This window comes from Exiguobacterium profundum (genome assembly GCF_001909285.1).
In the GTDB taxonomy this organism is placed as follows: Bacteria; Bacillota; Bacilli; order Exiguobacteriales; family Exiguobacteriaceae; genus Exiguobacterium; species Exiguobacterium profundum.
Genome location: NZ_MRSV01000001.1, coordinates 2,465,303 through 2,508,218, shown reverse-complemented (window position 1 = coordinate 2,508,218; position 42,916 = coordinate 2,465,303). Strand labels below are relative to the sequence as shown.

The 42,916-nt window shown below is 49.3% G+C and carries 43 protein-coding genes; 23 read left to right on the top strand and 20 right to left on the bottom strand.

Annotated elements, in window-relative coordinates; translation table 11 throughout:
- The 4 genes from BBB58_RS15485 to BBB58_RS12905 all read right to left on the bottom strand — a co-directional run.
- On the bottom strand, positions 1–83 hold an 83-nt coding region (locus BBB58_RS15485), incomplete at its 3' end, for a helix-turn-helix domain-containing protein (protein ID WP_244150790.1).
- Between the two features lie 272 nt (positions 84–355).
- On the bottom strand, positions 356–904 hold the full coding sequence (locus BBB58_RS12915; protein ID WP_015881013.1) for a cysteine hydrolase family protein: 549 nt from the start codon (positions 902–904) through the stop codon (positions 356–358).
- Between the two features lie 65 nt (positions 905–969).
- Positions 970–1,707, bottom strand: coding sequence for a DUF2705 family protein (locus BBB58_RS12910; protein WP_074037620.1), 738 nt, complete (start codon positions 1,705–1,707; stop codon positions 970–972).
- Complete coding sequence (locus BBB58_RS12905; RefSeq protein WP_074037619.1) at positions 1,685–2,617, bottom strand: ABC transporter ATP-binding protein; 933 nt, start codon at positions 2,615–2,617, stop codon at positions 1,685–1,687. The genes BBB58_RS12910 and BBB58_RS12905 overlap by 23 nt, the downstream gene beginning before the upstream one ends.
- A 337-nt stretch (positions 2,618–2,954) precedes the next feature.
- On the opposite strand from BBB58_RS12905, the gene BBB58_RS12900 reads away from it, so the two are divergent.
- From BBB58_RS12900 to BBB58_RS12890, 3 genes are all read left to right on the top strand, one after another.
- Positions 2,955–5,810, top strand: a complete 2,856-nt coding sequence (locus tag BBB58_RS12900) for a 2-oxoglutarate dehydrogenase E1 component (RefSeq protein ID WP_074037618.1) — start codon at positions 2,955–2,957, stop codon at positions 5,808–5,810.
- 18 nt (positions 5,811–5,828) lie between these two features.
- Positions 5,829–7,103 (top strand): 2-oxoglutarate dehydrogenase complex dihydrolipoyllysine-residue succinyltransferase, encoded by a 1,275-nt coding sequence (gene odhB / locus BBB58_RS12895; protein WP_074037617.1) that lies wholly within the window; start codon positions 5,829–5,831, stop codon positions 7,101–7,103.
- 137 nt (positions 7,104–7,240) lie between these two features.
- Positions 7,241–7,561, top strand: coding sequence for a DUF6241 domain-containing protein (locus tag BBB58_RS12890; RefSeq protein ID WP_074037616.1), 321 nt, complete (start codon positions 7,241–7,243; stop codon positions 7,559–7,561).
- Positions 7,562–7,587: 26 nt separating this feature from the next.
- Here the strand turns inward: BBB58_RS12890 and BBB58_RS12885 are convergent, their stop codons facing one another.
- Positions 7,588–9,180, bottom strand: a complete 1,593-nt coding sequence (locus BBB58_RS12885) for a diguanylate cyclase domain-containing protein (RefSeq protein ID WP_074037615.1) — start codon at positions 9,178–9,180, stop codon at positions 7,588–7,590.
- Between the two features lie 123 nt (positions 9,181–9,303).
- On the opposite strand from BBB58_RS12885, the gene BBB58_RS12880 reads away from it, so the two are divergent.
- The 4 genes from BBB58_RS12880 to BBB58_RS12865 all read left to right on the top strand — a co-directional run bounded on the left by BBB58_RS12880 (position 9,304) and on the right by BBB58_RS12865 (position 12,257).
- Complete coding sequence (locus tag BBB58_RS12880; RefSeq protein ID WP_074037614.1) at positions 9,304–9,960, top strand: DsbA family protein; 657 nt, start codon at positions 9,304–9,306, stop codon at positions 9,958–9,960.
- Position 9,961: 1 nt separating this feature from the next.
- Complete coding sequence (locus BBB58_RS12875) at positions 9,962–10,375, top strand: disulfide oxidoreductase (RefSeq protein ID WP_047795569.1); 414 nt, start codon at positions 9,962–9,964, stop codon at positions 10,373–10,375.
- A 13-nt stretch (positions 10,376–10,388) separates the two neighbouring features.
- Positions 10,389–10,967 carry an SCO family protein gene (locus BBB58_RS12870; protein WP_031421282.1) on the top strand — a complete coding sequence of 193 codons (579 nt, stop codon included), beginning with the start codon at positions 10,389–10,391 and terminating at the stop codon, positions 10,965–10,967.
- Between the two features lie 195 nt (positions 10,968–11,162).
- Positions 11,163–12,257 (top strand): MBL fold metallo-hydrolase, encoded by a 1,095-nt coding sequence (locus BBB58_RS12865; protein WP_074037613.1) that lies wholly within the window; start codon positions 11,163–11,165, stop codon positions 12,255–12,257.
- Positions 12,258–12,281: 24 nt separating this feature from the next.
- On the opposite strand, the gene BBB58_RS12860 is transcribed toward BBB58_RS12865, so the two are convergent.
- The 3 genes from BBB58_RS12860 to trhA form a co-directional block, all read right to left on the bottom strand.
- Entirely contained in the window at positions 12,282–13,499 is a 1,218-nt protein-coding gene (locus BBB58_RS12860) for an MFS transporter (RefSeq protein ID WP_074037612.1), read from the bottom strand.
- Between the two features lie 97 nt (positions 13,500–13,596).
- Positions 13,597–14,292: a DsbA family oxidoreductase gene (locus tag BBB58_RS12855; protein WP_074037611.1), complete on the bottom strand. Its 696-nt coding sequence runs from the start codon at positions 14,290–14,292 to the stop codon at positions 13,597–13,599.
- 87 nt (positions 14,293–14,379) lie between these two features.
- Entirely contained in the window at positions 14,380–15,024 is a 645-nt protein-coding gene (trhA, locus tag BBB58_RS12850; protein WP_031421292.1) for a PAQR family membrane homeostasis protein TrhA, read from the bottom strand.
- Between the two features lie 127 nt (positions 15,025–15,151).
- Between trhA and BBB58_RS12845 the strand changes: the two genes are divergently transcribed.
- Entirely contained in the window at positions 15,152–15,670 is a 519-nt protein-coding gene (locus tag BBB58_RS12845; RefSeq protein ID WP_074037610.1) for a DUF1836 domain-containing protein, read from the top strand.
- 43 nt (positions 15,671–15,713) lie between these two features.
- Here the strand turns inward: BBB58_RS12845 and BBB58_RS12840 are convergent, their stop codons facing one another.
- The 3 genes from BBB58_RS12840 to BBB58_RS12830 all read right to left on the bottom strand — a co-directional run bounded on the left by BBB58_RS12840 (position 15,714) and on the right by BBB58_RS12830 (position 18,141).
- Complete coding sequence (locus BBB58_RS12840; protein WP_015881030.1) at positions 15,714–16,328, bottom strand: PH domain-containing protein; 615 nt, start codon at positions 16,326–16,328, stop codon at positions 15,714–15,716.
- Positions 16,329–16,340: 12 nt separating this feature from the next.
- The gene (locus BBB58_RS12835; RefSeq protein WP_031421296.1) at positions 16,341–17,174 is read right to left on the bottom strand and encodes an aldo/keto reductase; all 834 of its coding nucleotides are present in this window, start codon (positions 17,172–17,174) and stop codon (positions 16,341–16,343) included.
- Between the two features lie 61 nt (positions 17,175–17,235).
- On the bottom strand, positions 17,236–18,141 hold the full coding sequence (locus BBB58_RS12830) for an MBL fold metallo-hydrolase (protein WP_244150750.1): 906 nt from the start codon (positions 18,139–18,141) through the stop codon (positions 17,236–17,238).
- A gap of 367 nt (positions 18,142–18,508) precedes the next feature.
- Here BBB58_RS12830 and abc-f point away from each other — a divergent pair, with 367 nt between their 5' ends.
- From abc-f to BBB58_RS12815, 3 genes are read left to right on the top strand one after another with little or no spacing between them, the layout of a single operon-like run.
- The gene (gene abc-f / locus BBB58_RS12825; protein ID WP_074037608.1) at positions 18,509–20,206 is read left to right on the top strand and encodes a ribosomal protection-like ABC-F family protein; all 1,698 of its coding nucleotides are present in this window, start codon (positions 18,509–18,511) and stop codon (positions 20,204–20,206) included.
- Positions 20,207–20,217: 11 nt separating this feature from the next.
- Positions 20,218–21,039: a hypothetical protein gene (locus tag BBB58_RS12820; RefSeq protein ID WP_244150749.1), complete on the top strand. Its 822-nt coding sequence runs from the start codon at positions 20,218–20,220 to the stop codon at positions 21,037–21,039.
- A 57-nt stretch (positions 21,040–21,096) separates the two neighbouring features.
- On the top strand, positions 21,097–21,999 hold the full coding sequence (locus BBB58_RS12815) for a cation diffusion facilitator family transporter (protein WP_074037607.1): 903 nt from the start codon (positions 21,097–21,099) through the stop codon (positions 21,997–21,999).
- 41 nt (positions 22,000–22,040) lie between these two features.
- On the opposite strand, the gene BBB58_RS12810 is transcribed toward BBB58_RS12815, so the two are convergent.
- The 3 genes from BBB58_RS12810 to BBB58_RS12800 all read right to left on the bottom strand — a co-directional run bounded on the left by BBB58_RS12810 (position 22,041) and on the right by BBB58_RS12800 (position 24,631).
- Complete coding sequence (locus BBB58_RS12810) at positions 22,041–23,180, bottom strand: alcohol dehydrogenase catalytic domain-containing protein (RefSeq protein WP_074037606.1); 1,140 nt, start codon at positions 23,178–23,180, stop codon at positions 22,041–22,043.
- A 99-nt stretch (positions 23,181–23,279) separates the two neighbouring features.
- The gene (locus tag BBB58_RS12805; protein ID WP_074037604.1) at positions 23,280–24,125 is read right to left on the bottom strand and encodes a metallophosphoesterase; all 846 of its coding nucleotides are present in this window, start codon (positions 24,123–24,125) and stop codon (positions 23,280–23,282) included.
- Positions 24,126–24,217: 92 nt separating this feature from the next.
- Positions 24,218–24,631: an organic hydroperoxide resistance protein gene (locus BBB58_RS12800; protein ID WP_015881037.1), complete on the bottom strand. Its 414-nt coding sequence runs from the start codon at positions 24,629–24,631 to the stop codon at positions 24,218–24,220.
- A gap of 117 nt (positions 24,632–24,748) precedes the next feature.
- On the opposite strand from BBB58_RS12800, the gene BBB58_RS12795 reads away from it, so the two are divergent.
- Both BBB58_RS12795 and BBB58_RS12790 read left to right on the top strand, forming a co-directional pair.
- Complete coding sequence (locus BBB58_RS12795) at positions 24,749–25,201, top strand: MarR family winged helix-turn-helix transcriptional regulator (protein ID WP_074037603.1); 453 nt, start codon at positions 24,749–24,751, stop codon at positions 25,199–25,201.
- Between the two features lie 13 nt (positions 25,202–25,214).
- Entirely contained in the window at positions 25,215–26,129 is a 915-nt protein-coding gene (locus tag BBB58_RS12790) for a CAP domain-containing protein (RefSeq protein WP_074037601.1), read from the top strand.
- Between the two features lie 33 nt (positions 26,130–26,162).
- Here BBB58_RS12790 and BBB58_RS12785 read toward each other — a convergent pair whose 3' ends face one another.
- Complete coding sequence (locus BBB58_RS12785; RefSeq protein WP_074037960.1) at positions 26,163–26,639, bottom strand: glutathione peroxidase; 477 nt, start codon at positions 26,637–26,639, stop codon at positions 26,163–26,165.
- Between the two features lie 158 nt (positions 26,640–26,797).
- On the opposite strand from BBB58_RS12785, the gene BBB58_RS12780 reads away from it, so the two are divergent.
- Together BBB58_RS12780 and BBB58_RS12775 are read left to right on the top strand one after the other, a co-directional pair.
- Positions 26,798–27,316, top strand: coding sequence for a VanZ family protein (locus BBB58_RS12780; protein ID WP_074037600.1), 519 nt, complete (start codon positions 26,798–26,800; stop codon positions 27,314–27,316).
- A gap of 295 nt (positions 27,317–27,611) precedes the next feature.
- Positions 27,612–28,907 carry a murein hydrolase activator EnvC family protein gene (locus BBB58_RS12775; protein WP_074037598.1) on the top strand — a complete coding sequence of 432 codons (1,296 nt, stop codon included), beginning with the start codon at positions 27,612–27,614 and terminating at the stop codon, positions 28,905–28,907.
- Between the two features lie 31 nt (positions 28,908–28,938).
- Here BBB58_RS12775 and BBB58_RS12770 read toward each other — a convergent pair whose 3' ends face one another.
- The 3 genes from BBB58_RS12770 to BBB58_RS12760 all read right to left on the bottom strand — a co-directional run bounded on the left by BBB58_RS12770 (position 28,939) and on the right by BBB58_RS12760 (position 31,314).
- Positions 28,939–29,145, bottom strand: coding sequence for a hypothetical protein (locus BBB58_RS12770; protein ID WP_074037596.1), 207 nt, complete (start codon positions 29,143–29,145; stop codon positions 28,939–28,941).
- Positions 29,146–29,187: 42 nt separating this feature from the next.
- Positions 29,188–30,033, bottom strand: coding sequence for a GNAT family N-acetyltransferase (locus BBB58_RS12765; RefSeq protein ID WP_074037595.1), 846 nt, complete (start codon positions 30,031–30,033; stop codon positions 29,188–29,190).
- A 72-nt stretch (positions 30,034–30,105) separates the two neighbouring features.
- A complete protein-coding gene (locus tag BBB58_RS12760; protein ID WP_015881046.1) occupies positions 30,106–31,314 on the bottom strand; it encodes a dicarboxylate/amino acid:cation symporter in 1,209 nt (402 codons plus the stop codon).
- A 217-nt stretch (positions 31,315–31,531) separates the two neighbouring features.
- On the opposite strand from BBB58_RS12760, the gene zapA reads away from it, so the two are divergent.
- From zapA to BBB58_RS12725, 7 genes are all read left to right on the top strand, one after another.
- Positions 31,532–31,753 (top strand): cell division protein ZapA, encoded by a 222-nt coding sequence (gene zapA, locus BBB58_RS12755; protein ID WP_015881047.1) that lies wholly within the window; start codon positions 31,532–31,534, stop codon positions 31,751–31,753.
- Between the two features lie 8 nt (positions 31,754–31,761).
- Positions 31,762–32,298 (top strand): CvpA family protein, encoded by a 537-nt coding sequence (locus BBB58_RS12750; RefSeq protein WP_047795551.1) that lies wholly within the window; start codon positions 31,762–31,764, stop codon positions 32,296–32,298.
- A 67-nt stretch (positions 32,299–32,365) separates the two neighbouring features.
- On the top strand, positions 32,366–34,060 hold the full coding sequence (gene polX / locus BBB58_RS12745) for a DNA polymerase/3'-5' exonuclease PolX (RefSeq protein ID WP_074037593.1): 1,695 nt from the start codon (positions 32,366–32,368) through the stop codon (positions 34,058–34,060).
- Positions 34,061–34,075: 15 nt separating this feature from the next.
- Positions 34,076–36,430: an endonuclease MutS2 gene (locus BBB58_RS12740; RefSeq protein ID WP_074037592.1), complete on the top strand. Its 2,355-nt coding sequence runs from the start codon at positions 34,076–34,078 to the stop codon at positions 36,428–36,430.
- Positions 36,431–36,442: 12 nt separating this feature from the next.
- On the top strand, positions 36,443–36,853 hold the full coding sequence (locus tag BBB58_RS12735) for a DUF350 domain-containing protein (RefSeq protein ID WP_031421322.1): 411 nt from the start codon (positions 36,443–36,445) through the stop codon (positions 36,851–36,853).
- 255 nt (positions 36,854–37,108) lie between these two features.
- On the top strand, positions 37,109–37,942 hold the full coding sequence (locus tag BBB58_RS12730; RefSeq protein ID WP_074037590.1) for an EcsC family protein: 834 nt from the start codon (positions 37,109–37,111) through the stop codon (positions 37,940–37,942).
- A 33-nt stretch (positions 37,943–37,975) separates the two neighbouring features.
- Positions 37,976–38,440, top strand: a complete 465-nt coding sequence (locus BBB58_RS12725; RefSeq protein ID WP_074037589.1) for a hypothetical protein — start codon at positions 37,976–37,978, stop codon at positions 38,438–38,440.
- Positions 38,441–38,480: 40 nt separating this feature from the next.
- On the opposite strand, the gene BBB58_RS12720 is transcribed toward BBB58_RS12725, so the two are convergent.
- On the bottom strand, positions 38,481–41,705 hold the full coding sequence (locus tag BBB58_RS12720; protein ID WP_074037587.1) for an ABC transporter permease: 3,225 nt from the start codon (positions 41,703–41,705) through the stop codon (positions 38,481–38,483).
- Positions 41,698–42,390: an ABC transporter ATP-binding protein gene (locus BBB58_RS12715; RefSeq protein ID WP_074037586.1), complete on the bottom strand. Its 693-nt coding sequence runs from the start codon at positions 42,388–42,390 to the stop codon at positions 41,698–41,700. Before BBB58_RS12715 ends, BBB58_RS12720 begins: the two co-directional genes overlap by 8 nt.
- Before the next feature lie 392 nt (positions 42,391–42,782).
- On the opposite strand from BBB58_RS12715, the gene BBB58_RS15480 reads away from it, so the two are divergent.
- Positions 42,783–42,916 (top strand): helix-turn-helix domain-containing protein (locus BBB58_RS15480; RefSeq protein WP_244150789.1); only part of this gene is annotated, 134 nt, incomplete at its 3' end.

Sequence of the window (42,916 nt, the reverse complement as noted above, 5' to 3'; positions counted from 1 at the left end):
AACCGTGCGCAGCCGATCGTCTTGATGAGGAACTCTTCCTGTGCCGGCGTCGGGTGAAGCCTATATTTATAGCCTTTCAGCATGTCCGTCCCTCCTCCCTTCCGAAGATCGTGATGTGTCCTCCTCATCCGATACCCGTGGAGGGGGAGGGAGAATATGACATAATCACGAACTTTTGTTCGTAATTATGTCATAGGGAGAGAAGACTTTTGGACCGGGCGATTCATCTCCCACCTACGCTGGGCTACGCCCCGAGAAGCTTAGAGGAGGGAGAACTCTCGCCTGATTTAGTTAAAAGAAGACCTTGAAAACGTTCTAAATGTTGGGATTTTGTGACCACGCTGATTACTATAAATCACTTTTGAATGTGACTCATATATTCAGACACAGGAGATATTTCAATTCCCAGTGCTTCATCGATAATCGTCAAGGCACTTTCGTGACGTTTGGATGTTTCTGCCGCCACACAATCACGAGGTACATATATATCATAGTCACGCATATATGCATCATTGGCAGAAAAGAGGATACAAATATCCGTCGCGACTCCGGTTAAAATCAATTTCGTCACGTTTAACTGACGAAGTAAAATATCTAACTGAGTTCCAAAGAAAGTGGAGTGCCTTGGCTTTATAATAAAATACTCTTCATCTTCCGGTTCGATTTGCGAGGCAATATGTTCACCCTTAGAAGCTTTTACATACTCAATGATGTCTTCCGTGCTATCTTTCCATTGTCCGAAGTTATCATTACAATAAATGACGGGCAAGTCCAACTCTTTAAAATGCTTTTTAAGCTCGAGAATCGGTTCAACAATCGCTTCCGTATGTTTACGTAGCATGTCGCCACCTTCAAAATCAAAATCATTGAACAAATCAATAATGAGTAATGCCGTCTTAGACATATAAATACCTCCTTACTATAAAACTCCTATAGCAAAGAGGTACCACTTTTTCATTTGAAGTATGCTTATTCCGCAAACGTTTTACTGCGGAACATGAATGCCGTGATGAGATAGAAGGCGAGGATATGAAGGGCGACATAGAAAATCGAGAAGCCCATCGTAGCGTCCATCGCTTTCATAAACTCTGGGTTGACGTCATAGATTGAAAGGTCTGTATGCAAGAAGACAATCCATTTCGCAAGCTCAGGTTTCCAAGCGACGAGAAGGCCGCCGATAATACTTGAGGCGAAGTTTGCGAGCACCGTGAAACCGATGACAACGCCGACCGACTTGAAGACGACCGAGAACATGAGCGTCAAGAAGATGATGAAGATCGGTCCGCTCACACTGATGAGAATCGGACGGACGACATCCCATGTGACAGAGCCATCTAACGTGAGTGAGAACCCGAACGCGACGACTAAGATGAAAATGAATTGAAGCAACATGACGAGGACGGCCATGACGAGCTTCGACAATAAGATGCGGTCGCGAGAGTACGGGCTCATCAACAGGTGTTTCAACGTATCAAATTTCAATTCGTTCCCGACCATCTCTGCCGTAAAGACAATCGTAAAGATACTCAAGAAAGCGATGGCACCCATCGTTGAAAATTCAAAGAACGATGCCGCTTCTGGTGTCCCTTCACCACTGGCCAATACAGCGTATACGATAAGGATGATTGCCGTATACACGCCTAGAGCGACGTATGGTTTAATCGTACGACGCCATTTCATCCATTCATTGCTGAGTAATGAACGCATTGTTCGTACCTCCTTCTTTTTTCGTCAATTTCAAGAATTGTTCTTCGAGTGACTCGTGTTTCATGCCAATCTGATAGACGGCGATATCGCGCTCGATTAATTGTTTCAGTAAGACCGGAATGTCTGTCTCTTGACGCGGTACGATAAACGACTCGGCAGACTGCTGGACGATTTTCACATCATCGAAGGCGAGTGCTGCGACGTCAAGTGCCTCGTTCATCTGCTCCTTGGCAACTTTACAGAGGATGACGCTGTCAGCCTTCGTCTGTCCGTCTTCCACTGACTTGATTTGTCCTTGGTCAATGATTGCGAAACGGTCGGTGATCAATTCCATCTCGCTCAATAAATGGCTCGAGATAAGGATGGCGATTCCGCGGTGGTCCGCAAGATGGCGTAAGTAATTCCGAAGGTCGGCGATCCCGGCTGGGTCAAGACCGTTCGTCGGCTCATCTAAGATGAGCACTTTTGGGTTATGCAACAAGGCACGGGCAATCCCGAGGCGCTGTTTCATCCCGAGTGAGTACTGTTTGACTTTCATATCGAGCTTTCCGTCGAGTCCGACGAGGGCACCGAGTGCATTCAAGTCGACTTTTTTCAAGTTCGGAATCAAGTTCATCGCATGAATCAAGTTTTCCCGGCCCGTCATGTACGGATAGAATGCAGGATTCTCGACGATGGCCCCGATTCGGCTGAGCGCTTCTTGGCGGTTGTTCGCCACGTCATACCCATCGACTGTCACGGTCCCGTGCGTCGCAGGCATGAGACCTGTGATGATTCGAATAGTTGTCGTCTTCCCGGCGCCGTTCGGTCCGAGGAATCCGAAAATTTCTCCTGGAACAACGTCAAAACTGACATTTGTCAATACCGTTGCTTTTCCCATCTTTTTATGGACATTTTGTACGGATAACATGTGGTCACCTAGCTTTCTGTTAAGAGTAATAGTGTAATGCCTACACTCCCTATTACGGGGCTGTTTGAAATAAGGTTTCATCTTTTTTTGAAATTGTTGAAACAAATACATCAAGACACAATTTATCGATAAGCAAAACTTATTGAAATAGTATGGACGAATTGTGAATTTGTAAGGGTCTTTCTGCGACGAAAGGTGTAGTATGAAGTTGAGCGTAAGAGGCAAGATTTGGTTTTGTTCACCAGGGTAGGAGAAAGGTGAACTGCTTCGGGCTACATGTTAAAATGAAAGCGTTCACAGATTGAACGTTTAGGAATGGATAAGGGGGATTTATTCAATGGGAGAGTCGTCGAATGTTCACGAGAAATCGCAAGCATTTTATGGTCCTAACTTAGGCTACATCATTGAACTGTATGAACAATATTTGGAAGACCCATCATCGGTCGATGAAGAAACGCGTCGATATTTTGACGAAAATGGGGCACCGGAAACGTCGTCACCGACAGAAGTGCCGGTCTCGGGTCCATCGTTTGATTTAGAGAAGGTCGTCTCGGCGACGCGGCTCATCAACGATATCCGCGCTTTCGGTCATAAAGCAGCTGATATTTATCCACTAAAAGATCACCCGCGCGAGCAGGAACTATTCGAACTGTCACGTTATGATTTGACAGAAGAAGACTTAAAACAAATTCCGGCCCGCCTTTTATCAGACGATGCACCAAAACCAAACGCGAGCGCCTTAGAACTATTCCGTCACTTACTTGACGTTTATACAGGAACGGTCGCCATCGAACTCCGTCATTTAGATGACATGGAAGAGAAGAAGTGGATTCGTCGTCAAGTCGAACAAGGGGCGTTACAGCAAACCTTCTCGAAAGAAGAAAAAGTCGAGTTGTTCAAACGTTTGGCTGAAACCGAACTGTTTGAATCATTCCTTCATAAAACATACGTCGGACAAAAACGCTTCTCGATCGAAGGATTGGATGCGATGGTGCCACTTCTCGATGCGATGGTCGGAGGCCTCATTTCGAGTGGTTCGGAACATATCAACATCGGGATGGCCCACCGTGGACGTTTGAACGTACTTGCCCATGTTCTCGGCAAACCATACGAAATGATTTTTGCGGAGTTCCAGCACGCACCGAACAAAGAATTGATTCCATCTGAAGGGTCAATCGGTATCAACTTCGGTTGGTCAGGTGATGTGAAATATCACCTCGGTCTTGACCGGAAAGTGGTCGAACAGCAAAAAGAAGTCCGTCTCAACTTGGCGAACAACCCGAGTCACCTCGAGTTCGTCGGGTCGGTCGTCGAAGGATACACGCGTGCCGCACAAGATGACCGTTCTGAAAAAGGATCGGCTGTACAGCACGACGATTTGGCAGCCTCAATCTTGATCCACGGAGATGCGGCCTTCCCAGGACAAGGCATCGTCGCGGAGACACTCAACATGACGAACTTGACGGGTTACCGTACAGGTGGGACAGTTCACGTCATCGCCAATAACACGATCGGTTTCACAACGGACCCGAACGATTCACGGTCGACGCGTTACGCAAGTGATATCGCCAAAGGCTACGAGATTCCGGTCTTCCATGTAAATGCGGATGATCCGGAGGCATGTGTTGCCGTCGCGAAGTTGATTAGTGAGTATCGTGCCAAGTTCCATAAAGATATCTTGGTCGACTTGATCGGGTACCGTCGTTACGGTCACAATGAAATGGACGAACCGATGAACACGAACCCGGTCCTTTACAAAGCCATCAAAGGACACCAGTCTGTCCGTCACGTCTATGCCGCACGACTTGAGGAAGAAGGCGTCATGACGAAAGATGAGAAAACGCAAATCGAACAAAAAATCGAACAGGCCTTGAAGGCGGCACGTGATCTCGTTCCTTCTGAAGAAGAAGATGCAGACATCGTGTTACCGGATGCGGTCCATAAAGGATTCCCGAAAGTCGACACGAGCGTCGAACGAGAATTCCTCACGCAATTGAATGAAGAGTTATTGAACTGGCCGGAAGGCTTTGGTGTCTTCCATAAGCTTCAAAAAGTACTCGACCGTCGCCGTGACGCGTTCAGCGAAGGTGGGAAAATTGACTGGGGTCATGCGGAGACGCTCGCCTTCGCGTCAATTCTTTCAGATGGTACGCCGGTCCGCTTGAGCGGTCAAGATTCAGAGCGCGGAACGTTCGCCCAACGGAACATCATGTTGAACGATGTCGAGTCAGGTAAGAAATTCTCGCCACTCCATGAGTTGTCGACGGCGAAAGCATCGTTCTCGGTCTATAACAGCCCGCTCTCAGAAGGTTCGGTGCTTGGATTTGAATATGGCTACAACGTATTCGCACAAGGTACACTCGTCCTGTGGGAAGCACAATACGGTGACTTCGCGAACTCGGCACAAGTCATGTTCGACCAGTTCATCTCGGCGGGACGCGCGAAATGGGGTCAAAAATCAGGCCTCGTCATGCTCTTGCCGCACGGTTACGAAGGTCAAGGGCCGGAGCACTCAAGTGCACGTATGGAACGCTACTTGACACTTGCCGGGGAGAAAAACTGGACGGTCGCAAATCTTTCGTCTGCGGCACAATATTTCCATATTCTTCGTCGTCAAGCAGAGATGCTCGGGAAAGAAGAGATTCGTCCGATGATCATCATGACACCGAAGAGTCTGCTTCGTCACCCGCTCGCCACGTCACCAGTCGAGGCGTTTACGGAAGAGAGCTTCAAGCCGATCGTCGAACAGCCAGGTCTCGGGGAGAACACAGAGAAAGTTGAACGTCTTGTTTTCTGCACAGGGAAAATGGCGATCGACCTCGCGGAAGCGGTCGGCAAGTCAGAAGAGTCACTCGACTTCTTGCATATCATCCGTGTCGAAGAAATCTACCCGTTCCCGGTTCGTGAGATTCGTGATGTCATCAGCCGTTATCCGAACGCGCGTGAAATCGTCTGGGTTCAAGAAGAACCGAAAAACATGGGGGCTTGGACATATATCGAGCCTCGTTTAGAAGCGGTCACAACGAACCGACTCGATGTCCGTTATATCGGCCGTCGCCGTCGTTCGAGTCCGGCTGAAGGGAATCCGACAGCTCATAAACAAGAACAAGCACGCATCATCCGTGAAGCACTCTCTCGTGACGTCGTCTCGAGCGGTGCAGGCACGAGCACATATCAAAAAGATCGTAAATAAGTTAAGGGGGAACTCATTGTGATCGAAATCAAAGTACCGGAATTAGCAGAGTCCATTACGGAAGGAACGGTCGCGACATGGCTCAAACAGCCAGGCGACCAAGTCGAAAAAGGGGAAGCAATCGTCGAGCTCGAGACAGATAAAGTCAATATCGAAGTCCCGGCTGACGAAGCGGGTGTGTTAGAAGAACAACTTGCCGGAGAAGGGGACACGGTTCAAGTCGGTGAAGTCATCGCACGTCTCGGTTCAGGTTCTGGTGGCGGAACGGCTGTCGCGACGAAGACGAAGACGGAAAACGCGACAGAAACGAAAACAGAAGCACCGACTGAGAAAAAGACAGAGTCTATTGAAGAAGGCAAGAAAGTCGAGAAACGTGAAGAGCACGTGGCGAGCCCGGGTAAAGGACCAATCGCGACACCTGCTGCACGCAAGCTCGCTCGAGAGAAAGGCATTGATCTCTCAGCCGTTCAAACGAATGATCCAATCGGGCGCATCAACGTCCATGATGTATCGAGACATGAAGAGAAACCGGCTGTGAAAGAGCAGAAACCAGCTGCTGCCACTCCGGCACCACAACCGGCAGCGAGTGGAAAAGAAGAAGAGCGCATCAAAATGACACGTCGTCGTCAAACGATTGCGAACCGTCTCGTCGAAGTGCAACAGACGGCAGCGATGCTCACAACGTTCAACGAAATCGATATGTCGGCGGTCATGGCACTTCGTAAACGTCGCCAAGAGAAGTTCGTGAAAGACAACGATGTCAAACTCGGCTTCATGTCGTTCTTCACGAAAGCAGCAGTGGCAGCTCTCAAGCGGATGCCTTACTTGAACGCTGAAATCCAAGGCAACGAAATCGTCTTGAAGAAATATTATGATATCGGGATTGCCGTATCGGCTCCAGATGGTCTCGTCGTTCCGGTCGTCCGTGAAGCGGACCGCAAAAACTTCGGGGAAATCGAGAAAGATATCCTTCACCTCGCGGACAAAGCGCGTAACAACAAGCTCGGGTTGAGTGATTTGACAGGTGGTACGTTCACAATTACAAACGGTGGCGTGTTCGGTTCACTCCTCTCAACACCAATCTTGAACGGACCGCAAGTCGCCATCCTTGGGATGCACTCGATTCAACTCCGTCCAGTCGCAATCGATGCGGATACAATGGAGAACCGTCCAATGATGTACGTGGCACTCTCATATGACCACCGAATCGTAGATGGTCGTGAGGCTGTGACATTCCTCAAGCACATCAAAGACATGATTGAAGATCCAGAACAATTGTTGTTCGAAGCGTAAGAACAGGAAGTACTCGCTCCTATATAGGGGCGAGTGCTTTTTTACGTCAGGTTTTAGAAAAAATCTTATTATAGTTTTTTTTGTTGAGTAAATATTTATGATGAAAATCAACGAGAAAAGACAATCGCGTCGATGCGATGCAACTGATCACCCATCAAAAAGTCTTGGCGACAGAAAAAGCGGGTGCCATCTCGATGACACATGAAAATCTGAAAGAGGTTCGTGACTATTTGGAGTTGTTGCGCGACAAGAATAAAATCAAAAACGATGACTATCTTCAACTCGGCGGAATCATTGAACGATGGGGACAAGCCATCTTCGATGAAATCGATATAGAACAGGACGTATTGTTAGAGGAAATGTATGCTGTCATTGGATTCTTGAACGGACTGGCGACACGTGCAGAAGAAAGACGTGGATACGGAAACGGAAGAATAAGCAAAAGGAGTTCATCATGAACTCCTTTTTGCATGGGGAAACGATGTCATGAGAGCGACTCATGGAAGGAAAGTTGGTGTTTCCCGTTCGCTTTTGACCGATATAACGCTTCGTCCGCTTGTTCGATAGCGATGTGCGGTGGTTCCGGTGGACTCCAAATGGACGAACCGATACTAGCCCCGACTTTCACCGATACGATGTCTAGCGTAATCGGTTCAGAAATCATCTCGATGAGTGTGTTTCCGACCTCCCGAATCTGTTGGGTCGAACGCTCAGTCCTTGGGAACATGAGGAAGAACTCATCTCCGCTCAATCGGACGGGGTAAACCTCCTCGATGGGGAGCGCCCGTAACCGGTGTGCGACCTCGACCAATACCTCGTCCCCGACCGCATGACCATATGTATCATTCACCGCCTTGAAGCCGTCGAGATCGAGATAAAAGAAGACGTACGGTTCTTGCGAGGTGTGTAGTTGATTCAGCTGTTCACGTAGGGCGATCCGGTTTGAAAGACCGGTCAGTGCGTCACGGTTTGCTAGTTTTTCAAAGTGTACCCGCTCCGATTCAGACTCTGTCAGGGAGGTGACGAGCGATTCGAGCGCGAACGCGAGCGACTCAATCTCTTCGATTCCTGATTGATGGGGGAACGTGTTCGCTTTCCCTTGTTCCATGAGCGAAGCCGTTTCGGTGATTCGCTTCAACGGTCTCGTCACGATCGAAGCGAGTAGCCAACCGAGTACAGCCGTCACAAGTGAGGCCAATAAACCAATCCATAGAATTCTCGTTTCAAGTGTCTCGACTGGTGCAAACGCGACTGCCGTCGGCTGACGGACGACGACCTGCCAACCAAGTCCAGGATATTCATCATATCCTTCTCCGATTGACATGCCTGTCAGATAGTCTTGACCGTCATCCCACTCTTTCACGGAGGCGCCTTCTGTAAAGGATACAGGGAGTGGCTTTCCGACCATGTCGTCTGGACCGAGGAGCACGACACTGTCTCGTTCACTGATGACGAATAAATCCGTATCATCGACTTGTTCATGAAGCGTTCGATTGAAATGTTCGAGTACTTCTTTCCCCCAGGCCCAGCTTAAATGAGTGGCAAGTACCCCTTGAAACGAGCCGTCCTGGAAAAGCGGGACACTGATATCGACGAATTGGAGCGGTTCTCCCGTCGGATTCGGCAATAATTCAGCTAAGAGAACTGCCTCGTGGACATCTCCGATAAATGGGGAATCTTGCGCTTCAAGATAAACCGGTCGTTCCGCAATCGATGCCCCTTCGAGAATCCCGTTCGTCGAAGCGACGACGGTCCCGTCCGCATCCGTGACGCCCATCCAAGAGAAGGCGGGGATGTTTGATTGGACTTGGTCGAGGAGTCGACGTGTCTCGTCTCGGTCTTCTAAATCGAGGCCTTGTAAGAGTTGGACTTCTTGATAGCGTGACCACATATAAAAATCGAGTTTGTCCGCCAATTGATGTGATGTCGTCGAGAGGCGTTCCCCGATTTCTTTCTCGAGCGCGTCAGATGCCCGGTGACTGATGAGGGAAGTGAGTGCGATCGTCAGTAAAAAGACGAGCGTGGCAATGCTGAGCGCCAAAATGAGTCCGAGGCGCATCGTAAAAGACTTGATCATGCGTAAATAAACCTCCTAAAGCTTGAATTAAAGAGAATTATGAAAAACGAGTCGATATCATGATAGGAAGAAGAGCTTCCGCTATAATGAAAGGCGAGTCGAAAATAGATAGAGGTGAAGAAAATGAAAAAGAATCAATTGTTGGTCATCTTGACCATCGTCGCGGTCGCATTAATCGCATTGGTGTTCGTCTTACTCAACCAAGATGAGTCGACGACAGCTGAGCGTGGCGATCACGTCTCGATTGAAGGACAACCGACACTCGGAAACCCGGACGCAAAAGTATCGGTCGTCGAGTTCGGAGATTACAAGTGTCCTTCGTGTAAACAGTGGGGTGAAACGATTTACCCGCAACTGAAAGCGGATTATCTCGACAAGGAAGACGTCAGCTTCAGCTATATTAACGTCTTGTTCCACGGACAAGAATCGATCTTGGCATCCCTCGCTTCCGAGTCGGTATACGAGCAAGACCCTGAGTCGTTCTGGAAGTTCCATAAGGCGCTCTACGATGCGCAACCGGAATCACAACAACATGACAATGCGTGGGTGACCGTCGAGAAGCTGAAAGAAATCGCAGGCGAGACGACATCGGTCGACTTGGCGAAGTTTGAGCAAGACCTTGGGGAAGAATCGACCGTACTTGAAAAAGTCAGTACGGATGACGGTCTTGTAAAAGAGAACGGTGTTCAATTCACCCCGTCCATCATGATCAACGGCGTGATGCTCGAAGACCCGTTCGATTACGAAAAAATCCAAGAGCTGATCGAGCAGGATTTGTAAGATGAAATCATTTCTCGAAAAGTATGGGTTATACCTCGCTTGGCTCGTCTCGTTGACGGCGACGCTCGGCAGTCTCTACTTCAGTGAGATTCGGGAGTTCGTGCCATGTGAGCTATGTTGGATTCAACGTATCTTTATGTATCCGCTGACCATCCTCTTGGGAATTGCCGTCTTCACGGACGATCGGGCGGTTCGGAAATATGTGTTACCGCTTACTATCATAGGCGGTTTCGTATCACTTTACCATTACTTGGTACAGAAAGTGCCAGGTTTTGCAGAAATTCAACCTTGTGCACAAGGAGTTCCGTGTAGCGGTCAATACATTAACTGGCTCGGGTTCATCACGATCCCGTTCCTCGCATTGACGGCTTTCACGCTCATCACAATCCTCATGTGGAACGTCAAAAAGCGATAAGGAGTTGGCACGTGTGAAGAAATGGTGGATGATTGGTTTGACGACGATGCTCATCGTCCTAGCAGGATGTGGTCAAGAGATTGAGGATCCGCTCAACTGGGAAGTCGAATCGTTCGAATATACGAATCAAGATGAAGAAATGGTCAGTCTTGACGATTTAAAAGGGAAAGTGTGGATGGCGGATTTCGTTTTTACAAGCTGTGAGACAGTCTGTCCACCGATGACATACAATATGACAAAGCTGAATGAAGCGCTTGAAGAAGAGGGCGTCGAAGACGTGCAATTCGTTTCCTTCAGCGTCGACCCGACGGTGGACACTCCGGAGAAGATGAAAGAGTTTATGAGTGGCTATGACCTTGCGAAAGCAGATTGGCAGTTCCTCTCAGGCTACTCGCAAGACGAGATTGAAACGTTTGCCCAACAGAACTTCAAGGCGCTCGTCCGGAAGCCTGACGAAGGTACACAAGTCGACCACGGCACGTATTTCTATTTGGTCGACCAGGAAGGAAAAATCATCAAGGCGTATCCTGGTTTCCAAAACGTTCCGACCGAAGACATCATCAACGACATTAAAATCTTGCAAAAATCTTAACCGAAGACCTGCTCCACCAAACACGGGTGGGCAGGTCTTTTTGGTTTAAGAGAACTGCTATAATGGAATAAGCAGAATGCTCAATGAAGAGCACGCCATTTTTTGAAAGATAGGCGAATCAATATACTTTCTCGTATTGAAACGGCGAAGGCACGCTATAATCAATTCAACGAACTATTAGAAAAGAGGACCTACATGAAAAAGACGATGTTGCTCTCATTGGTTGGAATGGCGGCTGTCACCGGAACGATTCTGACACAGTACAAACCACTTGGACGAAAGCCGAAATCGCTTCAATCTCCGAACCGGATCAATGGAAAGTTCCGTAATCAATATGAGACACCGATGAACTTCTCTGCGCAAGACATGGTGTCGATGGCGCGCGACTATCGTGATGTGACGTCACTGCGTAAGCCTACCGAACGTCTTCCGATCGTGCCAATCGATTTTGAGGAGAAGACGGGCTCGAGCTTCACAAGAATCTATTGGCTCGGTCATTCGGCGCTCATGGTACAAATGGACGGGAAGACGATGCTCGTCGATCCGATGTTTGGACGTAGCCCATCCCCACTCCCGTTCGCTAAAAACGAACGCTTCAGTGAAGACTTGCCGTTCGAACTCGAGGACTTGCCCGAAATCGATGTCGTCTTATTGACGCATGACCATTACGACCATCTCGATTATGGAACGATTCTTGCCATCAAAGACAGGGTCGCCATGTTCATCGTACCGCTCGGGGTAGGGAGTCATTTGAAACGATGGGGTGTCGGGGCAGAACGAATCGTAGAACGGGATTGGGGCGAGTCGTATGCGTTCGGGTCGTGGACATTCGTCTGTACGCCGGCGCGTCACTTCTCCGGTCGCTCGTTGACGGACCGCAACAGCACACTCTGGGCATCATGGGTCGTCCTCGGTGAGACGGACCGACTCTTCTTCAGTGGGGATAGTGGCTACGCTCCGCATTTCAAGATGATTGGCGAACAGTACGGGCCGTTTGATTTTGCCGCACTTGAATGCGGGCAATATGACGTGCGCTGGCCAGACGTCCATATGCAACCGGAAGAGACCGCGCAAGCGTTTCACGATTTACGGGCCGACCAAATGATGCCGATCCATTGGGGGGCGTTCACGCTGTCGTTCCACGATTGGTTCGACCCAGCGGAACAGATGGCGTCTCTTTTACCGAAAGAAGTCGTCCTCACTCCGAAGATTGGGGAGCGGATCACGCTCGACGGTCGGAATGATACGACGACGTGGTGGCGAGAGCTCGAAGACGCAAACAAGCGATGACCTCGGTCACCGCTTGTTTTTTTGTTAGGAAGACATCTTCTCTGTGGAATCTTCCTCGATATGCAATTGATGCTTTCTCGTGTATACAAGAAATGCGCCGGTCATCGCAATCGAACTAATTCCAAACAAGACGACCATGAGCTGAAGTCCAATCAAATCGAGGAAGAATCCAGTCACGAGAAGGACGACTTGGAAGATGATCCGGTCGAGCATGTTTCGGAACGAGAAGAAACGACCGTGATATTCTTTTGGCATCCGTGTTTGGAAAATCGTGACCGCCGTCGGGAAGAAACATCCGACCGAGAAGCCGAAGAGAACGAACGCAGCAATGGACATGAACGGGATGTCCGCAAAATAGAGCATCAGTTGGGCGACACCGATTAAAAACGAGAACGAGAATAAAATCGAGAACGCCGAGAATTTTTCTCCGATCCGTTTAATCATAAAGGCACCTGTCATGAAGGCGAGTCCCTCTGCCGTATAAATCCATCCTTTAATCGCTGTCGAATCTTGCAACTCACTGATATTGATGACGAGCAAGTTGAATCCTCCGATGAAGAGGAGCGGGATGAGCGTCATGACGAGTGTCATGAAGATGACGGGAATCGATTTGATGATTGGGAAGACGTCTTTGAAACCGCTCGACGCTTTCGCATCGACCTTTTTCGCCGAGGGCGTTTTCGTCTCATCGAGTTTCAAGAAGAGCGTCGCGACCGCTAGCAACAGGTAGGCGACGAGCGAGAGCGCGTAGACGTTACGGAGCGAGATCAGTGTCAAAAGGACACCTGCAATCGCCGTCCCGATGACACGTGACAACGTCGAGACGTTCATATGGACGCCGTTCAAGGCGAGAAGCTCCCGTTCTTTCACGATGAGCGGAATCGCTGCCTGCAGGGCAGGGAAATAAAATGCGGCCGATCCTTGTAAGATGATTAAAAAGACGACCATCCACACGACCGAATTCGTTTCGATGGCGACGAACATGAAGATCACGCTGAGCGCCCGGACGATGCTCGAGATGAGCATGATTTTTTTCTTAGAACCTTGGTCGGTCAAGCGACCCGCGAGCGGACCGATGGCGACCCCGGCAAGTAAACCGATGGCGAGAATGACCGCCTTCACAAAGTCAGAGGGGACACGGTCTTGCATAAATTCCAAGTTCCCGATGATGCCGAGCCATAGACCAAGACCGGCGACGAATTCGCCCGTCAAGATGATCCAGACGTTCCGATTTTTCCACATAGATGTATTCCTCGATTCTTATCTGTTGATAATAATTATGCTTGAGAATGATTCATTTAGCCACAAAAAAGAAGCCGATGTTCGGCTTCTTCATCAATCAAATATCACAGTTGTCGTCAGTGCACGTCGCACCGTTCGAAAGGACTTGGATTGTCGGATTGTTCTCAGACCAGACTTTTTCGAGCACTTGCGTGAACGCTTCTGTCGGCTGAGCACCGGACACCCCGTACTTGTTGTCGAATACGAAGAACGGCACACCCGTGATGCCGAGGTCGTTCGCGCGCTTCTCTTCTGCACGTACCTCTTCCGTATACATGTCAGTCGTCAAGACGTCACGAACCGCGTCAGAATCGAGTCCGACGCTTGTCGCGATTTCAAGCAGCACATCGTGATTCCCGATGTGTTTCGCATCGACGAAGTACGCCTGAAGCAACGCTTCCGACAATTCTTTCTCTTTCCCGACCGTCTTCGCGTAATGCGTCAAGCGATGCGAGTCGAGCGTCCCCGTCACGACCATGTTCTCAAAATCATAATCGAGTCCGACTTCGCGGGCTTGTGCAGCGACTTGAGCCGTCGTCCCTTTCGCCTGTTCGATCGGCATGCCATACTTCGTAGCAAGCGCTTCATAGATGGTACGTGAATCGTCCGTCGAGGCGTTCGGGTCGAGCTCGAAACTCTTGAATTCGACTTCGACTTGATCTGCCTGTGGGAACTGTTCGAGCGCCTCTTCTAGACGACGCTTTCCGATATAACAAAACGGGCAGACATAATCTGACCATACTTCAATTTTCATGATGAATCCCTCCTGTCCTTAGTGTAGGAAATCTTGAATTCAAAGTACAGAAAACGGCTCATGAAAAAAGCCCTCCACGAGGAGGACTTAAAAGACGTACCAGAATACACAGACGAAGTGAGCGAAGCTTCCGAACAAGATGAACAGATGGAACACTTCATGGAAACCCCATCCTCGCCAGTTGACGAATTTTGGTTTGAACCCATAAATGAGTCCGCCAATCGTATACATGACGCCCCCGAGGACGAGCCAGAAGATACCGGCGTTGCCGATCACGTCATGGAGCGGTCCGATAAAGAAGACGGACAGCCATCCCATCCCGATATAGAGCGCGGTCGACAAGAAACGCGGGGCATGGAACCAAACGAGTTTGAAGATAATGCCGAACAAGGCGAGTGCGTGTACGGTACCGAAGAGGACCCACCGCGTCGGTCCTTCGAGCGCGAGTAACGTGAGCGGTGCGTATGTACCCGCAATCAACGCGTAAATCATCGCATGATCGATTCTCCGGAAGAAAGCGATGACGTTCGGTGAGGCGATGATGCTATGGTATAGACCTGACGATAAGTAAAGAAAGACGAGGCTGATTCCAAATAGAATCGCGGCCATAATGGCAAGCGGCGAGCCGAGTAACGAGGCTTTGACGACCATCGCGATGAGCGCGATGAAAGCCAGTACCGCACCGGCAAGATGCGTCAATGCGTTGATGGGTTCACGGAAAATCGAATGCATGTAAAACACTCCTTATCACATCATGTAGTATCGATAACTACATGATATACTGAAGAGGAACAAACAGCAAGGTGTACCTTTCGACAAATGGAAGTTTTCTTTATACTTAGGAAGTGAGGTGAGGTAGATGAAAGCGAAGGACATTACCGAAACGGAAGGCACACTCCCGCGGGACGTGCTACCGACCATCGATTTATACATGGATCAGGTCATCCAGCTGTTCGAGCAGCATTATGGGAAGATGAAGCGAAACGAGGATGAGACCATTTTGACGAAGACGATGATCAACAACTATGCCAAGGGCAAGTTGTTTCATCCAGTCAAAAATAAAAAGTATACAAATGAACATCTGATGTTACTCAGTTTGATTTATGAGATGAAAGGTCTCTTGTCGATCAGTGATATTAAGGAGACGCTCCGACCGTTGAACGAGTCGGATGAGACGTTCTCACTTGAAGACTTCTACGAGGCCTATCAGGCTCAGAAAGTGAAGAACCTAGAAGCGTTTGAATCCCAGGCGGACACGCTATTAAGTACATCGCTCGAAAAAGAGAGCGGTGTCAAGCGAACGCTTGCCATCGCGTCTGCCGTTCATATGAGCCACTTGTATCAGCGGTTGGCCGAACAATTGATCGATGAGAACTAAAACAACTCCTCCGCAGACAAATCGTCTGCGGAGGAGTTGTTTTTTAATTGTTGATATATTTCTCGTAAACCGTACCGAAGTCTTTACGGTTCCATTCATGATAGTGACGTTGTAGCCAATCGAACGATTGCTCGTTCAATTCCTTGAACGTGTTCGGGACGTTCATGTCACCTTCACGGAGTCCGCTCAAAATCGACACCGAGTGTGTGAGCGACGTATTCGCATACTCCATCATGCGACGGCCTTCCCGCTGAATCTCTTCAATCGCGAGGAGTGCCTTGTACAAATCTTTCACGTGCTCGATTTGCTTCTTGTTGATATCGATTGAGTATGGCTTGTCGCCGATTGTGAATTTGACTTCGACATCGAGGTCGACGGTGCCGGCTGTCTCGAACATGACGTGCTTAATCGGATAGTGTGCGTAAGGGTAACGATACAGAACTCGTTTCGAACTCATCGCGCTCGTCCCGTCGAGGTGAATCATACCTAAGTTTGTAAAGCAGTACTCATCCGATTTTGATTTGATCAAGAAGTAGATCTTTTCGTTATCCTCATGGAGGACGTAATCATCCGAGTCCGCCTTATCGAAATCGGACGGGTCGATCACCTCACCGATGTCGCTGAAGCCAGTCAAATCAGAAGCTAGTTTTTTGAACATGTCATTCACTCCTCAGTAATGGATTTTATGCATCTCTTTCGGGTCGGACCCGGTCCGCTCGTCACGATTGAGCGCATCAATGGCCGCCATCTCTTCTTTCGTCAACGTGAAGTCGAATACCTGTATGTTTTCTTTGATTCGACTCGGTGTGACCGATTTTGGAATCACAGCGACTCCGTTCTGTAAATGCCAACGCAAGATCACTTGAGCCGGTGACTTGCCGTGAGCGTTCGCAATCTTGACAATCGTCTCATCTTCGAGCGCTTCGCGTCCTTTCATGAGTGGACTCCACGCTTGAATTTGGATGTCATATCGTTTGCAGAATGCAATCAGTTCTTTCTGAGACAAATATGGATGGATCTCGACCTGGTTCACGGCCGGGACGATTGAGCATGATTGAATGATTTGTTCCAAATGCTCGATCTCAAAGTTCGAGACCCCGATTGCTCGGACGCGTCCTTCTTCATACAACTGTTCGAGTGCTTTGTACGTTTCGACGAATTTACCGAAACGAGGCATCGGCCAGTGGATGAGGAACAAGTCGACATACTCGAGTCCGAGCCGATCTAGGCTATCCTGAAACGCTTGGAGCGCCTCGTCGAATCCGTGAAACTCGTTCCAAAGCTTTGTCGTCACAAAGACGTCCTCTCGTGGGATGCCTGCTTCACGAAGCGCTTGTCCGACACTCTCTTCATTTTGATAAATCGCAGCCGTATCGATCAATCGATAGTCTGCATCGAGCGCAGCTTTGACCGTATCGACCGTCACCGCGCCATCTTCGACCTTATAGACACCGAGCCCGAGCATCGGCATCTTGACGTCATTATTCAACGTCGTCCATTCCATAAAAAATCCCTCCCTCTCGTCTATAACGTTACCGAAATTTTGGATGAAGGGAAAGGAAAAACTACAGACGGATGCTTTCCCCGTGCGCCTTGATCACAATTTGGTCACGGTCGAGTTTTGCGGCCGCGACGAGACGATGATACGGTTCCTCGACAGGCTCATAAGAAAGGACGAACGTGTCCCAATGCATCGGGAAGAAACGCTTCGCTCCACTCTCTTTGTACATCATCCAAGCCTGTTCCGGAGTACAGTGCGCTTCCTGGAACGAGTCCGGTTGATAAGCACCGATGGGGAAAAAGGCGAGGTCGATCGGTTCACGATCGGCGAGTCCTTTGAAGGAGTCGGTGTACGCCGTGTCTCCTGCGAAGAGCATACGAATCCCTTTGTATTTGAGCAGGTATCCATTGTACCCCATATGTTTGTCCCACGGGAAACGATTGCCCCAGTGCTTGACGGGAATGGCGCGGACATCGAGTCCATTCGCAAGTGTCACTTTGTCATGTGGATGCAGTTCAAGCGTCTGCAGACTCTGGTATCGGCGCAACAGCCGGCTCGTCCCAGGAGCAGAGACGACAATCGTCTCGCGAGTGATGAGTCGCTTCAAACTTTTATGGTCAAAGTGGTCCATATGGGCATGGCTGAGTAGGATGACATCGACCGGGCCGACCTCCTCAATGGAGAGGGCCGGAGCGGTGTGACGTTTCATGCCGACTGTCAGCGGTCCGAGATGGACACCGATTCGTTTTGAGAAGACGGGGTCTGTTAAAATCTTGAGCCCATACCAATGAATGAGGACCGTCGAATGCCCGATCCACGTCGCCTGCACATGCGTCTCATCAATGGTTGTCAGTTCTGGACGTTCCGGCCATTTAAAACGCGGACGGGGGAGCCGTCGTTTGAATCGTGTATAGAGAAACGTTCCGACGCTCGCCAAGACGGCACTCGGAACGAGGATGCGTCGACGCATCATGCATCACCTCACTGTTCGAATATACTGTCATCATATCGCGAGGACAGGTGCACCGCATCCGCCTAAAGGAGTAGAAAAAATGGGAGATTGTGGGGTACACTCTTGCGAATCCGCTTTCAATTTGATAAGGTGGCAGTAACTTAGGAAAGAGAGGTATACCGTGCCATGAAAAATACACGTTCACTCCAACGATGAGACGAATCATCACTGTTCGCTTGAACAGTCACGGGTGAAGTGTGTCCATTTTTTCAAATACGGGAAGCGCTCGTTTTCCTCTTTGAACGGATTCCTTCACACCACCGCTTTGAAGCGGATGGTGTTTTTTGTTTCATCGCGTATCGGATTCATAAGCGAGGTGAAACAGATGTTAGCAGTAAAACAAGTCCGGTTTGACTATGACCGGAAACCATTATTTGACGCGGTCTCGTTCGAGGTCGCGGCTGGAGAGCGTGCCGTATTATTCGGACTGAACGGGAGCGGGAAGACGACGCTCTTCCGACTCGTGACCGGGGAGTTGACCCCTCAAGCCGGGAGGATTGAACGTCAAGGAGAGGTCGGACTCGTCCGACAGACCATCGAATCGACAGATATGACCGTACTTGAGTGGACGATGCGCAGTGATCGTGAACGATATGCGCTCTATGAAGATGTTTCTTCTGGTGACGAGAAGCGTGTCATGCGGTCCTATGAACGGGCGCTCGCACTCGATGTGTATAACTTGGAACAAGAGGCGACAAGAGCATTGACTCGACTTGGGCTGGAGGAGCACCTCTTCCGAAACATTAACGAGTTAAGCGGAGGCGAGAAGACGCGAGCTCAGCTCTCAACACTGACGATGAAGCGGGTGGACCTCGTCCTGCTCGACGAACCGACGAACCATCTCGATCTCGAGTCGATTGACTGGCTCACGAAGTGGTTGAACCAGTTCAAGGGGACAGTGCTCATCATCTCACACGACCGTCAACTGATGGACGATGTCGCAACGACCATTCTTGAACTGTCAGGCGGACTAGTCACTCGATACCCGGGAAATTATACGGCGTATAAGCATCAAAAAGAAGAAGAACGCGTGCGTGATGAGCGAGCTCGTGCTCGATACGAGAACCGAAAGGCAGAACTGCTCGAGATGATTGCCCAATACAAAGGGTGGCATTTGAAGGCGAAAGCGACAGCGAGTGTCCGCAGTCCAGGAGCGCAAAAGGGAGCGGCCAATCTCGCAGTCAAAATGAAGGCGAGAGAACAGAAGTTAAGGCAGCTCGAAGACAATCGTCCACAAAAACCAAAAGAGGAGAAACCCATCTCCGTCCGTTTTGCGGCGGATGAGCTCGAAGCGAAGACGTGGCTGACGTGTGAGGATGTGACGTTTGGATACGACAATCCGTTTTATGAACCGTTTTCCTTCTCGATGAATAAAGGAGAGCGGATCTCGATCACCGGACCAAACGGAAGCGGAAAAACGACATTATTAAACGTGCTGATCGGTGAGCGAGTACCACACTCGGGCGTGATCAAGCGACATCCTCGTCTGAAGATCGGATATTTCTCACAAACGCTCGGGCGTCTTCCGGAGACCGGGACGTTACTTGAGGCGTTACTCGCCAATAGTGAGATCGGAGAGACGGAGGCGAGGACGTTGCTCGCTCACTTCTTGTTCCGGCGAGATGAAGTGTACCGACCGATTACCGAGGCGAGCATGGGGGAAAAGTGTCGAATCGCGTTTCTCATCTTGTACTTCTCGGATGCCCATCTGTTGGCATTAGATGAACCGACGAACTATTTAGATGTGGCGACACGCGAACAAATCGAGGCGGCCTTATCCGTCTATCCGGGTGGATTATTGTTGATTTCCCACGACCGCTACTTTCATCGTCTGACTTCGCGCACGATTGAATTAGGAGAGCACATTGTCATACGTGAGAACGATGAGCGCGATGAACCGGTCGATGTCGAACAAATGGTCAGAACGATGGACGAATTGACAAAAGATGAATTGAAATTTTTTGATGAAGCAGGAAACCTCCTACCATTTGACGAAACGAGTGAAATGAATCGAATCGAGTAGGAGTGAAGAACATGAATGGAGGAAGATTGTCGCGTGCGACGACGCGGAAGCGTAAACGCGTGTTCCGTATCACGACGGCATTGGCATTAATGCTCGCCTTGGTCGGGATCATCGCGTTCGCGGCACTGATTGACAAGAAACAGGACTCGGCTTTACCGGAATCTGATGAGATTGCCACGGAAATGGTCGACTCCGAGTCGGAACAACCGGCTGATGCTGATGCTGAGACGGAATCAGCAGATAAGATTTATATCGGGCAACCGTATACGAAAGTATACGCGGATGACCGGGTCACGGTCGTTTATGAAGCCGACTTGGGTGATCGATTTGAACGGTTGGAGACGGTAAGTGGATTTGTGAAAGTTCAGTTGAACGAGCGGTTGACCGGCTGGGTAACAGAAGAAAGTGTGACGACAGAAGCGACAGCTTTATCGGATGACGAGGTGATTGCCGCTTGGCAACAAGTCGTCCCGAACGCTTCTGAGTCCGTCCTTGACTGGATTGGAAAAGATCTCGAAACCGTCCGTGCGGAGCTCGGCAGTCCTTCTGCCGTTCAACGTGACCAAGTGAACGACTATCATTTCTATGATGGATTCTTCCTCATGGTCCGGGACCAAAAAGTACGGGCCGTTGATTGGGACAAGCAAGCCATCTCGACACCAGACGTACAACCGACTCGCGAACAAGCGACCGGAATTTGGTTCGAGGGTGAGACGGTCCAATTGAAACTGTTCCCTTATAGCGGCGTCATGCGTGGTCCGTCTGGAGCAAAAATGAGACAAAGCGGGAGAGTTCATTCTCCCGTTTTTTTTTATTGTTTTTCATTCAAATGAACGTTTGAATGTTTGGTTAAAATGGAATAAGATAAACAGTAGAAGGAGGAGTCAGTTATGGGACATCATCATGATCACGACCACCATCACCATCATTCGACGAATCAGCGGGCGCTCTTACTCGCCTTTCTCTTGATTGCGGCGTTTATGGTCGTCGAAGTGATCGGCGGACTATGGACGAACAGTTTGGCGCTATTATCGGATGCGGGGCATATGTTAGGAGATGCGGCGGCGTTAGGACTCAGTTTCCTCGCTGTCCGATTTGGGGCGAAAGCGGCGACACCGAACCGGACGTTCGGGTATCGACGTTTCGAGATTTTAGCGGCATTCATTAACGGGCTGACACTACTCGTCATCTCGGTCTATATTCTTGTCGAGGCATACCAACGAATCAGCGCGCCACCAGAAATTCTAAGTGGTGGGATGCTTGTCGTCGCCATCATCGGGCTACTCGTCAACATCCTTGCCGCCTGGATTTTAATGCGCGGGGAGAAAGATAATTTGAACGTGAAGAGTGCGTTGTTGCACGTATTCGGAGATTTGCTCGGCTCGGTCGGAGCCATCACGGCAGCAGTCCTCATCATGTTGTTCGGATGGACGTGGGCGGACCCGGTCGCGAGCGCCTTTGTTGCGATTTTGATTTTAATCAGTGGTTATAGGGTGACGCGTGACGCAATTCATATCTTGATGGAAGGGTCGCCGGAACAGATTGACGTCCGGGCGATGCAAGAAGAGATTGTTAAAGTTGACGGGGTGAAAGAAGTGCACGACTTGCATGTCTGGTCTATCTCGTCGAGCGAGCATGCGGCGACGTGTCACGTGTTGATTGGAGAAGAGACGGATGATCAAGACGTCTTGAGACAAGTGACGGAACGAATCCGGAAATACGGGACGTTCGAACGTTCGACGGTCCAGATTGAACGGGAACGACAATGTTGTGAAGAACGAATCATCTGGTAGTGAAAAGTAAGGGAGTTCAGTTTGGACTGAACTCCCTTTTACTAAGGCTTCAATACTACTTTTACGCAGTCATCTAAATGCTCATTGAATAAGTGATAGGCATCAGCAGCATGTTCAAGAGATAAACGATGCGTGATAATGTCAGTAGGGTCAAATTTTTGATCTATGTTCATTTGAAATAACTCAGGCATATAATGAATAACAGGTGCTTGTCCTGTTTTCAAAGTAACATTTCGGGAGAAAAAATCTCCCATCGGAAACTGATTGTAATTCATTGGGTATACCCCGGTAAGTTGAACGACCCCAAATTTACGAACCGCTTCTTTTGCTACTTTGATTGCGCTTAGTGTACCGCCTTGGATCATAAGTTTTTGTTCTATCTTTTCAATTGAAGATTTTTTTCCATCATTTTCCACACAGTCGATAACAACATCTGCCCCGCCATTAGTAATCTCATAGATATATTTTCCTGTCTCAGTTGGATCTTTTAAAAGAATTGTTTCTACTTTATTTGATAGTTTTGCCCGATTTAGTCGATAGAGTTCGGGATCTACAGCAATAACGCGTTTAGCCCCACGTACCCAAGCTAATTTTTGAGTCATTATCCCCACAGGACCTGATCCGAGAACCACTACCGTATCTCCAGCTTGCATGCCAGCATTATCTAAACTCCACCATGCTGTTGGAATAACATCAGATAAAAAGAGAAGTGCCTCATCTTCAAGCTCACATGATTCAGGGATGACAAGCGGCATGAAATTACCGTATGGAACCTTTAGAAACTCTGCTTGACCACCGGGATGATTTCCAAACTGTTCAGTATATCCAAATAAACCACCAGCATCAGTGTGAGGGGCGTGGTTAGAGTTATCGCACTGACTCTCCATCTCATTTTCACAATAAAAGCAGTGACCACATGATACATTGAATGGAAGGACGACACGATCACCCTTTTTCTTTTTTGTTACATCAGGTCCAGTCTCTTCAACAATTCCCATAGGCTCATGTCCAATAATAAAACCAGGGCGAGTAGGCATATTCCCTTGATAGATATGAAGATCTGATCCACAAATAGCTGTCGATGTAATTTTTACAATGATCTCTTCCCGATTTTCGATTTCGGGATCTCTAACGTCCTTTACTTCAATCTTCTTAGTTCCTTGATAAGTTACTGCGCGCATATAATTCATTCCTCCTTTTTTAAAGACAAGTAAATGGCAACATAGCTTGTATACCCTTCTTTTAAAAAAGGTGAACTAAATATTGGAATTCGATGATGACTATCTTTGACCATTCACATCGATCACGACAATTTCTGGTGGATTGTAAATACGTGGAATGTTGAAGCTGTAATTGAATCCCCGTCCAATCACATGGGTGAACGTCTCATGCTCATAGAGTCCGCCTGCGTATTCAGGAAAGAATCCCTGGTCAGGTGCGAATAGTCCATTCATCAAGTAAGGGATTCTCACTTGCCCGCCATGAGCATGTCCGGACAAGACGAGGTCGAATGGAAGTTTGGCATACGTATCGACTTGTTCGGCACGGTGCGAAAGAAGTACCTTGAACGTCTCATCGGGGGCGATCTCCTGCATCGCCGCAGTCGACTCCGCATCCCAATCCGTATAAATATTTTCTCTGAACCCACGAAGAGGATCTTCTAGCCCGCCGATGACGAGGTCGATTCCGTTGATGGTGACCGTCTCCCATTCGTCTTCGAGAACGTTGACACCGTATGAGCGAAACACGTCTTTCACATTGTGACGGACATAGTCATCCGATCCATCGATTTCATGGTTGCCGGTCACGAAATACATCGGCGCAATCCCTTCAAGCCCTTCGATTAGTTCGAAGGCGGGTTCAGGTGAACGATATCGGTCGAGTAAATCGCCCGGTAAAGCGATGAGGTCTGGTTTCTGTGCACGAACCTCATCGATCAAAATCGACTGTTTATAACCGTATGAGGCGCTGTGTAAGTCGGAAAGGAGCACGATGCGGAGAGACTTGTCTGCTGACAGTTTATCGGACGTCACGTCATACGTCCGGACGGTCAACCCATTGTACGTCGCCGTGAACAACAAAATGCCGAGTGAAAAAAAAAGAAGAGTCGATTTATGTTTCTTCATCAGTGCTCCCTCCTTCCTTAATCGTGTCTCTATCTTACTCTGATAGGCAGGGTTAAGCAAAAAAAATCCCGCTCCAGAGAGCGGGATAAATGTTATGCAGCTTTCGCTGTCAATTTGACGTCGACATTGCCGCGAGTCGCTTTTGAATAAGGACACACTTGGTGTGCTTCTTCGACAAGGCGCTCTGCTGTCGCTTGGTCGACACCTTTGATTTCGACTTCAAGTTCGACTGAAATGAAGAACCCTTCATCATTTTGATTTAATGTGACGTGACCTGTGACGCTTGAACCGTCTGTCTTCACACGTTCTTTTCCGATGATGAGGTTGAGGGCACTACCGAAGCAAGCCGCATAGCCAGCTGCGAAAAGTTGTTCCGGGTTTGTCGCACCGTCTACGTGTTTCGCGCCAGGCATCGATACGTTCATGTCGATGACGCCATCTGTTGATTTCACATGACCTTCGCGGCCACCGATTGCTGTTGCTGATGCTGTGAATAGTGATTTCATGATTGAATTCCTCCATTTCATTTTTAACAATTAAGTTGTGCACAATTTAAATTATAGAGCAGTCAAAAAGTTTCGCAAGTGATATGCTTGGCTAAAGAAGAGTACGGAGGATTACGTATGGACCAATCATTAAAGTTAGAACATCAAATCTGTTTTCAATTGTATACCGCCTCAAAAGAGCTTACCCGGTTATATCGCCCAATTTTAGCACCGCTAAACCTGACGTATAGTCAATATCTCGTGATGCTTGTCTTATGGGAAGAGGATGGAATCGATTTGCGACAACTCGGATCGCGGTTGACGCTCGACTCTGGGACATTGTCGCCGCTCGTCAAACGGCTCATCCAAATCGGCTATGTTGAGAAAAGTCGTGCGACTGACGACGAACGAAAAATCATCGTTCGTTTGACCGAGAGCGGTAGCGCGTTGCGTGAGCAGGCGGCGAATGTGCCGCTACAAGTAAGTGGTATGCTGAATATAGACGAAGCGACGTATGTTGCATACATGGAGATGCTTACCGATATCAAGGCGAGACTACACGATTTCGGGGAGCGTCAGCGCGAGCAGTAAGGAAGGAGGAGCCATGTTTCGAAAATTGATCATCCTTTTGATGGGGATTGGACTTTATATGGCTTGGCAATATGAGATGCCGAACGTCTCTGCCCCGACGAGCATTCAGGTTGAGTCTGAGGTGGCGACCGAACGAGCGACAGACGCGCCAAAGTTCGCAAGTCAGTATGCCGGGCATGACTGGTATTTGGTCGAACGTGGCGGTGACCGCGGACTTGAACTGATTGATGAGGACGGTACGAAAAAAGGATTCTATCAGTTCGAGACAGGCAGCACGTATCGAGGTCTCGTACTGAATGAAACGACCCGTGATCAAGTCGAGGACATCGGCTTCGAGGCGGTGACTTCGTATAATAAGGGATTGAATCGATACTTGATTCCGGACGATCCATCGTTTTCCGTTTTTGCAATCGATGGTCAGTATGTCACTTTCTTTTTTGACCAGCATGATGATGACCTCCTGAAAGGGATTTTGTCGGTCGACCGCCGTGTCGAAGAGGCGAGTGAGGGGTACTATGGTGATTTGTCGAAAGAGGGAACGGTCGCCAATGAGCAGTTGATGCGCATACTCATGAATTGGGACCGTGAAAAGTTTGAATTGAACGCTTTAGCCGACTATGAACCGCTCTATCCGGTCGTACGGGCGCATAGTCAAAACATGGCAGAAAACGATTTCTTCAGCCATACAGACCCGAAAGGACAAGACCCGTTCGATCGAATGGACGAAGCAGGACTTTCGTATTCGATGGCCGGCGAAAACTTGGCGATGGGACAGATGAGCGTGTTCCATGCGCATTGGGGACTCATGAACTCGAAAGGGCATCGTGAGAACATCATGCAGCCGCGCTTCACCCATGCTGCCGTCGGGCTTGCTTACAATGAAGAAGACAGTCCGTTCTACACAATCAACTTCATTACACCACTTTAAAAGGATGACTCTTTGGAGCCATCCTTTTTGATATTAGATGAGTTTTTTCACCGCATCCTCAATTTCAGCCGGTGTCGTCTGTGGCGAAAAGCGCTCGATGACGTTTCCATCACGATCGACTAAGAACTTCGTGAAGTTCCATTTGATCGCCTTCGACCCGAGAAGCCCGGGCGCTTCTTTTGAGAGATAGGTGAAGAGTGGGTGGGCATCCTTGCCGTTCACGTCGACTTTCGCGAACATCGGGAACGATACCCCGTAATTCAGTTGACAGAACTCTTGAATTTCTTCATTGGAGCCCGGGTCTTGATGACCAAACTGGTTGCACGGGAAACCTAAGATTTGTAGGCCCTGTCCTTTATAGGTGTTGTAAAGTGACTCGAGGCCTTCGAGCTGCGGTGTGAATCCACATTTGCTCGCCGTGTTGACGATGAGTAAGACGTCGCCTCTATATGTAGCTAACGGTTGTAATTGTCCTTTCATGTCTACTGCTTCAAAATCATAAATCATGATAATTCCCCCTTTTTTTGTATTTTTCCAAGAGAAGGAGACAGACTCGAACTTGAACGCGTTGCGTGCAATCAAATTGTTATGAAATCATGATGTCGCTGTTACATCATTCCGAAGAAAGAATCCGTATAATGAAAAACGTTGTAGAAAGGAACGGTGTTATGCGATTTTTAAAAAATGAATTTATATGGATTGCGCTTATTTTAATCGGACTCTTTTTATCAAGTGCGACGCCTTACTCGGACCAGTCTATCGTTTCGCCACTCGAGCGATTCAATTGGAGCTGGATCGAACCGACGCTAGCGAACGTACAGTTCGACTATGCAGGAAAGGAAATCTCGCTCGATACGTTGGGGACGACAGGATTGATTGAGTTCTTTATGCGGAAGACGGCACATGTCGTCACGTTCCTCGTTCTCGGTGCATTATTCGTGAAGGCCATCTCGCGAACGAATCTTCATGCGGGACTGAACTTACTCTTCGCCTGGGCACTTGCGAACACGGTGGCGATTTTTGATGAGTATCATCAGAGTTTGACTCCTGAACGGACCGCGCTGTTAGAAGATGTCCTTTTGGATAGTACAGGTGCTGCCGCAGGTGTCATCTTATTCGGTGGGTTTTTATTACTTCGTTCGAAACGGAAAAATAGCAAACGGGCCGGTTATGTTGCCTTAAGGTAAACAAAAAAATGAACGGGTTACTATGTGAAAAGCGCTTTCTTGAAGTGCTTTTTTTCTTTATTTTAGCTATTTTGTGACAACGAACCAAACAAAATATTGTCTATACCCACGTTTTTTAAAGGATAAAACCTAAATTAGGTCAATGTCATACGAATGAAATATAAGTGTAAAATAACTTTTGGTTTAGATTGCTATAATGAGTCACAGAGCGAACGAAATGTCGCGACTTATCTTATAAAAAATAATTGCACGACTATAGATAAAAACTACACGGGAATCAGCGGAGGGAAGCACATTGGGTAACTTGAAGAAATTTGCAGCAACAGTCACTCTAGGCGCACTCTTGATCGGCGGAACGTCACCGACTTATGCAGCCTCACTTACAGAGAAGCAGAAGAAAGTACAAGAACAACGACAAAAGAATAGCAGTGAACAGTCGAAAGCAAACTCTTCGATTCAATCACGTGAGCAAGCCATCAGCAAAGAGCAACAAGAGATCAACAAGTTAGATGCTGAACTCCAAGACGTCATCAACGATGTCGCTCAGAAAAAAGCTGAGATTCGTGCAAAAAAAGAAAAAAACAAAAAGCTTCAAGCACAAATTAAAAAGTACGAAGCGAAAATGAAAGCACAAGAAGATCTTATGAAAGATCGTATGGCGACGATGCAAAAGAACGGTGGCTCGTCAGTCAACTGGGCTGAGTTCATCTTCGGTTCTAAAGACTTCGGTGATTTGATCACACGCATGATCACAGCTGGTACGATCCAAGAGAACGACCAACAGATCTTCGAAGAATACGAAGCAACGAAAGAAAAACTCGCGAAAGCGCAAGCTGATTTGAAAGCAGAGCGCGATTCACTCGTGAAGCAAAAAGAAGAACTTGAAAAACGTCAGAAAGAGCTCAAAAAAAAAATGAAAGAGCGCGCTGCGAAAATCAAGAAACTTGAAGCTGAAAAAGTGAAGTTCGAATCGAAACTCATGAGCCTTCAAGAGATGGAAGATACGCTCAAAGCTCAAGAACAAGCGATTCAATCAGAAATCGAAGCGCAACGTCGTGCTGAAGAAGAAGCACGTCGTGCAGCGGCAGCAGCTGCGGCGGCGAAAAAGCAACAAGGTTCAAGCTCGAATAGCGGTTCAAGTGCTTCAACAGCACCGGTAGCGTCTGCACCAGCAAGCGGTGGCATGTTCCAACGTCCAGCAAGCGGTCGCCTCTCACAAGGGTGGGGTCCAGCAAGCGGTGCGAACGGCTACTCGTTCCACAACGGTCTTGATATCGCAGGTCCAGTCGGTACACCGATCTATGCAGCACAAACAGGTACGGTCCTCCGTGCAGGTTGGGGTGGCGCATACGGAAACCATGTTATGATTGCACACGTGATCAACGGGCAAGTATGGACGACAGTATACGCTCACATGAGCTCGGTATCCGTTTCTGCGGGTCAACGCGTGTCACAAGGACAAAACCTTGGCGGCATGGGTAGCACAGGGAACTCGACAGGTTCACACCTTCACTTCGAGATTCACCGTGGCGGCTATTCGTACTCTTCATCGAGCGCGGGAAGCACAGTTAACCCAGCATCATTCTTCTAAACACAAAGACAGTGATCGACGAACGCGTCGATCACTTTTTTGTTGCCTGATAGACGATGAACGTCAAGAGTGCGGCACCGATGACGCTGAGCCATAGCGTATCGAAGTTTGGGTCATCGAGCATGCTCCGGCCCCCGAGGAACACCATATAGCCGAGTATCGCGAGCGTGACAAGTGTCAAAGCGGTCACCCGGACCTGTCGCGGGATACGTAGCCACCAACCGAATAATCTGTTCATGAAAAATCGCCTCCTCTATTAGTATAGGGGAGGCGATGTGTTTCATCTAGCGAATCGGACCCAGGCAGAGTCCATGATTTGTTGGTAACCGACTTCCCGATAGATTTTGTTCGACGTCGGGTTCGTCAAGTCAGTGTAGAGGACGCAGAATGATTTTGTCTCGAGTAACTGTCGGCTGAGATCGGCGACGAGACTTCGTGCATACCCTTTTCCTCGTGCACTAGGTGATGTGTAGACGAACGAAACAGTGATTCCGTTCTCTGTTGGACGTGCGCGTTTCGCACACGAGACGACCTGTCCATCGACTTCCCAAAAGACAGCTTCTTTCCTTTCAAGCATCGTCTGTACGGCTTTTGTTACTTTCTCTGGTGGAGATGAACGGAGACCTGATTCGGCTTCGAAGGCACTATACCAAGCCTCAAGCTGCGCCTGATCGGCAACCGTCGCTTCTCGCATCCTCCCAGTCGCCATGTCGATGTCTTCCACGCTGTCGAGGCGATAAAGACCTTGGGACATGAAAATCTCGCTCGTCCCAGATGTAATCTCTTGCCACGCTGTCGCAAACCGTTCCGCCTGTTGTCGTTCCGATACGACTTCCGAGAAGGGGACTTCTTCTTTCAAAAGGTGGGGGATGATGAAAGACGGGAGAAGGTCCGAGCGCTCCGTCTTCACGACGATATAGTGAAGTGGATGCGGTGGTGTCACTTGGAGGATGGCGAGAAGCTCTCCGTCCTCTTCGACTGTGAACTGATGAAACGTTTCATAAATTCCTTGTTTGACGTTATTCAAGACGCCGATCATGAGGCTATTCTTTGCCTCCTCGTCGAGTAATGCCGTCATGACGCGGTCTGAGAAGTGATCAGGGTTCTTCCATTCCATCCATTCCATATGTATCTCTCCTTTATTATATGTAGACAAAAACGGACAAACCTGATGGCTTGCCCGTTTATAAGTCGTTCATTATGCGATATCTTCTTGTTTCGATGACGTGTTGTCGAGAAGTTTTGTGTTGTGTTTGAAGTAGTGGATAATCTTCGCGATGGCACCGTCACCCGTGACGTTTGTCGCTGTCCCGAAGCTATCTTGTGCCAAATAGAGCGCGATGACCAAGCTTTGCATCGTTGCGTCGAACCCGAGGATCGAGCCGAACAATCCAAGCGATGCCATGACGGCTCCACCCGGTACACCTGGTGCTGCAATCATCGTCACACCGAGTGCAAGGATGAATGGAAGCACGATGGCGTAAGACATCGGCATGCCATTCAAGTACATGAGCGCGACACCGACCGATGTGAGTGTGATCGTCGACCCTGATAAGTGGATCGTTGCCGAGAGCGGGATGACGAAGTTCGCGACACCTTCGTCCGTGTTGTTCAACTTCGCCTGGCGAAGCGTGACTGGAATCGTCGCGGCCGATGATTGCGTCCCGATGGCTGTGAAGTAAGCCGGCATCATCGTCTTGAGCAACTTGAACGGATTCTCTTTGTTGAGACCACCTGCGATTGAATATTGAATCATGAGCATCGTCAAATGAAGGACGATGATTGTGACGAAGACGAGCGAGAAGACCGATAGGATCTCAGCGACTTGACCAGCGTACGTCATGTTCATGAAAATTCCGGCGATGTGGATTGGAAGTAATGGAATAATGACTTTACTGATTAAGAGTTCGATGATATCGCGGAAATCCATGGCGAGGTCGAGTGACCGTTTGCTTTCGATCGCGGCAATCCCGATTCCGATGACGAAAGCTAAGATAAGTGCGGTCATGACACCGAATACAGGTGGAATCTCAAATTCCATGAACCCTTTCAACAAGGCTTCTTCTGGATTTTCGGCTCCTGTCGTCGACCGTGTCAAAATTTGCGGGAACAAGTTGCTTGTTGCAAAGTATGCTAATGTTCCGGCGATGATGGTTGATGCGTAAGCGATGAGTGCTGTGAGTCCGACCAGCTTTCCTGCTCCTTTTCCAAGTTCCCCGATACCCGGGATGATAAAAGCAAGAATAATCAATGGAATAGCGAAGCCTAAGAACTGCCCGAAGACCGTGTTGAACGTCACGAACGTCCGAACGATCCAGTTCTGACTTTCTGGTACGATGCTCCCGAGTAAAATACCGAAAGCGATCGCGATGATGATGCGACCTAAGAGGCCAATACGTAATTTCAAATCAATCACCCTTTCTGTTTGTTTGAATAGTTGATATTTTCGCACATTTTACGGAATGTTGCCACCTTCTCTTACAATTTTTCTAAAGAAAGTCGTTTGACAACTGTTTAGAAGGGTATTAGAAAATGTTGTACATATCAAGGGAAGGGGCTTCTCCTTTTCCTAATATAAAAACGATGTTATGATTAATTCTGACAGACGTAAAGGAGGGGTGCGCGTGCAGTTACAACGAACAACGATTCACATTGCGGGTCAAGACTATACGATCGTAAGCGAAGAACCCGCTGACCATGTGAGGGAAGTAGGCTTTTTGGTCGACAGTAAGATCCGCGAAATTCGTGAACAATCCCCTCATCTAGATGCTCGTCAGGCAGCGGTCTTGGCTGCGATTCAAATCGCGAGCGACCACGTCAAAACTAAACGAAATATGGGAGAATAAATCAATCCATGGTTACGCTACTTATACTGTTTTTCTTGTTTATCGGAATCGTCAACGGCTTCCGTCGTGGCGCGATTCTACAGCTCGGCCATTGGGTCGCGCTCATCATCAGTTTTCTAGTCGCCAATACGTACTATAAAGAGTTAGCCGAAGCGTTCAAGCTGTGGATCCCGTATCCGTCTCAGCTCGACGGAACGCTCCCGGGTGGCGTGTTGGACCTCAATTCCCTTTCAGGGATTGAGATGACATTTTATAACGTCTTTTGGTTCGTCGTCTTGTTCCTCATTACGAAACTCGTCTTGCATCTCATCTTGGCGATGCTCGACTTCTTGACGGACTTGCCCATTTTGCGCCAATTAAAAGGTGTGATCGGAGCTGTCCTCGGATTCTTCGAGGCATATGTCATCACATTCTTCATCCTTTGGGTGATTGCGTTCGTGCCGATGGCGAGCGTACAAAACGCCGTCGACAACTCGTCGCTAGCGACATATATCATTCAAGACACGCCATATCTATCAGATTGGTTTTCAAATAAGATGTTGTGACACGACAGGCCGGAATGCAAGCTAGTGCTTGTGTCTCGGTCTTTTCTGTGTGAAGAGGGGGAAGCATATGAATAAAGTAGAAGCGATGATGTTGCTCGAAAAAATCGCGCAATATATGGAGATCAAAGGGGAGAACCCGTTTAAAATCAATGCGTTCCGCAAGGCGGCGACAGCGCTAGAGAACACGGACCTTGAACTCGAGGACATCGACGACTTGACGTCCATCTCAGGAATCGGGAAAGGGACGGCAGCAGTCCTTGAAGAGTATCGAGACACAGGACGCAGTGAAGTACTTGAAGCACTGCAAGAAGAGATTCCGTTCGGTTTGATGAAGCTCTTGAAAATTCAAGGGCTCGGCGGGAAGAAACTTGCTAAACTCCGTGAAATCGGTGTCGTCGACTTGGAGTCGCTCATCCGTGTACTCGAAGACGGGACGGCTGCATCACTACCCGGTTTCGGGGCGAAGAGTGTGGAGAAATTACTCGCCGCCGCGAAGAACCTCGAATCACGTCCAGAACGATTGGCTTATGCAGTCATGCGACCAATCGTTGAAGAAATCAATGAGGTGTTAGAGAAGGAGACGCTCGTCTTGCGTCATTCGGTCGGAGGAAGCTTCCGCCGTGCCGAAGAGACGTGTAAAGACCTTGACTTCATCATCGCGACCGAGGAGCCGATTGAGCTACGTGAGAAGCTGCTCGCTTTGCCGTTCATCAACGAAGTGATTGCGGCAGGCGAGACGAAAGTCTCGCTCGTCCTCGAACGTGAAGAGATGGTATCGGTCGATTTCCGTATGGTCGAGCCAGGCGCGTTCGCTGCGACGCTTCACCATTTCACGGGATCAAAAGACCACAACGTCCGCATGCGCCAACTCGCGAAAGCAAAAGGAGAGTCCATTTCCGAATATGGGGTCGAGACAGCAGACGGATTGTGGCAACCGGAAACCGAAGAAGAACTGTTCGAACGGTACGGTCTCTCATTCATCCCGCCTGAACTTCGGGAAGGGCATGCAGAGTTTGAACACGACTTATCGAAGCTCGTCACGCTCGATGACATAAAGGCTGACGCGCATATGCACACGGTCTGGTCGGACGGGAAGTTGACCGTCGACGAAATTGTCGTGGCGATGAAAGATCGCGGCTACGAATGGATGGCCATCACCGACCACGGGAAGTATTTGACGTTCGTCAATGGCTTGACCGAGGAACGGCTCGAGGCACAAGGGGAAGAAATCCGCGAGGCCGCGAAGACACATGATATGAACGTGTTGCGAGGCGTCGAGATGGACATCCGTCCTGACGGGACGCTCGACTATGAACCCGAGTTTCTAGAGACGCTCGATTACGTCGTCGCCTCCATCCATTCGAAGATGGACCAATCGGTCGACGAGATCATGGCACGTCTCGAGAACGCCTGTCGTTCCCCGTATGTGAACGTGATTGCCCATCCGACAGGTCGACTCATCGGTCGTCGGGATGGCTATCCAATCGACGAGGACAAGTTGATCGCACTCGCCAAAGAGACAGGGACAGCGCTCGAATTGAACGCCAACCCGAACCGGCTCGACTTGACAGCTTCCACGCTCAAGAAGGCGAAAGCAGCGGGCGTCAAAGTGATGATCAACACCGATACGCACCACCCAGATATGATGGAAGACATGGCCCTCGGTGTGTTGCACGCACGGAAAGCCTATCTCGAACCATCGGATATTATCAACTGCTTCACGTTTGAAGACGCCAAGGCGTTCTTTGCGGCGAAGCGATAGAAAGGAACATGCTAGATGGACCACGCGTTACGCGTATTAGAATATGAAAAATTGCGCCAACAGCTTGCCGGTCACGCGGCGAGCTCGCTCGGAAAAGATTTGGCGCTGAAGATGCAACCCGACTACTCATACGACCGGGTGCTCTCGAATTTGAACGTGACGAAAGAAGCGACCGAGGTCGTTCGTCTCCGTGACCGTCTGCCGCTCGGTGGGCTCACGGATGTCCGTGCGGAAGTGAAACGGGCCGCAATCGGCTCGGTCCTCTCGACGAGCGAACTACTCGCCGTCGCTGCCGTCATGTATGGCGGTCGCCAAGAAAAAAACTTCTTCGAGAAGCTTCACGAGGATAACGAAGAGATTCGCATTCCACGTCTTGACGAGTATGCGGACAAGTTGACGAAGCTCATCGAGGTCGAACAGGCGATTCGTCATGCGATTGACGACCAAGGGACTGTCCAAGATTCCGCGAGTCCACAACTCCGTGGACTTCGGACACAGCTCCGGAGCTTTGAAGGGAGTGTCCGGTCACGTATCGACAACATCCTCCGCAACAATGCGAAGATGCTCTCGGACGCCATCGTCACAATCCGGAACGATCGCTATGTTGTACCGGTCAAACAAGAGTACCGTCAAGCGTTCGGTGGAATCGTCCATGATCAGTCGGCTTCTGGTCAGACACTCTTCATTGAGCCGCAGGCCATCGTCTCCATCAATAACGAGATTCAAGAAGTTCGTCTGAAAGAACGTGCTGAAATCGAGCGGATTTTAAGTGCTCTCTCGAACGAGGTCGGTGGGGTCCATGATGCCATCATGACGAACCTCGACGTGTTAGCCGAACTCGACTTCATCTTTGCGAAAGTCGCATACGGACAAGAGATGAAAGCGACCGAGCCAAAGTTGAACGACAATCGAGAAATTAAGTTGAAACAGGCACGTCATCCGTTCATCCCGAAAGATGAGGTCGTACCGATCACGGTCGAGCTCGGAGAAGACTACACGTCACTCGTCATCACCGGACCAAACACCGGCGGGAAAACCGTCACATTGAAGACGATTGGACTCCTTCAGTTAATGGTGCAATCAGGTCTCTACGTGCCGGCAGAGTTCGGGACAGAGCTTTCCGTGTTTGACGCGGTCTATGCCGATATCGGGGATGAGCAATCGATTGAACAGAGTCTTTCGACGTTCAGCTCGCATATGACAAACATCGTCGGCATGCTCGACAAAATCGATTTCATGTCACTCGTCCTCTTCGATGAGCTCGGTGCCGGGACGGATCCACAAGAAGGGGCTGCCCTTGCCATCGCCATCTTAGATGAAGTGAAACGCCGCGGGGCACGTGTCGCTGCGACGACACACTACTCGGAACTAAAGGCATATGCTTATAACCGCGAAGGTGTCATGAACGCCTCGATGGAGTTTGATATCGAATCGCTCAGCCCGACGTACCGTCTCTTGATTGGCGTACCGGGTCGCTCGAACGCCTTCGAGATCAGTCGTCGTCTCGGACTGTCTGAGCAAGTCATCGACAAGGCACGTAGCCACGTCGGTAGTGATGCAGAATCAGTCGAATCGATGATCAATGAGCTTGAAGCAGCGAAACAACGCGCCGAGCAGCTCGAGCAAGAGCTCATCGTCAAGCGCCATGACTTCGAAGAAGAGCAGGCGGCGTTTGAGGCGAAGATGACCGAATTCGAGCGCGAGCGCGATAACTTGTACAGCGCGGCCGAGGCGAAAGCCGAGAAGGCCGTCGAGCAGGCGAAGCGTCAGGCGAACGAAGTCATCGACCGCTTGAAGAAACTCCGAGAGCAAGGAATCGTCAAAGAGCACGAGATTATCGCGGCGAAGAAAGAGCTCGAATCGGCAAAACCGACGCTTCAAGAGAAAAAGATCCAAAAAGTGAAACAAAAAGCCCAGCAGAAACGTACGTTCAGTAAGGGCGAAGAAGTGAAAGTGACGACGTTCAAACAAAAAGGCTACATCGTGAAACAAATCAATGACAATGAGTATAACGTCCAAGTTGGCATCATGAAAGTGAATGTTAAAGCGGACGACCTTCAGAAGATCGGTCCATCGAAAGAGAAGTCGCTTCAGTCGAAAGGCAGCTCGCTCAAACGTCAGAGCTCGACGAAGTCCGAGCTCGACCTCCGTGGCGTTCGTGTCGAAGAGGGACTCATGCGTCTAGACAAGTATATCGATGAAGCACTCGTGTCGGGCTATGATAACGTCCGCATCATCCACGGATTAGGTACCGGAGCGATGCGTCAGGCGACACAAGAATTTTTAAAAGGACATCGTCACGTGAAGAGCCAGCGCCCAGGAGGAATGGGTGAAGGTGGACTCGGTGTCACGGTCGTCGAACTGAAGTAAGGGGAGTCGGGAATGGGTACGATTACGTTTGCCGTTATGCTGGAGTCGTTCGGCCTCTATTCGATGGCGGGACTGATGATTGTCGTCGGTCTTGCCATCTTCGAGGTGACGACGCCGTACAGCAACTGGCGTGAGATTCAAAAAGGAAATATTGCCGTCGCCTTGGCGACAGGCGGGAAGATTGTCGGTCTCGCCAACATCTTCCGGGTCGTCGAGAGCCATCATGATAGCACAATCGACATCTTCGTCGGGGGTGGTTTCGGATTCATTTTGCTCCTCGCGACATACTGGTTGTTTGAATTTTTGACACCTACACTGAAGGTGAACGATGAGATTCAACAAGGGAATATCGCCGTCGGGTTGTTGGCATTCTTGCTGTCGATTGGGGTCTCCCTCGTCGTCGGCGCGGCATTGGTGAGGTGAAGACATGGTATACGAACGATTGGCAAAGATTTTGTTCATCGGGGCCGGGCTGTTCTTAGTGGCAGCGGCACTATGGTATATCTTTTATTGAGGGAAGAGGGAGAATCCGTTTGGATGCTCCCTTTTTTTGTTTTTTTTTACCTTGAATATAAAATATATGGGTGAAAGGAAATTTTTTTACAATTCGTGTGAGGAAATCGATATACTAAAACTAGATTATGGAACGAGATACATAAGAAGGTTGAGGTGTAGGTCATGGCGAACGGGTCAGAAGTGTTTGAAGTCTTGATGACGAATGCAGTGAAATTGCCTGGAGTGAAAGTAGATCGAAAAGAATTTTTAGCCCAAAGTTTCAGTAAGTACGTGCCAGCGACTCAGTTGGCAGATGTTGTCGAGAAGGGACCGCTTGAAGCAAAGGTCCCTCTTTCAGTCATCAAAAAAGTAGCGAAGCGAAATATTACCAATCAGACGATGAAAAGTTCGAGTGCATCGTTTGCTGCCGGGCTACCTGGAGGCATCGGTCTTGCTGCAACGATTCCGGCCGATACAGCACAATTCTTCGGTTTCGCCCTCCGTTTGGCGCAAGAAATCGGGTATTTGTATGGATACGATGATTTTTGGGAAGATGGTGAACTAGATGTCGAACGGGTGAATGGAGAATTGATTCTCTTTTTAGGTGTCATGTTCGGAGTGGGTGGCGCGACGGCTACCATCAAGGCATTGTCCGCACAATTATCGAAAGAAGCTTTGAAAAAAATCCCGAACAAAGCGCTGATGAAAACAGTGTACTATCCAATCATCAAGAAAATGTCGGCGATGATCGGGGTGAAGATGACGAAAGATACGTTCGCCAAAGGGATCTCAAAGATGATCCCACTCGCAGGTGGTGTCATTTCAGGAGGGATCACGTACTCATCCATGACGAAGATGGGCAATCGTCTCATGAATGCGCTTGAAGAAGGAGTCAACATGACGGAAGCAGAGTTTATTGAAAGTGTGGAAGCAGTCAAGCGTGAAAATCTTGAAATCATCGAAGCAGAATTTGTAGAAATTGATGAGGGATCACGTAATGACGGGGAAGTCATATAGGGAGATATTGTATGTTCTAGGAGGGGATCATTCATGAATCTAGACTTACACTACTTGATGTCGACCGAACGCTACGTACTCGACATGGAATCGTTTCAGATGAAGAATGAGGCGTATTATCCGTTAGAGTGGACGTTTTATGGAGCGGCGAATCCGACGATGCTCCTTACATGGGATGCCGAGCGCGACCGCATCCGAATTCGCTTCGAACAGTACGCCGTCTTTTTAGGGACACAAGAAGAGCACGGAATGAAAGAAGATGGGTTATGGAACGAGCATCCGATTGTAAAACTGTCCGCATCACGCCTGATGTCATTCGCCAGTGAACGGATGGCGATTCATCCGGTGAACCGTAACCGTGGCGCGCTCGCGCATTATGTCATCCGTACGATCGAGCAGGAGTTTCATGTGTTGGCGTATGAAGACCCGACCGTAGAAAACCTAGGAAAAGTCGGGGACACAGGAGTACGTGTCGAAATCGTGAAAGAACCCGAATGAAAAACAACGTCGCCTCGACTCCGGGGCGACGTTGTTTCGTTTACGGCACGTCAATTTTGACAGTATACACTTTCGGCATGGCGTCACTTGACGCATACAAGACGAGCGTCTTTTCTTTCTCTGGGACGAGGAAGACTAAATCAATTTCGGATTTCTCGCCTGTGAAATAACGAAAACCGTTCTTGAACGCTTTCTTATTGTGGTTGACCAGATCGACTGGACTATATTTTGTCCCGTCTGGTGTGTACATACGAAATCCGTTTGGACGATATTCCATATAACCACCTTGACCGTCATCTGAATGGAAGAGGGAGAGCGGGAGACTCACGAATCGCTTACCATCTTCCGATTCAGTTCCATCCGGTGAAGCGAAGACGGGTTGTCCAACTTGGAATTCACGCTTCTTCATTTGTGGATCTCCAATAAACGTTTGGAACGTGCCGAGGTTCATGATTTTTTGAAGATCATCTTCTTTTGGTGTTGTGTCTTTTGCTTCTTTCGGTTTATCAGCTTTTAAATCAGCCTGTTTCGCACCCGTCGTCTGCGCAGTCGGGGCTGGTGTCGCTTTCGCTTCTTCCGTGACCGGTTTGACTTCTGGTGACGTGAAGACGAACAAGCTGATGATCCCAACGACGAGTGCCGTCGCCGTCGTCCCGAGGACGAAGCGGAATCGTTTCTCGACTTGTTTTTGGTTGACGACATGCCCACCGATCGCTTCAGCCGGGGTGATGCGGACCGCACGTTCAGCAGGAAGGAGTGCACCTAAGATACCTGTTACGACCGGGATGAAGATGGTCGCAAACAAGAACGGTAGCTCTGATATCGGGAACTGTTGATACATGATCGTGACGATGATGATGGTGAAGGTCACGCCGAGTAGTCCGGCGAAGAACCCGGTCAACGCACCTTCCGTCAAGACGAGACGACGGATGGACGTGTTCTGCCAACCGAGCGCTTTCAAGACGGCGAGTTGTGGCTTTCGTTCGGATACGTTTTGCCACATGATCTCGGTCGTCGTGAGCATCGCAATGAGTAAGGCGACCCCCATGGCGACGTAATGCATCGTCCCGACTTCAAGGGCGACAAACTCGCCGATCCACGTCGTATACAAGACACCTTGGAGGCGGAACGTGACGAACAAGAAGAAGCCGAACAGACTCGTCGGTAAAGCGATGGCGAGAATCGACAACAACGTCCGTGGCCAATACGTCACGAGTTGGTTCAAGCTCATGCCGACGCTTGAGCGAGAGCGGCCGAGGCGTCGTCCTTTTGAGACTTCACCAGACTGCATCGTCTCATATGGCTTGATGCGACGGACGAGTCGAATCGGGATGAGTGTCCCGAGCCAGTAAATCAAGAGACCGGCTAGCCCGATCAATAAGATACGGGTAATCGATGTCGAGCCGGCTGCCGTCCAAAGGAACGTCCCGAGAATCATCCACGAGATGAGCGCGACCATCGACCCGAGGATCGTGGCTTCTAAGAATAACAGTTTCGACAGCTGACTCGGCCGCCAACCGAGCGACAAGAGGATGGCGAACTCTTTCTTCCGCGCGTACAACATGATGATATTCGAGCTGAACACATACAGCATCGCGACGAGGATGACGCTCGCGACGACACCGGAGAAGCCGAGTTTCGCTTCCTGGAAAATCGTGATCGACGACCCGATTTTAATCCATGGCTGCTGAATCCAACCGAGCGAACTTTCTCCTTTTAAACCAGGGAGATAGGTGACGGCGTATTGTGGAGATGAGCCGAGCGTGACGTCGGTGATGAGACCGGTCTTGTTCTCGATCTCTTTGGCGACTGCTTGGAGCTTCGCTTCGCTCTCTTCGTTCAAGACGTCCACGCCTTTCACGTTGACGCGAATGGCCGAAATGGCCTTGTCACCGGCGATGGCGAACGCCGCGTCGAGTGTCGTCAACATCGAAGGTGGCTTCGTCAAGAAGCTATACGGGTTATTCGTCGGTTTGACGGTCGTCGGTGGATTGACCGGTTCATCCTTCGAGTTCATGACCCATTCGGCGCTTGCCGGGAAATACGTCTCCATCGGAAGTTCCGTCAACGGATCTTTTGACAACTTCAGTTTCGATGGGTCGAATAAGCCGATGTAGTTATATTTTACTTTCGGTGCATCGTTGAGGTCTTCTGCGTATAAATTGGACTTACGATACATACTTTCTTGACCATACTTCACTTGACCCTCAGCGAGGAACGGTTTGATTTGATACGAATACGGCCAACGTTTCGGGAACGGGCTCGTCACGCCTTCATAGACAAGAGGTGACGCCTTCTCGGAAAGCCAAGTGTATTCCACGGTGAGACGAGGATCTTGTGGCTGCGGTTTTCCCTCTAAAATGTGTTTCGTGATATTGTCGTGCATTTGTTGGGCTGTAAAGTCGTATGAGGCGACTGTCGTGCCTTTCAAGCTATCTAGATACTCCCCTTTCCCTTTCTCGAGATAGGTTTTGATAAACGCCTCTTGGTCGCTCGTATCGGCATCGACTTCTTCGATGGTGTAGTTGATCGAGGCATCGACGTAGTCTTTTGTACTCATCAAAATCGGGATTGTCGTGATGTCTTCATCGTAAGGCTCTGGGACATCCTCTTCATTGAAGTAACGACTGAACGCTGTCGCTTGTACGGCATCGTCTAACCCGACGAGTTTCGCTTCGGCGACCGGGTCGATTCCCGCGAGCATGACATCACTTCCGTAACTGAGTGGGAATTCTTCATATAGGGCGGTCGGACCGATGCCGATGTGAGTGGAATCACCGTTTGGCATCCAGCCGACCCAAAAGTAGGCTTTCAAGTCTTGGAAGTCATTGATTTTTTCAATGCCTGTATCGATGAGTGTGTTCATCTTAAGGCGATAAAGACCCGCTTTATCAAACGTGTGCGTTTGCGTGAACGAGCTGGAATAAGTCGACCCAATCATGGCGATTGGTGCCGCGACATCAATGTCGGCAATCTGTTGAATCGTTTCGTACTGTTCGCGCGTGATCCCGCCTTCGAGTCCGCTCATATAGTTCGGTTCGAGCAGGTTCAAGTCCTCGGTCACACTCCGGCTGCCTTCTGGACGCACGACGATGTGATAAGACGAGTCCCAACGTTTTTGCAGCTCGTTGACGACTGTCCCATTATTCGCCTGGGTCACGCCGAGAAGATAGCTGAGCCCGGTACTGACGATGAGCATCCCGACCATGAGCAGGATGAATCGTTCTTTATTCCGCCACCATGAATTCCAAATGAACTTAAGCATGATGGACGTCGCTCATGGCGACGACCTGCCCGTCGCGCATCTCGATTTTTCGGTTGGCTTGATCGGCGAGTTCCGGGTCATGGGTGACGAAGAGGACGCCACATCCGTTCTCGCGATTCAAGCGGATCAATAGGTCGAAGATGACGTCACCCGTGTGCGTATCTAAGTTCCCCGTCGGCTCATCGGCGAGGAGCCATTTCGGACGGTGGATGAGGGCGCGGGCGACGGCGACACGTTGTTGCTGACCCCCGGACAGTTGGGAGGGCAACGAATCGACTTTGTCAGCGAGACCTACTTCCTTCAATAATTCGAGCGCACGTTCGTGAACGTCGTAATCGACTTTTCGTCCGAAGAGCGGGGACATGACGTTCTCAAGTGCTGTCAGTGTCGGGATGAGATGGAACTGTTGGAAGATGAAACCGATATTCTCGAATCGGAAGTCCGCGAGCTGTTTCGCAGATAGCGTCGAGATGGGTTCGTCGTTGAAGAGCAACGTGCCCTCTGTCGGGCGGTCGAGTGTACCGATCAGACTGAGGAGCGTTGATTTCCCAGACCCAGATGGTCCGATGATGGAGATGAAATCCCCGTGCTCGAAGCGGAGGTTGATGTCTTGTAAGGCGACCGTTTTGACGTCACCCGTGTCAAATCGTTTTGTTAAGTGTTCACATGTGAAGTGATAGGCCATATCGTTAAATCTCTCCTTTAACTAGTGTATAGTGAAAATATGTAAGAGGACGTAATATTCTGACTATTTTTAGATTAGAGGAAAAAGATTCCAATGTATAGCTGTATTTTTTTCAAATGGGTAACGGGTATAGAAGAGTGAGGAGGAGAGAAGATGAAATCATTCGAAATTGAATTCCATTTAATTAAATCAGGCGAGAATTCTCCCTCCTCTAAGCGTCTCGGGGCGATGCCCGGCGTAGGTGGGAGATGAATCGCCCGGTCCAAAACTCTTCTCCCCCTGTGACAGATGTGACGAACAAAGGTTCGTGATTCTGTCAGATTCTCCCTCCCCCTCCGCGGGTATCGGATGAAGAAGAAACTCACGATCTTCTGGAGGGAGGAGGGACGGACATGCTGAAAGGCTATAAATACAGGCTCCACCCGACGCCGGCACAGGCCGAGTTCCTGGTCCGGACAATCGGCTGCGCCCGGTTCATCTACAACAAGCTGCTCGAGGACCGCATCGCCATCCGCGAGGAGGCGAA

What these genes read in the sequence shown, in the direction of transcription:
- BBB58_RS12915 (WP_015881013.1), bottom strand. Translation starts at nt 904, where the DNA reads ATGTCTAAGACGGCATTACTCATTATTGATTTGTTCAATGATTTTGAT.
- BBB58_RS12910 (WP_074037620.1), bottom strand. Translation starts at nt 1,707, where the DNA reads ATGCGTTCATTACTCAGCAATGAATGGATGAAATGGCGTCGTACGATT.
- BBB58_RS12905 (WP_074037619.1), bottom strand. Translation starts at nt 2,617, where the DNA reads ATGTTATCCGTACAAAATGTCCATAAAAAGATGGGAAAAGCAACGGTA.
- BBB58_RS12900 (WP_074037618.1), top strand. Translation starts at nt 2,955, where the DNA reads ATGGGAGAGTCGTCGAATGTTCACGAGAAATCGCAAGCATTTTATGGT.
- BBB58_RS12890 (WP_074037616.1), top strand. Translation starts at nt 7,241, where the DNA reads ATGCAACTGATCACCCATCAAAAAGTCTTGGCGACAGAAAAAGCGGGT.
- BBB58_RS12885 (WP_074037615.1), bottom strand. Translation starts at nt 9,180, where the DNA reads ATGATCAAGTCTTTTACGATGCGCCTCGGACTCATTTTGGCGCTCAGC.
- BBB58_RS12880 (WP_074037614.1), top strand. Translation starts at nt 9,304, where the DNA reads ATGAAAAAGAATCAATTGTTGGTCATCTTGACCATCGTCGCGGTCGCA.
- BBB58_RS12875 (WP_047795569.1), top strand. Translation starts at nt 9,962, where the DNA reads ATGAAATCATTTCTCGAAAAGTATGGGTTATACCTCGCTTGGCTCGTC.
- BBB58_RS12865 (WP_074037613.1), top strand. Translation starts at nt 11,163, where the DNA reads ATGAAAAAGACGATGTTGCTCTCATTGGTTGGAATGGCGGCTGTCACC.
- BBB58_RS12860 (WP_074037612.1), bottom strand. Translation starts at nt 13,499, where the DNA reads ATGTGGAAAAATCGGAACGTCTGGATCATCTTGACGGGCGAATTCGTC.
- BBB58_RS12855 (WP_074037611.1), bottom strand. Translation starts at nt 14,292, where the DNA reads ATGAAAATTGAAGTATGGTCAGATTATGTCTGCCCGTTTTGTTATATC.
- trhA (WP_031421292.1), bottom strand. Translation starts at nt 15,024, where the DNA reads ATGCATTCGATTTTCCGTGAACCCATCAACGCATTGACGCATCTTGCC.
- BBB58_RS12845 (WP_074037610.1), top strand. Translation starts at nt 15,152, where the DNA reads ATGAAAGCGAAGGACATTACCGAAACGGAAGGCACACTCCCGCGGGAC.
- BBB58_RS12840 (WP_015881030.1), bottom strand. Translation starts at nt 16,328, where the DNA reads ATGTTCAAAAAACTAGCTTCTGATTTGACTGGCTTCAGCGACATCGGT.
- BBB58_RS12835 (WP_031421296.1), bottom strand. Translation starts at nt 17,174, where the DNA reads ATGGAATGGACGACGTTGAATAATGACGTCAAGATGCCGATGCTCGGG.
- BBB58_RS12830 (WP_244150750.1), bottom strand. Translation starts at nt 18,141, where the DNA reads ATGCGTCGACGCATCCTCGTTCCGAGTGCCGTCTTGGCGAGCGTCGGA.
- abc-f (WP_074037608.1), top strand. Translation starts at nt 18,509, where the DNA reads ATGTTAGCAGTAAAACAAGTCCGGTTTGACTATGACCGGAAACCATTA.
- BBB58_RS12820 (WP_244150749.1), top strand. Translation starts at nt 20,218, where the DNA reads ATGAATGGAGGAAGATTGTCGCGTGCGACGACGCGGAAGCGTAAACGC.
- BBB58_RS12815 (WP_074037607.1), top strand. Translation starts at nt 21,097, where the DNA reads ATGGGACATCATCATGATCACGACCACCATCACCATCATTCGACGAAT.
- BBB58_RS12810 (WP_074037606.1), bottom strand. Translation starts at nt 23,180, where the DNA reads ATGCGCGCAGTAACTTATCAAGGAACTAAGAAGATTGAAGTAAAGGAC.
- BBB58_RS12805 (WP_074037604.1), bottom strand. Translation starts at nt 24,125, where the DNA reads ATGAAGAAACATAAATCGACTCTTCTTTTTTTTTCACTCGGCATTTTG.
- BBB58_RS12800 (WP_015881037.1), bottom strand. Translation starts at nt 24,631, where the DNA reads ATGAAATCACTATTCACAGCATCAGCAACAGCAATCGGTGGCCGCGAA.
- BBB58_RS12795 (WP_074037603.1), top strand. Translation starts at nt 24,749, where the DNA reads ATGGACCAATCATTAAAGTTAGAACATCAAATCTGTTTTCAATTGTAT.
- BBB58_RS12790 (WP_074037601.1), top strand. Translation starts at nt 25,215, where the DNA reads ATGTTTCGAAAATTGATCATCCTTTTGATGGGGATTGGACTTTATATG.
- BBB58_RS12780 (WP_074037600.1), top strand. Translation starts at nt 26,798, where the DNA reads ATGCGATTTTTAAAAAATGAATTTATATGGATTGCGCTTATTTTAATC.
- BBB58_RS12770 (WP_074037596.1), bottom strand. Translation starts at nt 29,145, where the DNA reads ATGAACAGATTATTCGGTTGGTGGCTACGTATCCCGCGACAGGTCCGG.
- BBB58_RS12765 (WP_074037595.1), bottom strand. Translation starts at nt 30,033, where the DNA reads ATGGAATGGATGGAATGGAAGAACCCTGATCACTTCTCAGACCGCGTC.
- BBB58_RS12750 (WP_047795551.1), top strand. Translation starts at nt 31,762, where the DNA reads ATGGTTACGCTACTTATACTGTTTTTCTTGTTTATCGGAATCGTCAAC.
- polX (WP_074037593.1), top strand. Translation starts at nt 32,366, where the DNA reads ATGAATAAAGTAGAAGCGATGATGTTGCTCGAAAAAATCGCGCAATAT.
- BBB58_RS12740 (WP_074037592.1), top strand. Translation starts at nt 34,076, where the DNA reads ATGGACCACGCGTTACGCGTATTAGAATATGAAAAATTGCGCCAACAG.
- BBB58_RS12735 (WP_031421322.1), top strand. Translation starts at nt 36,443, where the DNA reads ATGGGTACGATTACGTTTGCCGTTATGCTGGAGTCGTTCGGCCTCTAT.
- BBB58_RS12730 (WP_074037590.1), top strand. Translation starts at nt 37,109, where the DNA reads ATGGCGAACGGGTCAGAAGTGTTTGAAGTCTTGATGACGAATGCAGTG.
- BBB58_RS12725 (WP_074037589.1), top strand. Translation starts at nt 37,976, where the DNA reads ATGAATCTAGACTTACACTACTTGATGTCGACCGAACGCTACGTACTC.
- BBB58_RS12720 (WP_074037587.1), bottom strand. Translation starts at nt 41,705, where the DNA reads ATGCTTAAGTTCATTTGGAATTCATGGTGGCGGAATAAAGAACGATTC.
- BBB58_RS12715 (WP_074037586.1), bottom strand. Translation starts at nt 42,390, where the DNA reads ATGGCCTATCACTTCACATGTGAACACTTAACAAAACGATTTGACACG.